The organism is Mycoplasma sp. 6934, from assembly GCF_055523595.1.
Genome location: NZ_JBVFVE010000001.1, coordinates 115343 through 173013, shown reverse-complemented (window position 1 = coordinate 173013; position 57671 = coordinate 115343). Strand labels below are relative to the sequence as shown.

The window sequence follows — 57671 nt, the reverse complement described above, 5'->3', positions numbered from 1 at the left end:
GTTCTTTTTTCTATTAAAATTTATTCTTTGGTAAATAAATATGTCCATTGATGCTTGTGACATCGGAAACTGAAATAAATGCATCTTCATCAATTTTTCGAACATCTTTAATAATTCGATCTACTTGTCTAAATAATGTAATTGTAGTAATAACATTAAATCGATCTTTAGAATATCCTCCGTTGGCATGAAACTCAGTAATACCTGTAACTATTTTTCTTTCGTGTGTTAGTAGTTCTGAAATTTCATCAGCTTTATTGAGTGAAAACACTTCAACACGTACTAGTTTAAACTTAGGATATAATTTATTTAGTGCCATTATATAAACAACGTTAGTTAAAACAGTAGCTAAAAAGTTTGGCGATAAATATAATTCAAAACTTCAAGCTTTTTTGGTAATTTGCAATAATTCTGTATTATCAGAATTAGCAGATGTTATATTCTTGCCAGCTTCTTGAAGTAATAATGACCCAGGTAACCAAGAACCAACTAAGACACCAATTAAAACAATAATAATGTTCATATAACCTGAAATTGTTCCGAATGATTTTTGTTTAGCATTAGCATATCATTCACCTATTACACCAGTTACACCAGCTGTTCCACCAATAATTTGTATAATTGCAAAAATTCAAGCTAGTAAATAACCGTAAATAACTGCATAAGCAAAGAGTGCTATGATATTTCCTCCATCACTTCATAAAAGAGGTATAATAGAACTTAACTTTTGTTTAAATTCTGGTAATACTTCTTTAACTTTTGGATTTGAAAATTCCCCGATAATATATACTCCATTTGCTCCAGGAATCAACCCAATTGAAAAAGATACAATTGACGAAACAACTAAAAATAATACTGTTAAATTACTAAATAATTTTCCAATTTTTTTATACCCAAAAATAAAAATGGGAATACTTAAAATTATATAAGCAATTCAGAAAATAAATTGTTCTATTAAATTACGAACAGTTTCTGTTACTTGACCTTCTTTAAATAAAACAACCACAAGCCTTGCTAGTGCTTGTCCAAATGCTGCAAGACCAAAATTATAAATTCCAACATTCTTTACAAAGAAAACACTAATTACACCAAAAAAAATTGCAGTTATAATAGTTATCAAAACTATTTTCCATGTTGGCATATAAGAATATAGTTTTGATAATTTTAAACCAAAGTTAGACATTTTGGTTCTCTTATAAACTGTATTCTTTTTAAAAATTTTGTCAACTCCTTCACCAATTATTGCTTTTTCAATTTCAATTGACTTAGCACTTTTAAAAGAATGACGCTTGTTTGCATTTTCATTATTATCTAATGAATTATGTTCTTCATTTTTTATATCCATGTTCCTCCTTTGCAGAAAAAAAGAAGATACACAAGATAACTACGAGTTATTTTATGTACTAATATAATTTTATAATATTTTTAGAAAATTGGTTCAAAAAAGTTAAAAAAAGTATTTTGTTTTTTTATTTTATGTTATAATATTAGAGCAATTAAAGAAGTTAATTGCCCAGGTGGCGGAATGGTAGACGCAAGGGACTTAAAATCCCTCGGTCGCAAGACCGTGCTGGTTCAAGTCCAGTCCTGGGCACCAAATGATGTGCGTCCTTAGCTCAGCAGGTAGAGCAAATGGCTTTTAACCATTGGGTCAGAGGTTCGAATCCTCTAGGACGTACCATTTCAGAAATGACCTATAACACCTATTAAGGTGTTATTTTTTGTATTATTAATTCTTTATTATAAAATCTTGAAAAAGATAGTCTTAAGACTATCTTTTTTTTGTTTGTTTTTTGGAAAAGTCACATTCAAGACATTAACAAAATAATTGCGATTTAATTTTAACATAAATTTTACATAAAAAATGTATGCGAAAACAGAAAACACGACAGTGTTTTCTCGTCGGTTTTGCTTACTTTTGCCAAAAGTAAGGCCCCTTTGATTGCAATCAAAGGCGGGGGATTAAAAAAAATTTTTAGGTTATCTTATATTGCCGTACAACTTGTCGGTAGTTATTTATTTTTTCCATCATATAATCAATTTCTTGCTGAGAGTATTTATCTAAGCTTTTTCCTTTGGGAATGTAATACCTAATTAAGCGGTGCATATTTTCTATTGAACCTTTTTGTCATGAACTATATGGTTGGCATTTAAATAATCTTTCAGTTGGAATGACATGGTGCAATAAGACATTTTCACTAACATTATCAACTGTTAAAGTTTTAATATCTAAGCTATGTTTCTTGATTAGTTTGATATAGACAGGGAAGAAATATTCGGACAAAATCCGAATATTTTTAATATAAAGAAAAAGAGGTAGTTATGAGACATTTAAAGACTAAAGAATGAGTTAAAATTTTTGACTTATACGATAAATACTTGAACCTGGTAATAACCAAAGCAGAATTTGAAAATTTCTGTTTTGACATCAGAAAAGCATACTGAAATAAAGAATCAATGAAAAATATGTTAAAGAAAAGAAAACTGTATAATTTAAATATGAACATAGAATCACAAAGCGGTAAATCACCCAAGAAAGATAAAGGTGTTGGGAGAAAGAAAAAGAAAGTTCTCGATTATACATGAATTAATACTCTTAAAGATGATGAAAAAGATGCAGTTATAAAATACTACTATCGAATTTTTAATGAAAATAATATTGATGCAGATATTAAAAATATTAAAGAAATTGAAAATCTTTCATCAAAATACAAGGCAAAAATTTTTTTAATAGCAAGATCCACATATTATGAGAAATTGAAAGATAACAACAAAGCTAAAGAGATAAATGTCAAACACAAAGAAATAATTTTTAAAAGTTTTGTCGAAAATAAAGAAAGGTATGGACGAAGGAGGCTTGCTAAATATATTTTCCAAGAATATAATATTCAAATAAATCCTAGAACCCTTGGGAATTATATGAAAAAACTTAATTTAAAAACATTTGTTAGACAAAAACGTAAAAACAAAGAATCTAAAAATACTTGTGTTAAAGTGCCTGATTTAGTAAAACGAGATTATAATTCAATCAACAATAATATATATGCAACAGACGTGACCTACATACCAGCACCAAAAGACATTGAGCAAAATCATATTTATTTATCCGCAATTATCGACCATAAAACTAAGTTTGTGACCTATGAATTATCACTTAGAAATGATACCGAACTAATTTTGAATAATATCAGTAATACAAAATTCAAAAAAAATTTTATTTTACATTCTGACCATGGATCTGCTTATTCGTCGGTTGAATATACTAAAAAAATAGAATTGCTAAAAGGTAAAATATCAATGTCAAGAATTGGCAATAGTCTAGACAACCGTGAAATTGAATATTTCTTTTCAATTCTTAAAAGCGAGATTTTTCCAAATTTTGATCAAACCTGTAAAAGGCTTACTTTTATTGAATTATCACAAAAAATCAAAGAATTTATAAACTGATATAATTATAAAAGAATAAGATAAAAAAAACCTTCCCAAAGCATTCCGTTTGGCTTAGCCAAATGGTATGGTTGGGGAAGGTAAAACCGTCCGAAAAAAATTTCCCAGTTTAATAAGAGTTTGTTTTATAGCTTTGGAGTTATGTTTTGATAGCATAGCATAAGACATTCTGGTTTGCCGTTCAATTATGGTTACAATACAATATGTATCATTGATTTTGCCAATAACAGTGTCTAATTCAAAATGACCATGTTCTAAGCGATCATTAATATAATCTGGACGTTTTGAAATTTCTGTTGCATATTTTAATGTTTTAGGTTTGGTTTTCTTTTGCTTCCGTATTCCATATTTTCCTTCTGATTTTCTAACAATGTGGTCAAATTCAAGGAAATAAGGGTATTTTTTAATTATTTTATAAATTGTACTAGGTGAGGGAGCAAATTCATCAGGTGATATTTTTTTAAAAGAATTGACAAGGTAGGTAACTGATTTCTTAACTTCTTTTTGCTGCAAATTTTTTTTATTTCTATTTTTATTGTATGTATTAAGTTCACTATACCAATACTTTCTGTAGGCCTTTCATTTCTCTTTAATTGCATCACTTACAAAAAAGAGTCGCAAAAATGAATAGCCTAATAAATGTTGTATAGTTTGGTAAAATTAAGGGTTTTAACACGCATTACTCTTTTTAAGCACTTAGGACAAACATAGCGATTGTGTTTATCTAAACTCAATAGTCTGTGATTTGTAATAATTTCAATTTTACTTTTTATACTTCGAACGTCTCTATCAAAAATCTTTCCTACTTCTTGGATTGATAAGCCTTCAGAAAGTTCTTGTAAAATATTATAAAGTTGTTCTAGATCGATTTGATCTGATCGTAATTTTCGTTGTGTCCCAAGAGCTCCTTGCATTTTCAAGATAGTGTTGTAATTCTCTTCAATTTTAAAATGTTGATATTTATTTTCTTTTCGATATTTGTCAAAAACACAAATATATTTTTCTAAATTTTTCATATAATTTTAAAGTCTCCTTTCATTTTTTTAAAATTTATTAATACAACTATTTTATTACAAGGCAGACAAAAACAATGTCACATGCAAAAAACTTGCATGTGACATTTCTAATTAATAAGTTTTATTTATTTCATTATCCTTGGCTTCTGCTTCTTATTAATATAAAGAAAGTGAAATTTCTTCTCCAGTTAGTTGTAATAAAATCTCAACAATAATATTAATTTACTAAAATTAATAAAAAAATATTCAAGGCAGTGCCTTGAATATGAAGATCAATAAAATTATTATTAAAGGTTAGATTAATTAAACAAGTTCGATAATTGCCATACGTGTGCTATCACCTTGACGACGAGGTAATCTGATAATTCTGGTGTATCCACCATTTCTATCTTTGTATTTTGGTGCAATAGTGTCAAATAAATATTTTAAAAGTTCTTTTTCTTCACCTTTGGTATTTACAGTAAGCTTACGTAAGTATCCAGCAACCATACGACGGTTTGCTAATGTAGGGTTTTTTGCTTTTTGAATCATTTTTTCTGCATGTCTTCTTACTTCTTTAGCTCTTGTTAAAGTAGTAATAATTGTTCCGTTTGCATAAAGTTCACTAACAAGTGAACGCATTACACCAGTTCTTCATTTTGTATCACGTGAATAGATTTGTGTAGGATTTGCCATATTATTCTTCTTCCTCTCCTTGTGCTAATTCATAACCATGTTCTCTAAGTTTTTCTACTATTTCGTCAATTGATTTACGACCTAAATTCTTAGTGCCTTCAAGTTGTTCAATAGTTAACAAAGCAACTTGACTGATTTTTCTTTTACCAATTTTCTTAAGGGCATTCAGCGAACGAACTGATAAACCTAATTGTGTAATATCTAAATCATCACTAACTGGTTGTGCTTCTTCTTTAACTGCTTCATCAAAAAGCTTAATTTCTTGCATATTTTCAACATCACCAATAACTTGGAACATTCCAATTAAGATTTTTGAACCTTGAGCAATCACTTCTTTAGCATTAATAGTTCCATCTGTAATGACTGAGAATTGTAATTCTTCTTCAATTTTTGGCGAAGAAGAGTTTAGCTCTCTAGTAGAATATCATGCTTTTAAAACTGGTGAAAAGTCTGAATCAACTGCGATAAATTCTGCTTGATTTCGAACACTAATATCAGATAAAGTTGCTAATTTATCTTTAACATCTGCATCAAGAATATAGTTTTTGTTTTCAGAAAATGACATAAAGCCACGACCAACTCTTAAATACATTTCAATATTTAAAACAGCTTCTTTGCTTGTTTCAGCAACAAAAACACTTTCATCAACAACTCTAATTCCCGGATGGTTAATTTCAATTGATTGTGCAGTTAATTTACCTGGTTCTAAAGAACGTAAACTAACTTTTATAATTTCATCATCAGAAACATATTCAGGGTCATAAGTAAAACGTACCTTACGCAGGTTCATAATGATTGATGGAACATCTTGAATAACACCATCAATAGTGCTAAATTCATGTTGAACTCCAGCAATCCGAACACAGAAAGGTGCCAAGTTAGTAATATTTGATAAAATTACTCTACGCAGAGCAACACCTAAAGTATTACCAAATCCTCTTTCTAACCCTGATAAAGTAAATGTTACTTCGTTTCTATTTGATTCTTTATATTCAAATTTTTCTTTGTATGATAAAGGTTGAAATTTCTTCATATTTGATTCCTTAAATGGTTATTAATTATTTTCGAGCACGTTCACGTTTTAAGATACGTTTTGGTGGTCTTGTACCGTTATGCGGAATTGGTGTAACATCTTTAATTTCAGTAATTGTAATCCCTGATACTTCGATTTGTTTTCTAGCAGCATCTTTACCTGCTCCTAGTCCTTTTAACTCAACTTTAACTGATTTCATACCGTGTTCTTTAGCAGCTTCAGCTGCTGCTGCTGCTGCTAAGCCAGCTGCATAAGGGGTTTTCTTTTTAGTTCCTTTGTAACCAATAGCTCCAGATGAACTCCAAGCAATAACATTACCTTTTTCATCTGCAAATGTAACAATAGTATTTTGGTTTGATGAGTGGATGTGTGCCACACCATTAACTATATTTTTTTTCTTAGTTTTACGAGCCATTATTATTTACCTTTCTTTCCTGCAACAGTTTTTCTAGGACCTTTACGTGTACGAGCGTTCTTTTGGGTTGATTGTCCACGTACTGGTAACCCTTTACGGTGTCTAATTCCACGGTAACACTTAATTTCCATTAAACGTTTAATATTTAAAGTTGTTTCTCTACGTAAATCACCTTCGGTTAAGTAAGCTTTTGCTTCTTCACGAATTCTTGATAATTCTTCTTCAGTTAAATCATGAACTCTTGAATTTTCATTAATGTTTGCTTTTTTGCAAATTTCTTGCGCTAATGATTTCCCAATACCATAAATGTATGTTAAAGAAATAACAATGCGTTTATTATTCGGAATTTCGACGTTTAAAATTCTAGCCATAATATACTCCCTTCTTAACCTTGTCTTTGTTTGTGTTTAGGTTGCACACAAATTACCCGGTTTACACCTTTTCTTTTGATCATTTTACAGTCTTTGCACATTCTTTTTACACTTGCTCTAACTTTCATTTATACTCCTTAATTTATTTGTGTCGGTAGACAATTCTGCCCTGAGTTAAATCATATGGGCTTAATTCTACATCCACAGTATCACCAGGTAAAATTCTTATATGATGTACCCTCATTTTACCTGAAATATGAGCTTTAATAATTGCTCCATTATCTTCAAGCTCAACAGTATATAAATCTGTTGTGTGAGCCTCTTTAACAGTAGCTTTAAATTTTATTGCATCTTTTGCCAAATTAAATTCCTTTCGTAAGAACAATTCCTTTGCCGTCTTTAATTAAAACTGTATGTTCATAGTGGGCTGTATTTTTGCCATCTATGCTAACTACAGTTCACCCATCTGAAAGAATCTTAATTCCTTTACTTTGGGTTATCATTGGTTCAATACAAATTACCATGCCATCTTTAAGTAATGGACCAGTGTTTTTTTTACCATCATTAGGTACATACGGATCTTCATGTAATTCTAAACCAATACCATGGCCTGAAAATTCTTCTGGTGTATATAAATTGTTCTTTTTAATATATTGACCGATAGCTGCTGAAATATCACCAACCCTAGCTCCTTTTTTAATGGCTTTTAAGCCAGCTTCAAAAGCACCTTTGGCTACTTCAATTAGTTTTAAATCAGTTTCTGTTACATTACCAACTGGTTTAGTAAATGCACTATCGCTATTATAACCTTCTCATAGACAACCTAGGTCAACACTAACTAAGTCTCCATCCTTAACTTTATAATTTGATGGGATTCCATGGATCAATTCATGATTAACAGATATACAAGCTGTTGCAGGAAAGCCATATAAACCTAAAAAAGCTGGTTTAGCTCCCCTTTTAATAATTTCTTTAAAAGCTAATTGATCAATGTCTTTTAAAGAAACCCCTGGTCTTATAAAGTCTCAAATAATTTGTTTAACTTCTGCCAAGATTTGACAACTTTTAGTAATTTTTCTAATTTGCTGTTCGTTTTTAATTGTTATTGCCATTATAGCCCTCCAAAAAGTAGAATATGAAAAAAGATACTTAACTAAAAGTATCTTTATTTTACCACATTATTAAATTAATTCTAATACTTTTTGAGAAACTTCATCCGGGCTTAAAGTAGCTGAAATATTGATGAAATGACCTTGATTTTGATAAAAATCTAATAAAGGTTTTGTTTGCTCTTCGTAGATCTTTAAACGATTATTAATTTTATCTGGTTTGTCATCTTCACGAATAATTAATTCTTGATTATCTAGATCACAAAGTCCACTAACTTTAGGTGGTTTAAAACTTATATGGTAACTTGTCCCACATTTTTTACACAACCTGCGACCACTTAAACGCTCGATAATGACTTCATTTGGAACATCTAATTTAATAATTTTAAAGGAAAAATCTTGTTGTTGATTTAGAAATTCAGCTTGTTCTTTCGTGCGAGGATACCCATCTAAAATAAAGTATTTACCTTCTGCTTTAAATTTATTAATAGCATTTAAAACAATGTTATTAGTGACTGAATCTGGGACATAACCACCAGAATTAACATAATATTCAACTTGTTTGCCAAGTTCCGTTTGATTCTTTATTTCATTACGAAAAATATTTCCAGTTGATAAATGTACTAAATTTGTTTGATTTGCAAGAATTGAGGCCACTGTTCCTTTTCCTGCACCTGGAGCCCCCATAAAAATTAAATTTGTTTTTACCATAAAAGTCCTTCATTTTTATTAATGTTATTTTCATCATCATTAGCTAATTCTAAGTTTTTATATGTTTGGTGTTTAGCTAACGAAAGTTTATTTGATTTATTACGTGCTTTTAATTGACCAACTGTTTCCAATGCTGTTGAAACTAAAATCATTAGACTAGTACCACCAAAGGCAATACTTTGTGGTAAAATTCCGGTCATTGTTTGCACAAATTGCATACTTGCTAAAATTACTAAGTAAAATGATGAAAAAACACTTAATCTAAAGACAACTGCAATTAAATAATCTTGTGTATCTTCTCCGGGTCTAAGGCCTGGGATATAAGTAGAATTCTTAGTAAAGTCTTCAGCTACTTTATCTACTTTTGATTGTTGAATTCCCATAATTAATGAGAAGAAAAATACGATTCCAACTAAAAGTCCAAAACCTACTGGTGAAGTGAATTGCATGTTAAGGTCAATTCATTGCTTTGCTGCATTAGTTTGCGGCAAGATGTTTGCAATCATTGATGGAAATGATAAAACCATCATTGCAAAAATAATAGGCATAATTCCACCTGGATTTAGCTTAATTGGTAATTTACCAATTTCTTTTTTATTTTTAGATCTTCCAGCCCCCACTTGTTGAATTGGAATATGTCTTTCTGCTACATACACAATAGCAATAATTAAAAGAACAACTAAATATGTAAAAACATATGAAATAAAACTTAAGATATCTCCAACAATATTTTGACTTTTTAAATCACCAATATAATAGACAAAAGCAGATTGGAATTGGAATGGTAATCTTGCAGCGATTCCTGTAAAAATTATTAAAGAAGTTCCGTTACCAATTCCTTTATTTGTGATTTGCTCGCTAATAAAAAGAGCAAATAATGAAGCGGCAGTTAAGATCATTGGCACTAAGAAATAAACAATAGTAGTTTCAGAAAAAATATCTGTTCCAGTAATTTGGATAAAACTTGAGCGTAAATTTCCTGATGATAATGATCTTGTTAAAAATACAGCTTGTGGATACGCTATCACAAGAGTGATAAAACGTGTCATAATGTTGATCTTACGTCTACCTTGTGGTCCTGATTGACTCATTTTATGAATTGGTGGTACAAGTTTTGATTGTAAAACCATCATAATTAAGGACGCATTAATAAAGGGACTAATGCCTAGGGCGAACATTGAAAATTGGCGCAGCCCTCCTCCGCCAATTAAATTTAAAGTATTTAAAAACGAATTATCATTGATTTGGTTAATATTTGAAAGTTTGATAAATGGTGCGGTAATTGTCGTACCAGTTATAAAAATTATTAATAAGAAAAATGTGAAAATCCCTTTTTTTCAAAGTTCTTTACGTGATCAAAAATCTTTCCATTTATTATTAAATTTATAAAATAACTTTGATAAAGTGAGTGTTAAATTTTGCAATTTTACTCCTAACTATTTAAATATATCTCTATTATATTAAAAAAATGATATTTTCGAAATATTAAAATAACAAAATAAAAGCGACTGAATTACAAATATTTAAGTCTATATATGAATCTTACCTAAATAGAGCATATTTAACTAAAATATGGTATAAATTATTTATAGAATAATTTATATTTATTATTAGTAAACTCAATTAATTGGTAGTTTATAGCATATATTATAATTTTGTAGTAATAATAATATTAATGTAATTAATAAAAATTTTAAACTTTAATATTACTCTTTCATTATTTATAAATAAATAGTAAATGCATTTATTGGTTATATTATATATATTAGAAATTGGCATACATCGAAATAAAAACTTAAGTTAAAGTAAGATCATTAATACTATAAAAAATAATTAAATAAATATGAAAACATTCGGCCTTCCATTGCCGAACATTGATTACTGTTTATATTATTATTCTTTTTTATACGATTTCTGGAATTCATTATTATAATAACTTTTAAGGATATTAACTTCTTCTTGCAATTTGTCTAAGTCTGTACTTCCAAAAGTAAAATCAGGAGTCATACTAAGAGTAAATTTTTCTCTTTTTGGTAATGTAAAAACTTTTCATAACTGTTCTGTAAATACTCTTTCATCAACAGTTAAAGTTAAATGGTTATTAATGATTTTTAATTCAACAGTATTATCTGATACAAAAGGTATGATAATTTCAGAAAACGTTCCACTTATGCCTGCAGTTAATATATAAATATCATTATTTTCAAGTTGCTGATAAACATTCGCATAATTTAAAAAAGCTTTTTCAAATGCAGATATTACTTGCGCAGACGTCGGTTTATAGTCTTCCAAAGTATGTAAATCTTGATATCTTTTTATTATTAAATTCTCAAATTCTTCTTTTGTAGATATTTTTACAAGTTTTAAACCATATTTATTATAAACTGGTTTTGTTATATGATCAAAGAATTTATACGTATACAAATAACCATTTTTTTCTTCAATTTTTGTTTGATTTTCAGGGGTTGTAGAAACTTTTAAATATCCTTCTTTTGATATTTTATCAAATTGACTAGAAAATTTTCAATAAATTTTAATACCTTCATCCAATAAATTCCCAAACTTTTTTAGGATATTATCAGGATCTTCTGTTTTAGAGCAAGCAATTGTTGCAAAAGGTAATGCAAAGGCAGGCACACCTATTAATAATTTTTTAATTATTTTCATTTCTTACCACATGGGTTACTGCGACTAAGTCATCAACAGAATTAGTATATTCTGATGATGAGTATTTTTTTTATTACATATCTATACAGACCACCTTTTATTGCTTTGTGTTCGATTAACTCATCATTAGATGCAACAGTAGACACCCTTTTTATTTCAACCCATTTACCATTTGACTCTTTGTACTCAAGGAATAAATCATAATCAGTAAACCATCTATGACCTTGGTACTTAATGGTTTCATTAAATTTTGGCCAAAATTCTTTGTCATGAATTTTATTTCAAAATTTTCTTATTTCTTCTTCCTCGCTATTTGATGAGCCAGGTAAATTGCTATGCCCAGTTCACCAATTATAATTTGTTTGATAACTTTCTCAGCTAGGAATATTTTTTAGTACACCAGCATTAAAAGTTCATGAACTTGATACTTTTATTGTTTGGTTTATATTCAAAAAGATCTCATTGCTTGTAAAAACTGTTCCAGTTTCTTTAGTTGGCTTAATGCTAATTGTTCTATAGTTTCTAGCTGCCTCATGCATTTTTATACCATCTGGTGTTCCTGCCCCGTATTTTTGTTCATATCCACTAGATTTATATTGTAATTCAGATAACTGGGGGGTAACAGCAGATGCAGATAAAATTGCTTTTATAATGGGTACTCTTAATTCTGTTTTGTTAATTTCAGGATACTTTTTTAAGAAATTAGACACTAGGCCAGCTACGAGTGGCGTTGAGAAACTTGTGCCATTAATAATTTCATGGCTATCTTTAACTCCTTTTTGGTAAAAAATATTATTATAAAATCCTGGTGCTACTACAAGTGGTTTTGCTAGGTTTTCATATTGAGTATTTAACTTATAGTTTGAACTATTAACAACTTTATTAGTTTTTAAATTATATTCGCTTGCATTTTTATCTAAGGAACCAACTATAATAGAATTAAAAGATAGTTTACTTTTTGTAATTTGATGGTCAGTTTTATTTCCATCGTTTCCTGCTGAAATAAAATTAATAACACCGTATTTTCTTGAAATATAGTCTAAATAATATGCCTTATCTTCATAAAGTTTATAGTAATTTGCCTTATCACCATCGTAACTTGGTCCATAGCTATGATTAATAATTCTTACACCATCATCAATTATCATTTTTTCAATTGCTTCTTGCCAGTCTTTATGCTTTAAGAATTTTGATAAATAAACAGAAGATGATCTATCAACACCAAATTGACTACCTGCTATCATTGAAACCATAATTCCATGTTCATCAATTGGGGAATTGGGTTCTAAAACAAGATCTTGGTTAATTTTAATTCCACCTTTAAAAAATTCTTTGTATTTATCATCAAATTTTTCGTTTCCAACTTCTAAAACCCCTATTTTTCCAACTCTTTTATCTAAAAGACCAACATCGGCTTTTATTATGCCCACGTTTTTTTCGACAGATTGTTTAAAATTATTTAGGTTTTTATTTGGCGCAATATTTAAATGAGAATATGCTCTACGGTAATAATCAAATCCAGGATCGTTACCTCAAACTCCTTGGTTAATATCTTCATTTTTATATATGATTATTTTATAAATTTCACGTCAGTTCTTAATATGATTTACAAATAATTCCCTATCAGATTCAGATTTAAAGTAGAATAGTACAATTGGCATTATTCTGCTACTAGTGGATTCTGAAAATACTAAGTTACTATTTGTAACCTTATTAATAAAATCATTGTTAAATTTTCGAATAAAATCCTCATTATCAGTTTCAAAACCTGGATTTAACAATAATTTAAGTTCAAAGTCATTATTAACTGATTTGTTAATTAACTCTCCGTTTGGTGATCATTCCTTAATAATTAATTGATCCCTAATTTCAAATTTGGTATTATTTAAGTTATTATATCAATAACTATTAATTGTATTTTGATTTGTTACTTTAGTATTTGGAATTAAAGCTACACATGTAATTGCTACTGACCCTAGAATCATTAGTAACATTTTTTTAACTTTTGATAACATTTAGTTATCCCCCCTTTATGTATTTTATAAGTTCTAATTTGTGCAGCTTGTTTTCTTATAAAAGTGCCACATATTAATTATAATAAATATTTAGAAAGATAAAATCGTAAAAAGATATATATATATATATATATATTGTCCAATGACAACTATTTAGGTCCATATATAAATCCCTTGGAAAGTGAACTAATTTAATTAAATATGGTATAAATTATTTATGATATTTAAACATAACATAGATAAGTACAAAAACTTAACAAACTACGAACTAAAAAAACAGCAATCTCTCATATTAATTGCTGCAAATATTGAAAAATCTTTATCTCAACTTAGTTTAATTACAAAGCTCAGTGTATCAACTGTAAAAAGATATAAAAAAATAATAAAAAGTAATCAAGAAATTAACATCAGTCATAAAAATAAAAATCAACAAAGAAGTTGTAAAGTTACCGATTCAGAAATTGAATTAGTGTTTAAAGATTATTTAAAAACATGTGAAATTATTTTAAATAGTGTTCTAACAAATAACCAACTTTCGTTTAAAAGTTATTATTATTCAGAATATGGTTCTTTTATAAGGCAAAAAATTTCTTACAAAACTTTGGTAAGAAGATTCAACCAATTAGGATTATTTAATATACATACAAACAAAAGAGGAAGAAAAATAGCAAAATTATCAAAGAAGAAAACTTCACAAGAGACAACATTGCTATTAAAAAAATATTATAAACAAATTAAACAAAATGAAAAACAAAGACAAGTTTTGGGTCTAAAGAAAAATTTAGAATTTGGTGAAATTGTTGAAATCGATGCTCAGCTTGAACCATATTTAAAAAATAATAAACCATTCTATCTTTATCATGCAATTGATGTTGCCACTGGAACATTATTAGCAGCATGATTTGAAGAACAAGAAACAACATTAGGATATCAAAGACTGTTAGAAATAGTATTTAAGAAATATGGATTTCCAAAGAAAATTTATACTGATAAAAGAAGAACTTTTTGGGGAAATGAAAACACACAAACAATTTTTGAAAAAGATTTAAATAAAAAAGGAATAGAAGTACTCAGTTCATCAAATCCCAAACATAAACCTCACGTTGAGAGATCTTTTAGAACATCATTAGATCAATACCCATTATTAATTCATGAAAACGGATATAAAGATATTAATGATTTAAAGCAAAATAACGAAGTATTTCAAAATTATTACAACTCGAGGAATAAAAAAATAATTTCTAATAGACAGGGAAGAAATATTCGGACAAAATCCGAATATTTTTAATATAAAGAAAAAGAGGTAGTTATGAGACATTTAAAGACTAAAGAATGAATTAAAATTTTTGACTTATACGATAAATACTTGAACCTGGGAATAACCAAAGCAGAATTTGAAAATTTCTGTTTTGACATCAGAAAAGCATACTGAAACAAAGAATCAATGAAAAATATGTTAAAGAAAAGAAAACTGTATAATTTAAATATGAACATAGAATCACAAAGCGGTAAATCACCCAAGAAAGATAAAGGTGTTGGGAGAAAGAAAAAGAAAGTTCTCGATTATACATGAATTAATACTCTTAAAGATGATGAAAAAGATGCAGTTATAAAATACTACTATCGAATTTTTAATGAAAATAATATTGATGCAGATATTAAAAATATTAAAGAAATTGAAAATCTTTCATCAAAATACAAGGCAAAAATTTTTTTAATAGCAAGATCCACATATTATGAGAAATTGAAAGATAACAACAAAGCTAAAGAGATAAATGTCAAACACAAAGAAATAATTTTTAAAAGTTTTGTCGAAAATAAAGAAAGGTATGGACGAAGGAGGCTTGCTAAATATATTTTCCAAGAATATAATATTCAAATAAATCCTAGAACCCTTGGGAATTATATGAAAAAACTTAATTTAAAAACATTTGTTAGACAAAAACGTAAAAACAAAGAATCTAAAAATACTTGTGTTAAAGTGCCTGATTTAGTAAAACGAGATTATAATTCAATCAACAATAATATATATGCAACAGACGTGACCTACATACCAGCACCAAAAGACATTGAGCAAAATCATATTTATTTATCCGCAATTATCGACCATAAAACTAAGTTTGTGACCTATGAATTATCACTTAGAAATGATACCGAACTAATTTTGAATAATATCAGTAATACAAAATTCAAAAAAAATTTTATTTTACATTCTGACCACGGATCTGCTTATTCTTCGCTTGAATATACTAAAAAAATAAAATCACTAAAAGGTAAAATATCAATGTCAAGAATTGGTAATAGTCTTGACAATCGTGAAATTGAGTATTTCTTTTCAATTCTTAAAAGTGAAATTTTCCCAAATTTTGATCAAACCTGTAAAAGACTTACTTTTATTGAATTATCACAAAAAATCAAAGAATTTATAAGCTGATATAATTATAAAAGAATAAGATAAAAAAACCTTCCCAAAGCATTCCGTTTGGCTTAGCCAAATGGTATGGTTGGGGAAGGTAAAACCGTCCGAAAAAAATTTCCCAGTTTACTTTGACCCCCATCTGTTTTTGATTCTGAAAAGTAGGGTTCACTTGTTGTATTAGAACAAGATACTGCAGATAGCGTAGCCAAAGCCAGTGCAGGAACACTGAACAAGTAAAATAATCTTTTAAGTTTAGTTTTTATTTGCATAAATATCCTTTTTATTATATTTAAAATAATTTAAGAAGTTAAATTCTCAAGACAATTTTAACATAAATATTCTATATTCATTAAATTAATATAAATGAAAAAACAAATTTCTTGCAGTTTCAAATTTACAAAAAAGAAAATACTAAATCTCTAAATGATAGTATCATTACTATTAACTAAATTTTTTGTCATGATGTTCTTCACTTAATACCTCTTTTAATGTATTTATCAAGATATTTTTTCATTTAATATTTTTTCAGCTGGTTATAATCTGGAATTAATCATTAATTGGTTATTTATAAATTTTGATAATTCTAAGTCTATCTTTTAATTTAAATTTTATTAAAATAAAATAGTGTTAAAAATTACAAAAAAGATAAATTTTATAAAGTTGTTAGAGTACTTCCACTTAAAAAAGCAATTGCTCCAACAATAAAAATAACTGCGAGAAAAATATGGGCATTATATTTGGCTCTTTGCCAGGCAGGTAAATATAAGCGGGCATTTTCGTAAGTTACATTTTTACGGCTAGGATTATTTAACTTATATTCATGTAATTGTTTTTCTTTATACTCTTTTATCTTGCGACGGGTATAATTATGCATTGCAAGGCAAATAATTGCAAAAATAATAAATGAAATGGCTAGTAAAATTGCAACTGTTGAATCAATTTTTAAACTACGTTCGCCACTATAAAAAGGATTAGGGTTACTTGATCTAGTAGCTTGTTGAAAATATGTCATAATATTAATATTATAACATAAATGAAAAACATACCAATATGGTATGTTTTTATATATTTAGGTAGTATTTAAATTTTATAGTACTTTTCCAACTAAGGTAGCTTGTTCAACTGAAGATCCAGTGTTTTCTAAAACAACTGTAGTTTTTGAACTTTCAGAAAGCGCAACAACAATAACATCAGTTTTAGCAATACCATTAGCTTTTAAAACATCTAAATCAACAGTAGAAATTTTATCACCTTTTGATACAACTTGGTCTACCTCAACATATGATGTAAATCCAAGTCCGTCCAGTTTAACAGTATCAACACCAATATGAATTAGTAATGATAATGCTCCACATGTTGACACGATGCCAAAGGCATGTTTAGTTGGGTAGGCTACAGTAATTTTACCATCAATTGGTGCATAAACATCAACTTTACCTGTTTCGCCAACTTGGATAGCAAATCCATCTCCTAGTAGTTTGTCAGAGAATACTCCGTCTTGAACTGCACTAATATCAACTAATTTACCTTTTGAAGGACTATATAATTTTATTTCATTACATCGATCTTCAGTTTTTTCTTCAACAACTGGTGCTGGAGATTGAGATCTAAGTAGTGAAATTTGTGATTTAATTTTTGCGTTTAATTGTTCAGCAACTGGACCCATAATTGCTTGTACGTGGTTTGCACCTTCGACTTTAATAGCAACTGCTCCAGCAGCTTTTAGTTTTTCTTCTGATACTTTAGATAAATCTTTAATATCATATCTTAATCTTGAAGCACAGTTGTTAAATGCAACAATATTATCTACTCCACCATAACCTTCAACAATAGCAGCAACTTGTGGATCTACTGTTGTCTTATCTTCAACTTTTTCCACAGTTTTACCATCTTTTTTGTTTAGGTAGTCTTTTTTAGTAAATAATCTTACTGTTTTTCCACGACCTGGTGTTTCAAGGTTTTGTCATTTGATAATAAATAAGAATCCAAAGAAGTAAATTGGTACATAAGCAATACCAACAAGAAGTGGTCATCAGAAGTTTGTTCCTTTTTGAACTGGAACAATTCCATATAATAACATATCTAATGCTCCACCACTAAATGCCATTGGAATATGCACACCAAGTAAGTTAGCTAATCAAAATGAAATAGCCATCATAACAGCGTGGAATCCTCAGAATAATAATGGTGATAAGAATAAGAATGTGAATTCAATTGGTTCTGTAACACCTGTTACAAATGAAGTAAGTGCAGCAGGGAACACAGTACCAATTGCTACTTTACGGTTTTCTTTTGGAGCGGCTCACACCATAGCAGCTGCAGCAGCTGGTAGTCCAAACATCATTCCTGAGAATTTACCATCGGCAAATCTACCAATTTTCATTCCATTATTTTGTAAGAATGTAAACAATGGAATTGCAAACTTTTTACCATCAGCGGTATAGTCAATAAAGTTTCCGTATTTAAGAAGTTTTAAGGCAGCTGTTGAGTCACCTTGGAATGCTGCTTTATCTAAGTTATAATCCTTTAAAATAGCAGCTGTATTTTCACCAGCAACAACTACAGTTCCAGCAGCTTTAAGACCAGATTCAATAGTTGCACCAGCATCTCCCCCAACTGATGTATATCATAATGGAGAGTAGAATACATGGTGTAATCCAAATGGAATTAATGATCTTTCGATGTACCCAAAAATTAGGGAATCAAATCCATATGGAGTTCTGCCTAATGCGGCACCTAATTTGTTAAGAATAATACCCACTCATGGTCAGAAAATTAAGAATACAATTGCAAGTAAAGCCATTGCAGGAATAGTTACTAATGCAACAAATCTCTTTCCTCCAAAGAATGAAATAATTTGAGGTAATTGAATTGTGTGGAATTTATTGTATAAATATTGTACAATCATTCCAACTGCAATACCACCAAAAACAGAGGTTTGCAGTGAGGTAAATCCTAATGTTTTACCTACGATTTTAACAAGTTCACTTTTACTACGCCCAGCTCCCTCAAACAAGATAACAACTTGAGGTTGTTTGTCTGGAGTCTGAGATTCAGTAATAAATACTTGTTGAACAGCAACGAATATTAAGTAACCAATAATCGTTGCAAAAACCGCAACACCGGCTTCATCAGTAAAGGCTATAACAAAAGCAATAGCAAATAAAACTGGTAATGCAGCAAACACTGGGTCACCTAAAGTTTGGATAAATTCACCAAATTTCTTAGCACCTTCTGCTGTACTGTTACTTGCGATAGCAGCACCAACACCAAGGAACAATCCAGCAATTGACATAACTGAAATAGGTAACATAAATGCACCAGAAATTTTAGATAAAATTTGGCGTAAATTACCTTTTTTAGAATTATCACTAGCTTTAGCTGACTTTGATTTAAAAAGTCCTGTGATTGACATTTCTTTTTCCTTTCGTAATTAAAATTCGATATTTGAAATTGTGTAAATATATAAGCATACTCAGATATATATATATATATATATTTACCTTAAAATTATACCACACCCTAGTTTAAAAACATTAAAGCAAAAAATAAATTATTTTTGGATATATAAAAAGTTGGCATTTCCTATTGCCAACTTTAAATTTATATTACTAAAACAAATTAAGTTTTTCTTGAACTAAATCAATTACACTCTTAATTGTAGTTAAAGATAATAATTCTAGATCGCTAATTGAAATATTAAATTCTTCTTCTGCTTCAATAATAACTTCTGCTAAATCTAGAGAATCTATTTTTAAATCTTTAATAAAATCATGTTCACTAACTTTCTTTTTAGTCAAAGATTCAAATTTTGCAATAATTTTGTCTCTTGTATTCATATGCTAATTATACTCTAAAACGGGATTTCATAACTTTTTGCTTCAACTAAGGTTTGTCCATCCATTAATTTAAAATAAAGTGTTATAGTTTTTTTACTTTGGTTAATTGTATAGTCAAACAAAATTTCACCTTTGAAAGAGTCAACACGATATAAAATATGTCTAAATAATCTTGAAGCAAATGCTTGATCTAAAATTACATTTCCGCTTTGGTCATATTTTTTCGTATACTCAATTTCTTTTTGTAAAATTTGCGGAAAAATTGACCGCCTTGCTTTTGGTGGATTAATAGGATCATTACCAGGTTCTTTTTCTTCTAAACGCGGCTCTTTTGGTGTTTCATCATTAGATTTCCTTTGAGTAGTAATAATAACATAACCTAAAGATCCCACCAAGATGGCTCCTGATACAAATAATAAAATCTTAGCTTTTGAGCCTAGTTTACTCATTGCGGCGTTTCCTAATTTGATAATCTTCAATAGTTCATTCAGTCGATCGATTAAAATGCATACTATTAATTTCTTCTAAAGTTATTTTATATGAGTATTCTCTTTCAAGTACCCGTTCAGATTCCACAATTTCTAAATATCGGCTTTTATCTGGCTTAGGTTGATCTTCAGGATTTTTTTCACCATTATTGTAGACACTAACTAAATCATTAAATAAATGAAAACTAAGTACATATTCATATCTAGGTGTAACTTTTTCAGGTATTTCTAAAACCTTTTTAGCATTTATGCTTGATGAACTTTTCACAATTGTTCCATTAATATAATCAGGAGCAAGATAATCATCAATATGAAATGTAACGGTTCAAACCGAATCATCATCAACTTGCGCTTTTGTTGAAATAGCAATATTTGGATCTTTTTCAATTACGTTAGGCATTCTAAAATAAGGATTTTCAACCAACAGTTGAATATCATCACTTTTCGGAAATAATTCCTTAATTTCTTTACGCAAAGGATCAGAATAATATACCATCGATCCAATTTGAGTAATCTTAGTATTTTTTACAATATCATTTCAAAGAAAAATAATATGGAAATATTTACGTTGAATAGTTAATTTACCATTGTTTAAAAAATAAACATAGGCAAAAGGTTTTTTGATCTTTTGAGTTTTATTACTAGTTAATACTCTTTTATCACTATTTTTGTTCACTTTATCATAAAGAATGATATATTGTCCAACTTCTTTAAGTTCATCATTCAAAAAAGCAATTTCAAGATTTTTTAAGTTTTCTGCCTCTTTAGTGAATTCTTTTACAGTATTGTTAAAGTCAATTAATGCCTTTTTGTTTGTAACAAAACGACCAACTTCTTTAGAGTTGATACGAAGTGTGTAGCCTTTAATTAATTTATTAGTATCTAAATTCTTAGGTTCAAAAAAGACGTGTGGCGCCTTTAATCCAGGACTATAAGAAACTTCAAGTTCAAAGTTTACTTCTCACTCGTGCTTGTTTTTAACATCACGATCATTCCAAAAGATAGTTGAAGTAAAATTATCACCTAAAACAAAATTCTCATCTGAGCTACTTGAATTCTCTCGTTGCTCATAACTGTAGTTATAGTAATACAAGATAATAACTCGCAAATTCTAAAACTGCAGTTTTTTTCTTTTTATAAAAGGTGGTTTTTGAGAAATGTTTTAAATATCATTCGGTCATATCTTTGGTTTCGTTGTTTAAATAACAATTTTTTAATAATCAAGCTGATTCAGCACTCATATAAGATAGTATTAATTGAATAAAATCTTCCTTATTCTTTAATTTTTCCTCCAAATAACCTAAACCTTCTTCGATATTTTTATCATTTGGGAAAAATCTTAATTCGAGTTTTGTTCTGATAAGTTGTTTCTTGATTAAATCTTTGTATTCTAAGTATGTTGCGAATAATTCTCTAAGTAATTTACACATTTGTGCGTAAAAATCCTTGTCTTCCATTTCTTTCATCATAAGTTTTTTTGCATCTAAAATATTCTTGTCGAGCATTGTTTACCTCTTTACATTTTTCTATTAATATTTTAAATAAATCTTGCCAAAAAAACTGAAAAAGGAAAAATGGCCAGTTTTTCCCGGGGAATTTTTAAAAATTAGTATGATTTAGCAAAAACAACGTATCTACGTGTTGCATTGTCGCACTCAGGATTAATACAATTTTTGAGACTTTTCTTCTCCATAACTTGTTTTTTTAACAAAATACAACGAGCACTAGCTCCAGTTTCTTCTTTAATCAGTTCTTCAACTGTATCAGAACAACAAAATGGTGCAACTACAAAGTTTTGAGCAGCAATTTCTTTTTTGAAGTCTTCATAATTATCAACATGTTTGGTTTTATCCTCCAAACGTTTTTTAGCTTCAAGATATAAATTTTCTTGAATCTCTTCTAATAAAACACCAACACGCTTCTTAACATCTGCAAGGTCAACTAATTCTTTTTGTAAAGTATCTCTTCTGATTAATTGCACTTTATTTTGTTCAAGGTCCCTTGGACCAATTTCAACACGTAATGGGACACCTTGAATTTCACTATTAGATGCTTTAAAGCCTGGATTTTTATTTGAAGAATCTAAGTTAACTCTATACAATCTTCCTAAATCTATACTTAATTTCTTTGCAACTTCAGATACTTTTGGATCTTTAGCCGCAAATAATTCTAAAACATCTACTTGCACAGGAGCAACCCGTGGTGGAATAATAATTCCGCGATTATCGCCATGAGTCATAATCAATGCACCAATTAAACGAGTAGTCATTCCTCACGAAGTTTGATAAACAAAGTTTTCTTGGTTTTCTTTATTTTTAAAACTAATTTTATAAGCTTTTGCAAAATTTTGAGCTAAATAATGGCTAGTTCCAGATTGCAATGCCTTCCCATCTTTCATCATTGCTTCAATGGTATAAGTACTTAAAGCACCAGCAAACTTCTCTTTATGAGTTTTTTTACCTAAAATAGTTGGAATTGCTAAATATTTTTTTAAGAATTTAGCATATAACTTAATCATTTCACGAACTAAAATTCTAGCTTCCATTGCGTCTGAATGACAAGAATGTCCTTCTTGTCATAAGAATTCACGTGAACGCAAAAATGGGTTGGTGGTTTTTTCTCACCGCACAACGTTTGCCCATTGGTTATATACCAATGGCAAATCATTATACGATTTAATTGAGTTTTTAAATAAATCGGTAAATAATACTTCTGAAGTCGGCCTGATAAATAATTTTTCACTAAGTTCTTTTTCGCCAACATGTGTAACTGTTGCTAACTCAGGATTAAAACCAGCAATATGTTCTTTTTCTAAATTGAACAAACTTTCAGGTATTAAAAGCGGTAAATATACGTTTTGAATTCCTTTCTTTTTAAATAATTTATTTAAGTTTTCTTGAATTAATTCTCAAATCCCATATGAATTAGGTTTGAAAATTAATGAACCCTTGGTTGGACCATAAGCAATTAAATTACCATTTTTGACAACATCTGTGTATCATCTGGCAAAATCTTGTTCCATTGGGGTTATCTTCTCAAGTTCTTTTTGGCTTTTCATATACTTTAATTATAATATAATTATAAAAAAATATAAAAAAACACCGCTTTTTAAGCGATGATATGGCTGCCCCAGTTAGATTCGAACTAACGCATGTCGGAACCAAAACCCGATGCCTTACCGCTTGGCTATGGGGCAATAATGGTGGGGGGAGAGGGATTCGAACCCCCGAATCCTAAGAAAGTGGGTTACAGCCACCCGCATTTGGCCGCTTTGCTATCCCCCCAGATTTGCTTATTAATTATACACACTTTTTAAAAAAAACAAATTTATTTTTTATTTTTTATTTTTAAGGTATAATATTTTAGACAACAAATAGGAGTATAGTTCAACGGTAGAACAACGGGCTTCAACCCCGTGTGTTGTGGGTTCGAATCCTGCTACTCCTGCCAATAATAACCCTTTTAATAAATGATATTGTCCTTCATTTATTAAAAGGGTTTTATTAATCTTTAATATATAATATTCAATTATGAATAAAAAGTATAAATTTGGTTTTATTGGAACAGGCGCCTATGGCTCAGCAATTGCAAATGTTTTAGTGAGCAATCGCATACCTGTCTTAATGTATGGTATTGATAATAATGAAATTAATGATATTAATCGAGGATTAAATGCGAAATATTTTAAAGATCAAACTTTTAAATATCCTGAGTTAATTAGAGCAACTGATTCATTAGAAGAATTGATTGATGATTGTGATTCATTAGTTTTAGCAGTTCCTTCGTTTGCGATTGCAAACGTGCTAGAACAATTGCAAAATTTGAGACCAAAACAAAAGTTTAATTTAATTAATTTAGCTAAGGGATTTGAAAAAACTACAAAAATGTTTTTTTCAAGTTTTATCCAGGAAAAAATGAAGGATAATTTAGCTAATTTTGCAACAATTCTAGGACCTTCATTTGCTCCTGAGTTATTTAGTGGCTCAAACACAATTGTAAATGTAATTAGTCCTAGCCCTGCTTATGCTAAATATTTAAGCGAACAGTTTAATAATAAATATTTTAAATTAGTAGTTTTTGAAGATCATTTTGCTGCCGAATTATTTGCTTCTTTAAAGAATGTTTTAGCGATAGGTTGCGGAATTTTGCATGCCTTAAATGACTCACATAATACACATGCTGCTTTTTTAACTAGCGGATTAATGGAAATGCTCGAGATTTATAAAATAATTGCTAGGCAAAAGAAATATAAAGCAATCTTAAATTATTCAACCATAGGCGATACAATCCTTACATGCTTCTCCCAAAAAAGCCGTAATTTCTCTTACGGAAAAGCCATTGCGGAGCATGGGTTATTAGAAGCTAATAAATCATTTAAAGGAACTATTGAGGGTAAGGAAGCAACCATTGTTTTAGTTGAAATAATAGGCGCTTATAAATTAGATACTGTAGTCTTTAAATTAATTATTGGAATTTTATCTGGTAAATTAAATCCGAAAAATATTAATAAGTTTATTAATTAATATTAATAATAGTGTAAAATATAAAAATATACTTATAATATTATAGATTTTAAACAATAAGGAGAAATGGAGAAACAATGTTTAAACATAAATTTAATGGAGAAAAAAACGAAGTTTTAGTAACCTTAAATTGAGACCGTAAAGATTTTGATTTAAAATTACAAAAATCTCTAGATATTGCTGTAAAAACAATCAAAGTTCCAGGTTATAGACCAGGGAAAGCACCAAAGGAAAAATTATTACAAAGAGTTGATATGCTTGCAGTGCAAGATCAAATTATTAGAGAATATGTTAATTCAAAGTGAACAGATTTAACTAAGTACTTAAGTGATAAAAAATTACAAGTTCTTAAATATATTTTAGGATTAAGTATTGGTAAAGAATCAAACGAAAAGGAATTGCATCTTGAAGTGCATTTACCAGTGATTCCATCATTTGATGATGTTAACTTTGCGAAAGTTGCTGCAAAACTAGAATTACCTAAAGTAACAAAAGAAATGGTTAAAGATGATATTGCACATTTTACCAGCCATTTAACATCAAAAACTGAAGTTACAGATAAAAATGCTAAAACACAATTAAGAGATACTGTTGATTTAGATTTTAAAGGATTTATTGATGATGTAGCCTTTGAAGGTGGTGAAGCAACTCACTATGAATTAGAATTAGGTTCAAATTCATTTATTAAAGGTTTTGAAGAACAATTATTAAATAAAAAAGCAGGTTATGAGGGTGAAGTAAATGTCCAATTCCCTAAAACTTATTTTGTTAAAGAATATGCTGGAAAAGATGCTGTATTTAAAGTTAAAATTCACAAAATCCTAAGACAAAGTACTTTAGGTCTTGATGATAGTATTTTTGAAAAACTTGGTAATAAAAATGTTAAAAACTTAAAAGACTTTCAAAAACTTACTGAACTCAAATTAAACCTTGAAGGTTTATCTGAAAACTTAACTAAATATGTTGAAGAATTAGCTTTTGAAGCTTATAAACAATCTAAAATAAAACTAAACAAAATCTTTTATGAACAAGAAATCAATAAACTTAAAAATGAGTTTAATAAAAATCTTGAACAATTTGGAATTAAAAAACGTGAATATATTTCATTGCTAAAAACTTCTGAAAAAGCTATTGATGATGAAATTAATGCAACAGCTGAAAAAACTACAGCCATAAATTACTTAAGATCAAAAATGCTTACTGACTTCACTTTAGACTCACAATCAGCAAAAGAAAAATACAAAGACAAAATTGCATTTTATGCAAGTGAACAAGAAGCACAAAACATCTCTGAATTTTTAGTTCATAATATTGAATTATTCAAACATATTGGTAAAGAAAAAGAAGCAAAAGATGTTGAAGAATTTATAGCTAAAAAAATTGCTAAATAAAAATTAAAAAGCTTAATAATTAGTATTAAGCTTTTTTTATTAAAAAACTAGCTTTACAGCTAGAAAATTATAGGATTTATATTTTTAATATGAAAAAATTTATATCAAAAAAATATTTTTTGGTGCACTATACAGGGCTTGAACCTGCGACCTTTTGATTACGAGTCAAATGCTCTACCAACTGAGCTAATAGTGCATAAATAAACCTTTTAAATGGTTTTTTTAATTTTGGTCATATAATATGATATGGTACATCATACAGGGCTTGAACCTGCGACCCGCTGGTTAAGAGCCAGCTGCTCTGCCAACTGAGCTAATGATGCTTTTTAATTATAGCAGATTTTAATCTTAAACCAAATTATTTATAAATACTTATAATTGCTTGTCCAATGACAACTATTTAGACCCATATATAAATCCCATGGAAAATGAACTAATTTAATTAAAATATGGTATAAATTATTTATGAGAATCAAACATAACATAGATAAGTACAAAAACTTAACAAACTACGAACTAAAAAAACAGCAATCTCTCATATTAATTGCTGCTAATATTGAAAAATCTTTATCTCAACTTAGTTTAATTACAAACCTTAGTGTATCAACTGTAAAAAGATATAAAAAAATAATAAAAAGTAATCAAGAAATTAACATCAGTCATAAAAATAAAAATCAACAAAGAAGTTGCAAAGTTACCGATTCAGAAATTGAATTAGTGTTTAAAGATTATTTAAAAACATGTGAAATTATTTTAAATAGCGTTCTAACAAATAACCAACTTTCGTTTAAAAGTTATTATTATTCAGAATATGGTTCTTTTATAAGGCAAAAAATTTCTTACAAAACTTTGGTAAGAAGATTCAACCAATTAGGATTATTTAATATACATACAACCAAAAGAGGAAGAAAAATAGCAAAATTATCAAAGAAGAAAACTTCACAAGAGACAACATTGCTATTAAAAAAATATTATAAACAAATTAAACAAAATGAAAAACAAAGACAAATTTTGGGTCTAAAGAAAAATTTAGAATTTGGTGAAATTGTTGAAATCGATGCTCAGCTTGAACCATATTTAAAAAATAATAAACCATTCTATCTTTATCATGCAATTGATGTTGCTACTGGAACATTATTAGCAGCATGATTTGAAGAACAAGAAACAACATTAGGATATCAAAGACTGTTAGAAATAGTATTTAAGAAATATGGATTTCCAAAGAAAATTTATACTGATAAAAGAAGAACTTTTTGGGGAAACGAAAACGCACAAACAATTTTTGAAAAAGATTTAAATAAAAAAGGAATAGAAGTACTCAGTTCATCTAATCCCAAACATAAACCTCACGTTGAGAGATCTTTTAGAACATCATTAGATCAATACCCATTATTAATTCATGAAAACGGATATAAAGATATTAATGATTTAAAACAAAATAACGAAGTATTTCAAAATTATTACAACACAAGGAATAAAAAAATAATTTCTAAACATAATGTCTTTCAAAAAGAAGGAAAGAAAAACGGCAATTGAGCCGTTGATTTAGAGATTAATAGAAAAGTTTTAAATGGTGTTGTTAGATACCAAGGTAAAAACCTTGCAGCTTTCGATATGCATGACAAAAGGATTATATTTCCTTATAATTCTGATGTTGTGTTAGTACATTCTTCTGATGATAATTTGTATTTTAAATATAATGGAAAAAAATACTTTGCCAAAGAACCTACTGGAAAATATCTAAGCTTTACAGAAATGTGAGCTCTTGAAAAAGGTTTAGATTATTCTATACCTGCCGTTGGAAAACTAGCATTTATCCACAAGAAAACAAACTCATTTTTTAAAACTCTTGAATTATATATCTCAAAGTTTAATAGTGTCTCTGTGAATGCACAAGGAAATAACCTTGAAGCCAATAAGATTATGGCTGAGTATTTAGAGATACTTAGAGCATTACACAGAAGCATCAATGATGAAATAAAAATTGATGCATATTAATTTTAATATTTTTTATTAAAAAAGAAAATAATAAAAATAGAAAACACGGGACGTGTTTTCTGGGAGTTTTGCTTACTTTTTCAAAAGTAAGGCCCCCTTGATTGCAATCAAGGGAGGGGGGGTTAAAAATCTTTTTGCTTCATTTTAAAATTTTGTAGTTAATGTAATGATATACATAATTATGTCTTAATTTTTTAGACAGTAAAAACATCAAAAAATATATAAATTTTCCAATTTAGTTGCCAAAGAAGAAAAAAATTTTTTGGTTTGTTTTTTCATTATCTTTTTTTTGCAACAAAAGCATCATAATATAAATCAAAAAATAAAAAAAGATTAACCCCAACAGTCTGGGCAGAAAATTAAAAATGTAGTTCAAAAAAGTAGTTATTCTACAATCTTAAACCAAATTATTTATAAATACTTATAATTGCTTGTTTGGGATCAACAATTGCTCCTGCCATGAAATCCTCATATTCAACTTGAGTTGCATTACTTTCAGGTAATACTAAAACAATTGCATCTGTGTTAATGCCTTTATCTCTCAATTTATTTAAATCAATTTTAACTAATGCATCACCTTCGCGCACTTCTTTACCTTCTTCAACTAAGGCTTCAAAAGCTTCCGGCAGGCTTAAAGATTCAACCCCTAAACTAATAAGTACCTTAACACCTTCCTTAGTTTTTAAAACATAGGAATTTAATGATGGAAAAATTAAATCCAAAACTCCTGATATAGGTGCTTTAATAATTATATATTGCAATGAATTGCTAAATTCAATTGCAAAACCTTCACCAAGACTATGATAATCATAGTTGTAATGCGATACATCTGCAAGAGATTTAATTTTACCTTCAAAAATAGGGAATACTTTTGTGATGGTTATTGCTTTCTTTTTTTTCTTAATTAAGTTGCTAAAAATACCCATAAAACCCCCAAATATTCTTATATTTTATTATTTTACACATTTATTTATTTTATAGAAGCAAAAAATATAAAAACAAACCGCTATTGCGGTTTGAAAAGATGGTCACACATGAAATGGAGCGGGTGAAGGGAATCGAACCCTCATAGTCAGCTTGGAAGGCTGAAGTTCTGCCATTAAACTACACCCGCATTATTAATTCATTAATATTATAGCAGAAAAATATTTAAATACTAATGAAAATTTTGATTTTTTTGGTGGCCCCGGCAGGAATCGAACCAGCGACACACAGAGCTTCAATCTGTTGCTCTACCAACTGAGCTACAGGGCCAAAAATGGCGGTCCAGACGGGGATCGAACCCGCGTTCTCCTCCGTGACAGGGAGGCGTATTAACCACTTTACCACTGGACCTTATGGTTGCGGAGACAGGACTCGAACCTATGACCTCCGGGTTATGAGCCCGGCGAGCTACCAAACTGCTCCACTCCGCGATATATAAATAAAATAATGGTGGCGGGTGATGAGGGATTTGAACCCCCGCGGGCCGTGAAGCCCCTGCTAGTTTTCAAGACTAGTCCCTTCAGCCAGACTTGGGTAATCACCCATTATTTTTGGTGGACCTAACAGGATTCGAACCTGTAACCGACCGGTTATGAGCCGGTTGCTCTAACCGTTGAGCTATAGGTCCAAAATTTAATTAATATTTATGGTAGCACCGAAGAGAGTTGAACTCTTGACCTTCCGGGTATGAACCGGATGCTCTAACCAACTGAGCTACAGTGCCATATATGGTGGAGAGTATGGGATTCGAACCCACCACCTCCTGCGTGCAAGGCAGGCGCTCTAGCCAAATGAGCTAACCCCCCATAAATGGTGAAGAAGACAGGATTTGAACCTGCGGCCACTACAGCCCAAATGTAGTGCTCTACCAAGCTGAGCTACTTCTCCGTTATTTTTAGGCTTTATAATTATACAATAGTTCTTAAAAAACGTAAATATTTTTTTATATTTTTTAATTATGTTTTTTGGAAAAGTCACATTCAAGATATTAACAAAATAATTGTCTTTTAATTTTAACATAAATTTTACATAAAAAAATGTATGCTAAAACAGAAAACACGGTAGTGCTTTCTCGTTGGTTTTGCTTACTTTTGCCAAAAGTAAGGCCCCTTTGATTGCAATCAAAGGCGGGGGATTAAAAAAATTTTTAGGTTATCTTGTATTGCCGTACAACTTGTCGGTAGTTATTTATTTTTTCCATCATATAATCAATTTCTTGCTGAGAGTATTTATCTAAGCTTTTTCCTTTGGGAATGTAATACCTAATTAAGCGGTGCATATTTTCTATTGAACCTTTTTGTCATGAACTATATGGTTGGCATTTAAATAATCTTTCAGTTGGAATGACCTGGTGCAATAAGACATTTTCACTACCATTATCAACTGTTAAAGTTTTAATCTCTAAGCTATGTTTCTTGATTAGTTTGACAAGAGTTTGTTTGATAGCTTTGGAGTTACGTTTTGAAAGCATAGCATAAGACATTCTGGTTTGCCGTTCAATTATGGTTACAATACAATATGTATCATTGATTTTGCCAATAACAGTGTCTAATTCAAAATGGCCATGTTCAGAGCGATCATTAATATAAGCTGGACGTTTTGAAATTTCTGTTGCATATTTTAATGTTTTAGATTTGGTTTGCTTTTGCTTCCGTGCACCATATTTTCCTTAAGATTTTCTAACAATATGGTCAAATTCAAGGAAATAAGGGTATTTTTTAATTATTTTATAAATTGTACTAGGTGAAGGAGCAAATTCATCAGGTGATATTTTTTTAAAAGAATTGACAAGGTAGGTAACTGATTTCTTAACTTCTTTTTGCTGTAAATTTTTTTTATTTCTATTTTTATTGTATGTATTAAGTTCACTATACCAATACTTTCTGTAGGCCTTTCATTTCTCTTTAATTGCATCACTTACAAAAAAGAGTCGCAAAAATGAATAGCCTAATAAATGTTCGTATAGTTTGGTAAAATTAAGGGTTTTAACACGCATTACTCTTTTTAAGCACTTAGGACAAACATAGCGATTGTGTTTATCTAAACTCAATAGTCTGTGATTTGTAATAATTTCAATTTTACTTTTTATACTTCGAACGTCTCTATCAAAAATCTTGGCTACTTCTTGGATTGAGAAGCCTTCAGAAAGTTCTTGTAAAATATTATAAAGTTGTTCTAGATCGATTTGATCTGATCGTAATTTTCGTTGTGCCCCAAGAGCTCCTTGCATTTTCAAGATAGTGTTGTAATTCTCTTCAATTTTAAAATGTTGATATTTATTTTCTTTTCGATATTTGTCAAAAACACAAATATATTTTTCTAAATTTTTCATATAATTTTAAGGTCTCCTTTAATTTTTGAAAATTTATTAATACCATTATTTTATTACAAGGCAGACAAAAACAATGTCACATGCAAAAAACTTGCATGTGACATTTCTAATTAATATCTTTTTTTGTTATCTAGTTTTGTCAAATTTGTAATTGCTAATTTGAGCATACACCATATCGTCTTTGCGATATTCAGAATATTTTAAGTCACTTTTTATAGTTCAAAGTAATAATGGTAAGCCAATTTCTTTGTAACGTGCTTTGTCTTTATCGTATAAAACTGTTCATGGGTGAAGAAATTGGCACACTTCCTTGATTTCTTTTAACTCAATCTTTTTAAATTGTGATTCAGTTCAGAATAAAAATCCTAGTAAAAATCTCTCATTTAATAGTCTCATGTTACGTAAGGTTTGGAAATTAAATGATGAGAAGATAATTTTTTCAAAGAATTTATCACCATATTTTTCAGCTAATTTATTAATCTTAGACTCAATTCCATAATATGGTTTTTGGTCAGTTTTAATCTCAATATTGATTAATTTATATAGATCTAAATATTTATCTAAAAATTCTTCTAAAGTTAGGATAGTTTGTTTTCTAGTTTTTACTTTAAAGAATTCACTATGGTCATCTTTTCTAAGTTCATATAATGTGCTATGTTCAATTTCTCTATCAACTAAAGCGGTGCGTTTAGTATTTTCATCATGAATAATAACTAATTCTTTGTCTTTAGTTAAATGAACATCAATTTCTACTCCATCAAAGTCATATTGATAAGCCATTTCAAAAGCTAAATCAGTATTTTCAGGTGCGATTGCTGAATATCCACGGTGTGCTAAAAGTAATTGTTTTTTAGGCATTTTCAAGAGTTCTCCATCTGTGATTTGTTTTACCTAGTTTTTTAAGTTCTTTAACATTTGATATGTATACAGCTAAACCAGCTAATACCCCTAGTAATGCAATAGATAAACAAATCACTAAAATAATTTGATAACCAACAACTGATGTGTTAGTTGAACCTGCTGGTGTATAGGCTTTCCCTACAGCACCAGTTATTTCATATAATCATGCATCAATTGAGAAACCAATAAATGATAATACACCTACACTTGAAGCATATGAATTTTTTTCAATTTCAATTTCACCAATTTGAGCATATCTTAAAGTTACCATTGCTCATGATAAAACACCAGCAATGATAAATAATGCAGATGTTAAAACGATAATAAATATATCAGTTGATGTCTTTGTATATGTAGCCGCAGTTAAACCTTTAAGATCTGGGGCTCCATATCCTGTAAGAATAATTGCACCAACAACTATAATTCCAATTCCTGTTGCAATTAATAAGAATAAGATGTATGATCTAAATTTATCAGCTCAACGACCAATAAAGGTTGATACAATACTTCTAAGTCCGTATGTTCTAATTCCTCCTAGCACTGCTGCTAAAATAGCTGGTGCTAAGAATGCGTTGTTTAAAAGTTGTACTAAGTAGTATGCAAAGACACTTTGGAATGTATACATTCCCATTAAGAATACAGATAAAGCTCAAAGTTTTCAGTTTTTCATTGCTTTGAAAACTTGAATAATGCTTTTCTTTACTCTTGCTCATGACATTTTTTCAGTGTTTTTTTCCATTGGTAATTCAGGTACCATGAATAACACTAAAAATGAGGTAAGGATTAAAAATCCTGCGATACAGAATGCATAAACTGCGAAAGGAAGCTGTGCATTATCTGTGTCAACAACTTTAGGTGATCAAACATTGGTAATTAATAGTCCTAGTAAGAATACTAAAAATAATCCGATTACACCATTTGCTGTACCTTGAATCCCATAAGCTAAACCTTGGTTTTCTTTAGTTGTTTGTTGTGAAACAAGTTTTCAAAGTGGTGTCCAGAAAACTAAAGTAGATGAAACCCCTCATAGCCCTCAAATAGTTGCATATTGTCCAAATAATGAATCTGGAGATTGTGATTTAGCATTTAAAATGGTAATTCCAAATCAAACTGTGATTGCCCCAGTTGAAAAAACAGCGGATCAAAGTAATCATCTGGAACTAAATTTATTAGCTAAAAATCCTCCTGGTAGTTGTGTTGCTAACGTAACTCAACCAATAATAGCAGTTAGTCTCGCTACCTGATCTTCCCTTATATTTAAATAAGTATGTAAGTTAGGAATAATATTTTTAATATAGTAAGGGGCTGCAATAACAAATACATCAGCAGCCGCCAAAATAATTAAAGCTATAATTTGTTTGTACGTTAATCCTTGCAGTGATTTTTTAAATTTCTCTAAATAACCCTTCATATTTATACCTTTCTATTTAAATATTTATTTAATTTAAAGTTTATGTGTGAACAAATTGCTATTTTATAAATTTTTAGTATTATACTTGGTCTAATAGTATTTTAATTAATATGGGAATATTTTGAATTAGTGATATCACCATTGCATATTGTATAAACTTCTATAAAGGTTGCAAAAATGAAAATACTAAATTAATTTTAAGGTCTTGACTTTAATAATTAGCTTTGTTCAAGACATCTTTATATTATTTGTATTTTCATTATAATAAACTTTAAATTTAGAGTTATGAATCTTTTTAAAAGCAATAATATTTTAACTTATATTACGAAAATAAATAAAATAAGCACATAAATAATAGTTAAAGCATAATTCTATTGTTAGATTCATAACTATCTTTTTTGTAAATTTTTTAAAACTTACATATAAATTATATTAAAAAAAAAAAAAAAACTTATATCTTTGTTTGATATGTCAAGCTCTGAAAGCATATAAATACAGTATTTAAAGTGGTTTTATTCCTCTAACTTTTAAACCTCATAAGTAATAAAAAGTATACATTTAATCCTAAAACTTTATAAATTTCTTGTTTTTTATTTTGTATAAAAATATAATCCACAAATATTTTCTTAAAAAAATAAAAAATAAAATAAATGAAAAAAAACAAGTTTTTGCAAACTCGTTTTGGGTCAAATTATGAAATGGTGCGAACGAATGGACTTGAACCATCGACCTCACGATTATCAGTCGTGTGCTCTAACCAGCTGAGCTACGCTCGCATTAGTAAGACTATTATACCATATTTTTGAATAATAGTCAAATATTTATTATTAAAATTAACGTTTTGAAAATTGTCTTGCACGACGGGCTGCTCGTAAACCAGGTTTTTTACGTTCTTTAGCACGAGCGTCTCTAGTAAGCATACCAGCAGCTTTTAAAACTGGGCGGTAATCAGCACTAGCTTCTAACAAAGCACGAGCAATACCTAATCTAATAGCACCAGCTTGCCCGCTTAAACCACCACCTTTTACTTTAACTGAAACATCGAATTGACCTGTTGTTTCTGTTAATACAAATGGTTGATTAGCATCTTTTAAGTAAATATCTGAAGTTAAGTATTCACGAGCATCTCTAGAGTTAACAATGAATTTTCCTGCACCCTTTGTTAACTTAACACGGGCTACTGAAGATTTTCTTCTACCTAAAGCTTTAAATTCTAAATTTGCTGACATAATTATTTAACCTCTAATCTTTCTGGTTGTTGTGCTTCATGCTTGTGATCTGGTCCTGGATAAATAAATAAATTACGACGCTGTTTGTTCCCAAGTTTAGTGTGTGGTATCATACCATGCACAGCTTTTTCAATTAAAGCAGCAGGTCTTTTTACTCTTAATTTTGCAGCCACAATGCTTTTAAGTCCACCAGGATAGCCTGAGTGTGAGTAGTAAACTTTATTTTCTTCTTTTTTACCAGTTAAAACTACTTTTGCGGCATTTATTATGATAACATTATCACCCATATCTGCATTTGGAGTAAAAGTTGGTTTGTGTTTTCCTCTAAGTACTGAAGCAACAAAAGCTGATAGACGTCCTACAACTTGTCCTTCTGCATCAATTACGTACCATTTTTTATCTGCTTTTTGTGAATTAACTATCGTTGTTTGTCTCATTCTTCCTCCACGTTAATTTGTAAACTTATAATATTATAGTTGTATGATTTTTTTAAATTTGCCTAGTTATTATATCATAAACATTAAAATATTAAAATTTTTATTTTGTTAAATTATTTACATTAAGTTTATGTATAAAAATCAAATCAAATATTTAAGTATTATAATATATAAATACAAAAATTAAAAAAATATTTGCATTTTAATTTTATTTGTTATAATTAATTCATATGCCGTCATAGCTCAGCAGGTAGAGCACATCCATGGTAAGGATGGGGTCGCTGGTTCAAGTCCAGTTGTCGGCACCACTATTTTTTTAAAAAATACAAAAACCAAGTTTTTAGTCTTGGTTTTTGTATTTTTTAAGATTAAGATTTTAAAAAATTGTCTAATTCAGTACTTAGTTGTGCAACATTACGGTATCCTAAAAGGCTACCTACTTTGGTTCCATTTGAATACAATTCTGTATATGGAATTGATGCAACATTGTGAGCTATTGCCATTTCTTTGTTTTCTTCAATATTAACTCTAACAACATCAATGTTGAATTTTTTTGAAAATTCTTCTAGGGTGTTTTTGAACATTTTGCAAGGACCGCATCATAAAGCGTGGAAAACAAGTATTTTTTTTCCGTCTTTAATTAATTCTTGGGCTTGTTGACTATTTACTTCGTGTAACATTTTTCTCCTTTGTGATATTTTTATGTAAATTTAATACTATTAATTATATAATAAAAATAAAAAAGGAGCAATTAATTATTAAAAATAAATATAAAAAACTTTTTTATAGCAAAGAAGTTTAATCTTAGTGAATTTTTAAACAAAATATTATAAATTAATATGAAAATATTCAGAGCAATATGATGTTCTGAATATTTTAAATACAAAATTATTTTTTGTTTAATGCAAGTTGGGTTAATGTTTTAACCATAACACCAGTAGGGCGTCCGCCTTGTTCAGCAGTACCAGCAACATCTAAGTGAATATATTCAACACCTTCTGTAAATTCTTTTAAGAACATAGCTGCTGAAGAGCTTCCACCACCTGCTCCACTTAAATCAGTATTTTTAAGGTCTGCAACTGGGGTATTTTTAATTTCCTTAGCAAAGGCTTCATCAAGAGGCATTCTTCAAACTAGTTCTTTTTGTGTATCGGCCGCTTCTTTTAGTTCATTTCATGCTTTATCACTAGTCGCTCAAACTCCCGTATATGTGCTTCCAAGCGCGACTAGAATAGCACCAGTTAAAGTAGCCACATCCACAATTTGAGTAGCTTTTAAATTTCTAACAGCATAAGTAATACCATCAGCCATTACTAAACGACCTTCAGCGTCAGTATTATTAATCTCAACTGTTTTACCATTCATACTTTTTCAAACTGTATCTGGCAATGATGCATCCCCGTTAACTCTGTTGTCTGTAATACACATAACTGCTGCAACATTTGTTTTTGGTTTTAGTTGAGCAATTGCCTTCATTGCACTAGCAACAAATACTGAACCTGACATATCAAATTTCATACCAATCATTGAGCGACCAGGTTTTAATGAATACCCACCAGAGTCAAATGTAATACCCTTCCCTACATAAACTGTTTTGTCATTTGAATCAGGATTCCCATTATACTCAATAACTACAACACGTGGTTCATACATACTTCCTTTGTTAACTGAAAGCAATAACCCCATTTTTAAATCTTCAATTTCTTGTTTATTTAAAACTCTAATGCTTAAATTATCATATTGTTTAAGATCTTCATAAACAACTTCTGCTAATTTTTCAGAATTTAAAATATTTGGTGGTGTGATTTGTAAATTACGTGCAAAATTTACAGATTCAGATAAAATAACTGCTTTATTTAATGCGTCTTTATATAAAGATTCATCTTCTTTTGAATAAAAACTCATTTGGAATACTTCTGGTTTTTTTCCTGTTTTAGCATTATAAATATCAGCATGCACATAGTTATATGCTTGAACAAATGCTGAAACTACTTCTGGTAAGGTAACATTTCCTTTAACAAATGAATCTAGGCAAATTTGGTAGGCTCTTGCTTGGGCTGTAAAAAATCCTTTTGCAAAGCTTTGAATTGAATTATAGGTGTAATCTTTTAATTCTCCTAAATATGCAAAAGATTCATTATTTGAAAAATAGTCAGTAACTGCATTTGCTTTTTTAATTAAATTGTCAGGTAATTCATTATCTTTAAAAATAGCTTTTAATAATAAATCACCATTTTTTGTATTATCAATTTTCTTAATAAACATAATTCCTTTCTAACATAATATATTTTACATTAATCCTAATCTGTTAAAATATAAATATGAAAAAAAATAAGTTTATTATATTACCAATTTTATTAAGTTCAATTGTATCAGGTAGTTTAGGTTTTATTGCTTGTACTCAAACACCAAACCCCCAACCTGAACCTACTCCAAAACCTGACTATCAATTAACCTCATTTAACAATACGAATAAAACTCAGACATCTTTAGAATTTTCAATTCAAATCTCTAATCTAAGCCAAAATGATCAACTAAAAATTACACTTAATAATAATGACTATGATTTTTTAGTTTCCAATTTAACTAAATTATCAAGGGAAAACCAATTCCAAATCACAATTAATAATTTAAGCACTGATACAGAATATAATGTTAAAGAAATAAAAGTTAATAACAATAAAGTTTTGGTTATAAACCAAAACTTTAGAACACTTAAAGCAGAAAACAGCAATATTATAAAAGCCCCAGAAAATCCAATTCCTCCAATAATTACAGATCCTAATAAAGATAATTCAAAACCACAAGATCCAAGTGATTCAGATAAGAAGAATGATGATAAAGTAAATCCACCACAAGATCCTAAAGATACTGATGGTAATACAAAATCAAATGATCCAAAAGAATCTTCATTACTATCAACAATAATTGATAGAATAACTAAAACATCTGCATCTGTAATAGTTACTTTTGATCAAGTTCAACCAACTAGTATATATAAATTAGTAGTTACCGATTCAAGCGATCAAGAAAAACAATATTCATCTTTAAGTATTGATGGTAACTTAATTACTTTTAAACTTGATAATTTAACACCAGGTTTAAATTATCAAGTTAAAAAAATGACAGTAAATTTACCAACAGCTTCTGAATATAATATTAACCAAAGTTTTAAAACAAAAAATGAAGAATCATTTGAAGTTAAAAATATTGAACTAAAAGAAGTATTAGATTCAGAGGCGAAAATACGGGTTAATTTTACAACGAGTATTTTAGAAGATGAAAATAATCAAAACTATGATTTGACATATATTAATTTATATGGTGATATTGAAAAAACAAATCTATCTTCTTCAAATAAACTACTTACAGATGAATCAGGAAATTACATTGAATTTTTATTATCTAATTTACAATTTAGTTCATTTTATCAACTAAAAAACTTATATATTAATAATAAAACTTATGAATTAAATAATGCACAAAAAGCAGGAGATAAATGAAAAAATGAAAGTGTTTTAACCTTTGAAACATCACCATATAGCAAACCAATTACTTATGAATCAATTGGTCTAACCTTTAAGAGTGAACAAACAACAGACGGAACTTCTGATAAGGCATATCTTTCTTTAGAAGGCCTTAATAATCAATTTGAAATAAATGAAGAATATGTTGTGCAATTTTCATTTAAAGATAAAGAATCTCAAAAAGAATTTAGTGCTAATTTAAATATTAGTAAACAAAAATATCATGATTTTAAAAATTTTGAATTTACATTATTTGAAGTTTCCGATTGGGATGATTTAAAAGGCTTTACCTTCTTGCCCAAAAATAAAAATGTTGAACTTATTGGTATTGGAATAGACACAAAAAAATATTATGAAGAAAATACAGATGATACTAACTCAAAACTTAGAATTCAAATTAAACCCGCAAATGGTAAGACCTATGAATTTAGTACTAATTCAAGTTATGATAATTACGATCAAAGCGAACTTACATATGATAAAAATACAAAATTATTAAAAGTAACCTCAAATATTGCAATGGTTCAAAGTAGCGCCCAACCTACTAATGTCCAATTTGTTTTATCATCTAATTACGGTGCATCGTGAACCTTACCAGCAACTAAAGAAAATGATAAATGAAGTGCTAAAATAGATAATTTAGATTTTAACGGTAAAATTTTCTTATCAAAAGTTAAAGCCGATAATAAAGACATTAGACCAAAAAGTTCAAATGATGCTAACAAAGAAGTTACTAATAATCAAGATATAACTCAACAAAACCTTGCTATTTCTTCAATTTCGACAACAAATAATAATAAATCAACAGTTACAATTAACTTCTCACAAAATTTACCAAAACATTATCTAAGTAATGTTAAACCAATCTTTGTGTATTATGAAGAAGGCAATGAAAATAATGTATTTGAAACACATATACAAAATGCTTCAAATAACCAAAATTCGTTGAGCTTTGAAACTTATTTAAAACCAAACGTTAATTACAAAGTTAAATATTTATTTTATAATAATCAATATTTAAAAACTGAAACAACATTTAAACGTGAAAAATATACTTCAACAAGTCAGTTAGATATTCAAAATCAATGAACTAATATAAAAACAACCCTTGAATTAAATCAAAAATGATGAGCATCAGCAGCTAAGAGAAAAATTGTTGATAAAGCTACATTATTGTCATTAGTGAAAGATATTAATATTAATTATGATGATGAAGTTAATTTCATCATTGACAATAGCTATAATTCATATGATGATGCTAAAGGAAACTTACAACTTAAAATTAAGATAAATTATAAAGATTATCAAAGTGATTTTAAAACATTTACAGTACTCAACTTATTTACAAAAAACGATTTTAACCCTAATAATTCTACAATTGATTTAAATAACTTAATCTGAATTTCTGAACAAGGTTTATCAAAATCAACTGGTGATTTTGATAAAACATTTGGTGCCGGATACGATGATAAAAACGATTTATCATATTCATTTGGTAATAAAACTAAGTGAATTGACCTGCAAGATCCTAAATTAAATGAATTTGTTGTAATAAGTGAAAGATTTAAAAACTATGATGATAGTAAATTCATGCTTTACTTTACAAAATTTACAGATGTTAAAGATGTTTATCAACCTCACAAAACTTCGCCTTATGCAATGTATGGAATGTTAAACTATCGTATTAATGCTTGATTTGATAGTTATAATAAGAATAATAAAAATGCAAAGCCAGAAATTAAATATGCATTATTTACAGAGCCAGCATTAATTACCGGATATAATAACTATAGTCAAAAAGAAGTTAGTGATTATCTTACATATCTTGAAGCCCATTTAATTAAATACTCAAAAACCCATTGAGATGAATTTAATAAAACATATGGCTTTAATGATTCTTCTAAAGGCTTATCACCAGAGGCTTTAAAAGAGAAAATTACATCAGGCGGATGAAACGAACTTTTAAAATATACAAACCTAGAAAGATTGCTAACAAGATTGACATATTTTGTTAAAAATTCATATAATCCAGTTATTACCAATGAATTACATGCATTTAATATTATTAATGTTGAAACTGTTAAACTAGGTAATAACAATTATTTAAGAATTAACTTCAATATTAAGGCAATCTTATCAAATAATAAAAACTTTGAAAATGTTTTAAATGCTAGAGCATTAACACTTGATTTTTTAATTAAAAATTAGACTAAACCTTGCTTATCTAGCAAGGTTTTTCTTTATTTATTGTAAAATAATTACAATAAATAAATGTGAGGTTTTATGCATAAAAAGAAACAGTTAGTTTTAATAGGATCTTTTATAACATTGCTACCAGTTATAGTAATGAGTTGTAATAGTACTCAAAGGCTTGAAAGTGAAGATAAAATTAAGGATCGTAATTATCAAAAGATAATTAGTTTTTTCAATAATCAAAATAGAAAACAGTTAAATATATTACAAAATAATATTACACAAACAAAAGAACCTATTTCAGACAATAAAGCTCATATTCTAATAAATTTTGCATCGCAATATCTCAATATCTTAGATACTAAGCTTGAAAGTCTTTATTCAGATATTGATCTTAACCACAAAAACTTTAATTCAATTAAAACAAAACTCCAAAAATATGACAAGATTATTAATACAACCTCATTAAACTTAAATAATTTAACTCATGAATTACTAGAAGAAATTAAACAAACTCATTCTGATATTCAAGCATACAATGAATTAGTGATTGAGAAAAACAAAGAATTAGATAACTTTGTAAACGAAGCGAAGAAGCTTAATCTTAGTAATAAAGTTGTTAAAAACTTTTTAAATTCTGCAATTTATAAATTATTTAATTTAAATAAAGAAATTAAGAATCCTTTGGAGTTGATTAAAGAAATTGATAATAATATTACAAAACTAAATAGTTTGTTTAATTTTGTATTTAGTTTAAATAACGAACCTTTAATTGTGCAATTAAATAAAGTTAAAATATTTCTTGAGGAAAACTTGTCAATAAATAACATATCTTCCTATAATAATGAATTAAAAAATAACTTTATTTCCTTAACTAATTACATTATTGAAAATAATCTAATAGCACATGATGTAAAGAAGGCTAAGGATGAGTTATTTAAAACTGTTGAATCTTCAAATATTTCATCCGTGGTTAAACAATCCTTAATATCTAAGATTCAAAACATTTATAACTTAGAGGGTATTTATCAATTAAAAGCAAAACTAAATCACCTTGAAACAAGCCAAGTTGTTGAACTAAGAAATTCTTTAATTCAAACAATAGAAGAAGCACAGTTAACACAAAACAATAAAGATGATTTGAAAGATTTACTTAATACTTATAGTTTTAAATCATTAAATACATTTAATGAAGAATTTACTAAATTTCTCCAAATATTTGCACAAGTTAATAATAAACTAACGAGCATTGAAACATATATTAAAAATGAATACCAAGGTTCACAAAAACTAGTTTTAGATTATTACAAAGAAAAAGCAAAATATAATAAATTATTTACAGGTGGCTTATTAGATAAAATCTCGCTAGTTTCAATGCAATCAAATATCGAATCTTTTGAAACTTTATTACAAACTTATCAAACTCTTGATACTAATCTAAAACAAAACAAGGAGCAAGATTCCAAACCACTACTAGATTACTTCAAAGATGATGCAGGTGAGAGACTAAAATTTGAATATGATGAATTAGGTAAAAAATATGACCTCGAAAAATATTCATATTCAGCATCATATACTTTTGAAAATACAAAGTTATTCTTTGATGTGCATGATAATGAATATATTAATTATCAAATTACAAACCTAGAATTAGACCCAAGCAATTGAAATACTTTAAATGTAGAAGTTAAAGTAATATTAAAACCTAATCCAGACATAAACTACACTTATAATTTCTCAAAAACATTCACTAGAGATGTTACTCAATACATTGACAAAATTAACCTTTGACACATTGATGAGAATTTTAATGTAAATTATGATAATTTAAAAAAATTAAAAGAAAGTGATTTTCTAAACTTAAGTTTTGAAGATAAACTTTCTTACTTTAAACCTAAATCAAGAAAAATTTCAAAATTCTTTACGTATCAATTTCTTGATGATTTCGAAAATAGAAATGGACAATTATATGTAACATTAAGAGTTTTATTTAATAACCAAATAATACGAGAAATAAAACGGCCAACACTGCATAAAGTGGAATTTTGAAATAATCAAGGATCATACCAAAATTATCTTGATGAAATACATAAAGCAAAGATCTTGAAAATCCTTGAAGGAACTTCATCTACATTTTTCAATTCTTTAAAATTTAAACCAAATACAAAAACCACTCATGAAATCTATCTTGCTTCTGATGCAATCAAAGCATTCAATGATTCATATATTTTGCCTAAATTTGGTAAATATGAATTATTTATTAAAGATGTTATTAATATTGATGATTGAAATGGAACAGCACAATTAATTCTCTGATACAAAAAAGATGGAGTTGAAGTGCCAATTGATGATAATCAAGATATTTATAAAAACCCTATTAAAATTAACAATTTCAAATTACTTAACTTCTTTGACTTAAAGCCTAAAGGCGAAATCTTTACTGCAGAAGACTTTAAAGATGCAACAGCCCCAGATCAAAATATTATTAATTTAATTAACTCAGTTAATGAATCAAACTTTACTCCAAGGCTTACTTCATCAACTAAAGTAGAACCTGATTTTAGACTTATCAATGTTCAAGATTTAATTGACCAAAAAGCATTTGTACACATGGAATATTTAATGTTGATTAATAATACAGGTACAGATAATAAAGGCGTAAATCACGATGATAAAGCATATGTTCCATTAGATAACAAATATTATGATAAAGATATAGAGGTTAATGTAACAAATATAAGCACATTACGAGGAGATTATTTCCTAGTTTGATATGATGTAAAACGTGTTGGTAAGCGTGGTATGTCATTTAAACTTGGATGAATTATGAAAACTGATCAATCAATTAGATATACTAATGGGAAAGAATATACCTTAATTAATTTAGTTAACGATTACCAACAACACCACTACCCAGAAATCATGGTTAATAATATAAAACTAAGCGATTTAGATATTAATTATGAAGTCTTAAAAACTAAAACAGCCGATCAATGATCAGATGATTTAGCAGGACTAGAAAAAATAATTAAATTAAAAACTAATGCACAAGGTGAAATTGAATATAAAAATTATTCATTGCCAGTAAAAATCTTCAAAATAAATGGTATTAAACGTATTACCTTTGATGAAGCATACGTTAGTTTTAAAGTTCAAGATAAAAACAATAATTGAATTAATGGTAATACATGGTACAAAATAAAAGGATTTGCTTTAAGTCAAACGAATAATTTATACGAAAGTTTTACATGAAGAAATTCAAATTTAAGAACAATTCAAGATTCGCTAAATTCAATTACCCGCAAGCGTGTAATTGAACCAATCTGAGATGATTTATTATGAGATATTAATACTCGTACTAATATTGCATCATGAACCTTTAAACGCAAGTATCTTGAACAAACCTTACTTAAACCTAATGCTAGAAATAGAAATATTAAATTTAATATACACGCTAATTCATTAATCAATGATAACCAAAAAACTCAACGCATTAGAAATAACGATAGTACTATAGCTTTAAATGTAGATTTAGATAATTTAATTGCTTCTAAGACACTTAAATATATTAGAGAAGCTAAAACCAATACAGACAAAACTTTTAAATATATAGTAAGTCTCACCTGAAATGAAACAACTGGTATTGAGTTTAAAATATATATGGAAGATAACTCATATAAAATCATCGTTGATGAACCAGAAACTCAAATTGGTTTTCAGGACAATTTTGAGAAACAACGGGCATTTTTAATATTACCTGCTGCCGTAAGTGCAAGCATTCAATATACAAATGATGAAGAATTAGAAGATTTTGGAATATATCAAAACCGCTTTGATTATAGTCATATGGAATATAATCAATTCAACCAACCTATTACAATTTTCTCAGATTGAGAATATTTAGCTAACCGTGATGTCTATCAACCAAACCAAAATGTATCCTTCAAATTACATGAAGGATACAAAATGGATGCTGAATACATGCGCCTGGAAGAATGGCGTAATTGAGATGTTGTGGAAAATGCTTATTTAAGAACAATAGTAGATACAGGGGGGGGTAATTTAGGTACTGGCGGATTTTTATCCAAAACAAATAATGATCCAAATAATGCTACATTTTACTATTTGACAAACATGCATATTGCAAAACAAGAAGCAAGTAATTGAAATGATGTTATTGATGACTCATTCCTGCATAAACATGCAGGAAACACATATTACCTTCCTTTTCAATTAATTGGAAGTGACTTAGAAAGACAAAAACATTATTCTATAACTCACAAATATCCAAATGTTAATGTTAAACCTTTATGACTTTCTATGAATCAAGTATCTAAAGATGGTAGTAAAGAAGGAAATAATGATATGCTTATCTCAGTAATGGATTTAAATGAAAAAATGAGTGAAGCACTAAGTAATGGGCATATGGACCTAGTTTTAAGAACAAATAAACTTATGAGTCAATCTAATATTGGTCTAGATGTTCCTTCTAAATTTAGAATTCCTTCAGTTCCAATGATTTGGGAAGCTACAACACTAGGTTTTCCTACTAAGAAAACTGCTGGATCTATTATTCGAAGACCATTATGAATTGATGATAACCGCTATGCTACAGGATGACGTAACTACTATTCACATATCTTTACAGGTGGAGGTGCATCAGGAAGTCCTGTATGAATTATAAATAATGGAAAACTTAACTATTTTGGTATTCATACAGCTGGTACTGGCGGATATATGGGAGACGGTCAATTTGCAGTATTTTATAGTTATGACACTCGTGATTATAATCTTTTTGGTGTTAATTATGAAAATAAGAATCCTCTTTCTTTGCAAAACTATAGATCTTTATCATCCCAAATTCTTAAAGCTCATTTATTTGATCCTGCAAATTATGATCTACCTTGATTTTTAAAACAAGTAAGCGAAGATTAAGATTCCAAAAACAATAATCAGAAACAAATTTTTCAAATATGATATAATTATTATGTGCAAAATTAACAAACCATAGTTCTTTGAAAATATATATTCAAAACTTTCAAATATTATGGTGGTTATTTTTGCACTTTTTATATAGTTATGCAAAAGAAAAAGGAATTTATATATGAGCAAGAAAAAATTTAAAAATATTATATTTACATTAGGATGGGTCACTACAGGTCTTGTAACCTGAGTTTCTTTAAGCAATTTTGGTTTTATCCAAAAAGTTAATGCATGGTATGATAAATTTTCAGGAAAAAAATTCGAAATTAGGGAGCAAAAAGCCTTTCTTATCCAAAGCGACAATGCAGAAAATGAGGAAGTATTTCTTAACAATGATTTTGAACTTAAATTATTGTTAAACCCAGGAAATGGTGTTACGGACGAAAAAGAAATTAAAGTATATAATAATAATTTTGTAAAAAAAGTTGAAAGCAATCAATTAAAATATAAATCATTTGTAATAAGTGAAATGATACCTATTGTATGATTTTATTTTGATAATGAAAATGATAGAGAAAAATTTGTTGGTTTTATTAAGAATTGGCAAGAAATTCATAAATTTATTCTTTTTAAAAATGATAATATTTCAGATCTTGAATCAACAAATGGTAAAAATCCTTATTCAAATTCGTATGGAATATCTGATTATGTTCGAGGACTTGATGAATTTAGAAAAACCTTGGATAATAACCGACAGATCGTTAACATGCCTTTATTTAATTTTGAATACTATAACCACCCAGTAATAAATATCAATATTGGTGTTATAGAATCATGAGAAAATCCAATTGATAAAAGGTATCTTGAATATTTCAATAACAATATAAGAGTTAATGATTTTAGCTCAAAACCAAAAGACGAAAAGGAAAATAGTTCACATTCAACATTAGTTTCTATGGTAATAGGTGGAATGTACGGTGTCGACAAACATTCTAAAATATTTCTGGAAACATTTGAAAGCTATGATAGTTATTGGACTAAAACTATCGAAAAATTAGCAATATGAGGTGTTAAAATTATAAACCATAGTTATGGTCCTTGGCTAAAAAAAATAGACAAAAAAACAAAAAAAGAATACATAAATCCTCATTATTTTTACAGTTATAATGAAGACTCTTACTTCCTTGATTATATATCACGAAGATATGGCATAATTAATGTTATTTCAGCTGGAAATGATGGGGAAGACGATAGACATTTAATTTCAAACGAAAAACTATCATTTAACTCAGTAGTTGTGGGAGAACTAAATACATGATCATCTAAATACAACATACCAAGTAATACTATTAGAGCTACATCTAATTATAAATTAAGAGAAGAATACAAAAATTTAGCTAAACCTTTAGTTGTTGCACCAGGGTTATTATATGATCCAGTATATAATATAAATAAATATACAGCAGGTACAAGTTTTGCCGCACCACTGATAACTGGACTTATATCTAATTTATTAAAATATAAAGAAAATATAAGGTATAGCGATGTAATTGTACCTATTGTTAAATCCGTTTTATCAGCTTCTGCAGTAACTCCAAAGGTCAAGGATTTAGAATATAAAAAAAGTGGTTATGCTGTCAAATATGGTGCTGGTACAGCAGACTTCCAAAAAATGTTAGAAGCTGCAAACAACCATAGAATTGTAAGAATTAAACCAACACAAGATACTGGTTATGTATTTTCAAGTAAAGAAATAAACTTAGAAAAAAATCAAATAATAAAAGTATCTAGTTCGTGAACTTTTAATGCTGGTGTTTTAGATTCAAATGAAAAAAGACCAGCATACACACCCGATACAAGTTGATGAAATTCAATAGCAAATTTCTTCTCTCCAGCTAGAAGACAAGCACAAGAAGAAGAAAAGAAAAACATATTAGCCCAGGCAGCACTTTGAGATTTAACTCATAGGAATGAAAGACATATAACTAAAACTGAGATGTTAAGGATTCAAGACAACAGTTGATTTACAGATTATGATTTATATCTTGAAAGGAAGGATGAAAATGGTAAGTGAGTGCAAGTCCAACAAGTGACCTCTTCATTCAGCAATGATGAATTGTTAGAATATATAGCTCCTGAGTCCGGAACATTTAGATATAGAATTTATAAATATACTAAAAATTCATTCTCTAATTCAGTTCATGATTTAATTGCTGTTACGCACGTTGTGAGAGATAATGAAAATTAAAAGATTTTTAACTTTGGTTGCGTGTTCTTTAATTCCGCTAGCACTATATTCATGTTCTGAAAATACAAAACCACAAGAGCCAGAAAGACCATTAACACCACAGGAAAAAAGGGAAGCCTTGGATGATAAAATTAGAGAAATAGGTTTTCATCTTAAAAGAGTTACAACGGAGCACATAACATTTAAGTCCTTTATTCCGGAAAAATGAGATACTAAAACATTTAAAGAAGTAAGGGAAACGACCCAAGTCCAAAAAGTTTTTAATGAAAGTTTTTTCAAAGATTATAAAAATAAAAAAGGTTTAGATCTTATAGAAATTTCTACAAGACAAGATTTTGAAAATCTTATAATCAAAAGATTTAAGGAAATACATAATTATCCTGGAATCAACATAACAGATGAAGATATAAAAGAATCCTTTGAAAGTTTTTATTTAAAAAATCAAGATGTATACAAAGTTTTAGATACAAAAAATATTTATATTGATACTTCGCTTGATGGTTGGTGGGAAGTGGGAATAATATTTTTTATTGATGATAATACCATTACAATTAATTATGTAATGGACCCACACGGTCCACCTGCAAAGCCCGGGGTTTCTGATACATCTGTGAAGTGGGCCGTGTTTAGCCTTCCCAAAAATAAAGAAATAATAGAAAAGACCTTTTATCCAACAATAGAAAAATCCTTTGAACAAAATGCACAAGAGTATATCGATTGATACAATAATAAATTCAAAAAGTATTACAACTAATTTTTATATAATATTTTAAGGAGAATGACCAACATGAAAAGTAAATTTAAAAAGGTATTTTATACTTTATCTTGTCCTATAATAACCATTTTACCCTTAATAACAACTTCATGCATCAGTGACAACAATGATCCATATTATAATAAACCCAAAGAGCCTGATGACAATGCTACATATGAATCATATTATTCTGAAACTTTACTTGGTGATGGTTCAACTAAAGTTATTAGAAAACATCAACCCCATACATTCCTAGGCTTTGAAGAGAGACTTTGAGATAAAAAATCTATTGAATATTTTGACCTAATACAATACAACCTAATGGATGACACATTTAAAGAAAAAAATAAAGAACTCCTTGCACGTATAGAAGTCTTGCAATCCCCTAATCATGAAAAAATATCTGAGCTGGAAGCTCTTTTATGATCAACGGAAAGACGTTGATCATTAGATAAAATAGTTGAAAATTGGAGAGAATATAATATAGTTAAAAACAGAGATAAAATCTTCCAATTAATAAATAATATCCATGAATTTCCTCAAGAACATAACGAAGTAAAAGATAAATTCAAAGACGTTGATTTCAATCAAAAATCTATTTTAATTATTAATGGTCTAGATCATACTACCACTGATACCTTTAGAGTAGCAAAAGAATCTGGCATGTGGCTTGAAGCTATTAAAGGCAATGATAAGAAGTTAAGTTTTCATTTTAAATATAAATATGAATCACTCGACAAAACAGTTGCACCTGCTTTTGACCACCATGCAACTACTCATATTGTAGTGATTGATAAAATAACCTCATGAGATGGATACGAAATTGAAGTTTTTACACCAGGCATTAATGATTATAGATAATTAAACCACCTAGGGATATTTTTCCCTAGGTGGTTCTTTGTAATCATTATATACACAAAAATGTAAATAGTTTTTATAATGATTAGTTTTAAACATTGTACAGAATAAAAAATATTTGGATTTCCAAATATTTTAGTTTTAGCTAAATAAATTCTATATTTTCTAATAAGTTATTGAAAATCTCAAAAAATCTCTTTTAGTAGTCTAAATTTATGGGAATTTGCTTTTGCCACATTGGCATTTATATCTCGAATAAAATTAAATAATGTTTTTTCTTCTACTTTGTCACTATTATTAATTGGGGGAGTAAAAACATATGATTCTAATTCACCTTTTTCATTTACTCATAGAGCTGAGTGAATATTGCTAGGTTTGTAACCTTCCGATCAATGTTTTTTTATATTAGCGCCAATTCTTATCATTCTATTAACATCTATATGCATTAAAAGAAGCATTTTACCAAAAGGAATGTTAAATTCTGCAGTAGATCTTACATATTGCAATGCAATTGTCCTTGGATCATTCCATAATGCATCTCAATTATTATAAGCTGTTAAATCAACATATTTTTTTAATAATTCTGGTTTATCCAGCAATTTAGAGTATTTAACATAAGTATCTCTTAGTAGTTCTTGTCCACCACTATCGAACTTAATATAAGTATTTAAGGCATCTATATTCTTGTGCTCGCCTTTTTTATATTCAGTATCTTGATTTGAATTATTTCCATCTTTTATTCTTCAAAGCTTAATTCATAAATTATCTAAATGGTTAAACTCAGTTTCTAATTTCAATTGTATTTCTTCACGCAATTTATAATATGCATTAATTGTATTGACAAGATCAGATTCATCATCAATGGTGATGTTATTTACATTTTTAGCTAAGATAGCTCTATAATCATTTTTATATCTAGTTGATGCAGTTTCAACAAACTCATCTAATAAAATGTTCATTTTCCTTTTTAAGTCTTGCAAATGATTATTTTCAGTTTCTAGTAGAGCTTTTACTCTGTCATTTAAACGATCATAATCATCATAAGCTTCTTTTAATTTTGTTTCTTCATCTAAAGTAATATTATTTACATCTTTGGATAAAATAACTTCGTGTTGTTCTTTGTAGTATTCTTTAGTTTCTAAATTTCATATTTCTTCTTGTAATTTCTCTAAATGTGAAAATTCTGTTTGCAATTTCTCTTTTACTTCACTATAAAGCCCTCTATGTTTACTTATTGCTTCATCTACTTTATATGAATCATTTAAGGTAATATTTTCTATGGTTTTGTTTAAAAGATAAGAATATGTATTTTTATATTTGTTTGTTTCCTCTTGTATTAAGTTTTCTATTTTTAATAGAAGTTGATTAAGCAGGATTTTTTCTTGAGTTAATTTGGTTTTTGCATTAATGCTCAAATTATTATATGCATTTAGAGCATATTTTACAGCAGTTAGGTTCCATATATTAATAAAATCTTTATTCCACCCATTATTAATTAAACCCGCGAAAATATGCTGATTATCATTTTTGTATTTAGTAACTTCTTTTTCAATTGCATCTCCTGCTAATTTATATATTTGTTTTTGTAATTCATCCAACAAAGTTTTTACCTGCGCTAACTGAGTTTGGGCTTCAATGCTTAGCATATAATACTGGTTGATAGCTATTTTTACTTTAATTTCATCAAGTGATGAAATATTTTGAAACTGTGTGCTTAAAACCTCACGATTATTATGTTTATAAATATTTATTTCTTTTTCTAACTCATTAGAATTTGCAGATTTTTGAGGTTGTATTTGCTGGGTTTTAGTATCTTGGAGTGAAATTTCCTCATCATGCCCAACTTCTGTTAATTTATCAGGATGAGTTACTACACCCTCCCTAGGATTTGGACTAATAATTGGCAACGGTTTACTTGGTTTAACTGGTTCGTCAGTTTTTCCACAACTTACTAATGAAATTGGTAATGTAATGGACACACCAGTAAGCATTAAATATCATTTTTTCTTCATAATTCAAATTATATATATATATATATATATATGAAGCAAAAACTAGAAAATCTTGTAGTTTCAAATATAATAACTTTTTATGAATAATGTTATTATTGCTAATATGAATTAAATTTACTTCATCAATGCGCATCATTTAAATATACTATACTACCTATACTACATGAGTAAATACTTATATATAAAAATTACAATGAACTTTCTTATAATTTGTTATAATAAATACATCAAATAAATCAAAGCTATTTTAATTAAGGAAATCCATATGAAAAATAAACCCAAAACACTCTTTTTAACTTTATTGAGTACCGGTACTCTAGCAACATATTTTGCTGTACCATCTCACTTTAAACATGCAAAACAAAATTTAATATGATATGAAAATATAAATAATAATAAATTTGAAATTAGAAATCAATTTACGACAACTGTACTAAACAATAGTGGTCAATTTAAAAACATTCCAATTAATAATAATTTTGAACTTAAATTATTATTAAACCCAGGTTTGGAAACTGAAAATGAAGAATTTTTAAACAACTTTAATAACGATTTTATAAAAAAAGTTAATGCAAAGGATTTAAAATATCAATCTTTTGAAAAACTTACAACAATGCCTATTGTATGGTTTTATTTTAAAAATGAAAATGATAGAGAAAATTTTGTTAATAACATAAAAGACTGAACTGAAATTTATAAATTAATTGTTTTTGAAAATAAAGATCTAAATAGCGAAGCGCGTGTCATGCAAGATTTTGAGAAAATGGGCTATAGCTACAATCTCTCTAGTTCACAGTATGATTATAATTTTGAAAAATATAAACAAAGTGTTAACAAAAACACAAATATTGTTAATGCTACTAATCATTTAAATAATTCCAATATTAATAAAATAGGTATAGTGGAATCTTGAGCCTATCCTTTCCATACTAAATATCAACAATATTTTAAAGGCGGAATTGAAATAAATGAATTAGATAGAGAGAACCAAGGCCTAGGTGGAAAACTCATTCAACCATGGTATCTATGATTGCAGGCGGACAATACGGAATTGACAGGTCTTCTAAAGTATATTTATATTCAGTCACTGGCAATGATAGTCATTGAATGTCTACTATAGAAAAAATGGTCAAAGAAGATGGAATTAGACTAATAAATCATAGTTATGGACTTGCAATGTTCTACGAAGACGAAAAAGGCAAGCAAGTGAAAGTCAAAGATTACTTTAATGGATATAATGAAAATACATATTTCTTAGACTATATATCTAGAAAATATGGAGTAATAAATGTAATTGCAGCTGGGAATGATGGGATTCATGATTACCACTTAATTAGTGAGAATAAATTATCATTTAATTCAGTTGTTGTAGGGGCACTGGGCGATTCTGCTTCTGAAAGAGACCTAAGAAAAAATATAGTTGCTGATTACTCTAATTATAGATTATTGCCTGAATTTAAAAATATTTCAAAGCCTTTAGTTGTAGCACCTGCTTATTTTTATGATCCAGTTTATAACAATAATAATTATTCACATGGAACTAGTTATGCTGCACCAGTTGTAACTGGTTTAATTTCAAATTTATTCAAATATAAATCAGATATTAAAAACAGTGAATTCAGGATTCCAGTTGTTAAGTCTATTCTATCAGCTTCTGCAGTTAGTCCAAAGCACGATAATTTAACCTACAAGTCAAGTGGTTATGAACAAAAATTTGGCGCCGGAACAGTGGATTTTAAAGCAATGTTAGAAGCAGCTAACAATTATTCCACACTAAAAATTCATCCAACTAATGATAGTGGTTTTGTATTTTCAAGTAAAGAAATAAATTTACAAAGCAATCAAACGATAAAAATATCTAGTTCTTGAACGTTTAATGCTGGTCTTTTAAAGCAATCTGAAGTTAGGCAAGAGTATAAAGAAAATACAAGTTGGTGAAATTCATTTTTAAATTTCTTTTCTCCATCACGTAAAAGAAGCCAAGAACTAGAAAAACAAAAAACTATTGCCGAGGGTAAAATGTGAGACTTAACTCATAAATCTGAAATTCGTTTGACTCAATCTGAGGCAATAAAACGCCAAAACAATAATTGATTTTCTGATTATGACTTATATTTAGAAAAAAAGGAATCAAGTGGAAAATGAGTTGTTGTAAAGATTATTCAGTCTGCAGTAAGCAATGATGAGTTATTAGAATATAAAGCAACTTCTTCAGGGACATATAGATATCGCATTAAAAAGTATGAGAAATATGACTTTAGTAATTCTGTATATGATTTAATAGCAATTACTCACGTGATTAAAAATGATTAAAACAATTAGAAAATTGCTAATTAGTCTCGTGACTTTAGCAACCCCTATAACTATAACATCATGCAATGATAGCCAACCTGTTGGAAACAAACCTATTCCGCCACAAATTGTTCTAGATAAGCCAGACGAATATTACGAAAATCAAGTTAAAGAAATGTACGAAGTTATTTATCAAATATATGAACCATTTACAAAATCAGGAGTTTTTGCTCCTAAAGAATGATTAGAAGAAGATCAAAAAACAATTAAAGAGCAATATAGACAAAAAGGTATTGATACATTTAATATAACTTTTTTTAGTATTTACCCACCTTATTTAGATGATATTAAGGGAGAAAAATGACATGCTGCAGATTTTATTCGAATAACTACTAAAGATGATTTTGATACTTATATTATAGAAAGGTTTAAAGAACTTAATAAATCTGAAGAATATAGTGATAGTAATAAGATAAAAAAACTATTTGAAGAATTATATTTAAATAACCAAGATGCATATAAAGTTTTGAAAACTAATGACATTTTTATAAAAAAGCAATCAGATAATGTTAAGACTCCCGACGGTGGATTTATAATTCCAATTTATGAAAATGGTCAAGTAACAATTAATACAATATATTCATATAAAAAACCTGAACCAGTGTGATTTGTGCCCTTAACTTATGATCCCGAGCCATCTCATATTTGAGAAGTATTCTTAATTAAGAAGAACCATGCAGCAGAATATAATGTCATCGAAAGACGTATTGAAGAGTCTGCTGCTAACTTTAAGGATAAAGTATCACAGTGGTATAAGACAAAATTTGCAAAAAATTATTTATAATTTTAAATAAGATTAAGTATCGAATCTGAAAATAAAGTCAAAAGAAAAGTTAACATTTTCATGTTAACTTTTTCTTAAGTGCAGAACTAAATTATTAAATATTTATTAACTCTTTAAAATTAATATTTTTGAAATTGACTTTTATAAAATCATAAGGCAAGAGCATCATAAAATATATAAATTCTTCTTTAGTTGAAAAAAAATCTTGACCTATATTTGAATAATTAAAATTAACTTTAAAAAAGTATCAAGGTTTTTTTATTTCATTTAATATTTAAACTGTGGTAAAGTTGTTGAGTTTGGTTGATAGTAATTAAATACTGGTTATCAAGTTTGCTATTTGATTCTCTTCGTTGATTAATTTTATCAATGTTTAAATCAGCAATAGTATCATATTTACTCTTTTGTATAATAGTTTTAAGAACATAAAAAAATTTAACAAATACTACTGCTGAAATGCATAATATAAGAAAAATAGTTTTTTGTGGTCTTTGATCTAAAACTGACGCTTTAATAAAGGTTCTAGCTATAATTAAGAGAATAGCACCTAAAATAAGACAACATATTTTTAAATATAATGTTGATCTTATAATTTTCTTATATTCAAAATTATAAGATTTGCAAATTCTTTCCAAGGAATCAAAGTATCAATCGTGAACTTTTAGTGAGTGCCATTCTAAAAAGAAATTAATTTTAGATTTTTGAACATAGTATAAATATGCACTAAAAATAAAGTTTTTAGTTTTTATTTTTTCATAAAGATAAGTAAATACCATTAGTATAATTCAAATACTAAATAATAATCCAGATGTAATATAAATTAAATTAAAAATCATTATTTAAAGCCGGACAGAAAAGTTAACATGTAAATGTTAGCTTTTCTGTTACCATTCGTTGGTACCAACGAAAAAATTTTTTGAAAGGAAAATTATGTCAAGACATTTAAAGAAAGAAGAATTTGCAAAAATATATGAAGAATATCAAAAGTCAGGTTTCCCAGGTGCTTTTCGGGCTATTTACCAAATATCACCAGAAACAAAAAACTTACAAAGAAATAGTGTAAAAGTTAGAATTAATAAAATAATTAAGTATTATAATTTAGGTATGGAAGACTTATTGCAGACAAAGAAAGGCGAAAATCGCAAAAAAGGAAGCGGCAAACCTAAGACGAAAAGAGAACCAAATTGAGATATTTTTGATCGTGATGATTTGTTACAAATAGCTAAAAGATATTATGAAATTACCAACGAATTACCAAAAAGTAAGAAAGTTATTGAATCTAAAAGTTTTAGTATAAGTTATGTTAAGCTTGCAGAAGTTTTTGGCATTTCTAGACAAACAATTTCTAAAACTCATAAGATTAAAATTTCACAAAAAATCCCTAAATATAGCGATGTAATTGAAAAATCGTTCATAGAAACAAAGTCAAGATATGGAAGGCTAAAGTTAAGTGTTTACATATCTCAAAAATACAAAATAGATATAAACGAACGTTCTTTAGGGAGATATATGAACCTTTTAGGCCTAAAATGTAAGCTTAGACAAAAATCAAAACGAAAAGAAATTAAAAATGTATCTTCACAAATTGATAACTTCGTAAATCGTGATTATAACGATCAAAACAATCGAAATATTTATGCAACTGATGTTTCATATATAAAAGCACCAAAAGACGTGTTAGAATCACACGTTTATTTGTCTGCAATTTTGTCTCATAAAACTAAACAAATTGTTGGCTTTAAATTATCAAGAAGTAATAACCTAGAACTCGTTTTAGACAATTTAAATTCATTAAAACAATACAACCCCAAAAATTTTATCATTCACTCAGATCATGGCTTTCAATATACACATCATCAATATATTAAAAAAGTTCAAAATATGGGTGGAATTATTTCCTTATCAAGAGTGGGTAATTCGCTTGATAATAGAGAAATTGAATATTGGTTTGGAATCATCAAAACTGAATTATTAAATGATTTAGATTATTCAAAAATAACATTCAATGAACTCAATGATATGATACAAGAATATGTAGTTTGGTATAATAACGATCGAATTCAATCAAACTTAAACTGAAAAACGCCAAAGCAATTTGCAATGGCATTATAAGTTACTAAAATGTTAAATTTTGCTGTCCATGTTTAATTTTACCCTAAATTATCTTCGAGTGTTTTATTACTATTTTTAGATCTAAGATATTCGTATGTATATGTTTTATTATTTTTTGTTACTGTTCTTTTAACTTTAATGAGATTATAACTAGCAAGTTCAAACTTGCTCATTTCTAACATTTCTTTCCTGCTAAAGATTTTACCATCAATTAAACGTTTAAAGAATATGTTGGTGCCACCAGTACCACCATTACTATATGAACCAGTCTGCCTAGTTTCAGAAATAACAACTATCTTATTTAGTTTTTGAAACTCAGTTCATCTGTTTTTGTTTTGTTCATAAATGTTTTTAAGATTTGTAACTAATTCCCTAGTTCGTTCTAAGGATTTTAGTTCTTTATCTAATTGAACCCCTGATTCAATTAGACTATGTAAATCATAGAAAAAACCAAATATACTTCATTTTTTGCTTACAGAGGCAAGTGCTTTATTTCAA

At 28.3% G+C, this 57671-nt stretch carries 49 protein-coding genes, 18 tRNA genes and 1 pseudogene (1 of these 68 cut by a window edge); 19 read left to right on the top strand and 49 right to left on the bottom strand.

Going from position 1 to position 57671, the window contains the following annotated elements:
• Positions 1–13: 13 nt before the first annotated feature.
• Positions 14–1345, bottom strand: a complete 1332-nt coding sequence (locus AC0B4S_RS00780) for a DUF2179 domain-containing protein (RefSeq protein WP_465101221.1) — start codon at positions 1343–1345, stop codon at positions 14–16.
• Positions 1346–1511: 166 nt separating this feature from the next.
• On the opposite strand from AC0B4S_RS00780, the gene AC0B4S_RS00775 reads away from it, so the two are divergent.
• Positions 1512–1597, top strand: a tRNA-Leu gene (locus AC0B4S_RS00775).
• A gap of 8 nt (positions 1598–1605) precedes the next feature.
• Positions 1606–1681 (top strand) — tRNA-Lys (locus AC0B4S_RS00770).
• A gap of 294 nt (positions 1682–1975) precedes the next feature.
• Here AC0B4S_RS00770 and AC0B4S_RS00765 read toward each other — a convergent pair.
• Positions 1976–2284, bottom strand: coding sequence for a hypothetical protein (locus tag AC0B4S_RS00765; RefSeq protein WP_465101220.1), 309 nt, complete (start codon positions 2282–2284; stop codon positions 1976–1978).
• Positions 2285–2322: 38 nt separating this feature from the next.
• Here AC0B4S_RS00765 and AC0B4S_RS00760 point away from each other — a divergent pair, with 38 nt between their 5' ends.
• A complete protein-coding gene (locus AC0B4S_RS00760) occupies positions 2323–3471 on the top strand; it encodes an IS3 family transposase (RefSeq protein ID WP_465101219.1) in 1149 nt (382 codons plus the stop codon).
• A gap of 30 nt (positions 3472–3501) precedes the next feature.
• Here the strand turns inward: AC0B4S_RS00760 and AC0B4S_RS00755 are convergent, their stop codons facing one another.
• The 13 genes from AC0B4S_RS00755 to AC0B4S_RS00695 all read right to left on the bottom strand — a co-directional run bounded on the left by AC0B4S_RS00755 (position 3502) and on the right by AC0B4S_RS00695 (position 13459).
• The gene (locus AC0B4S_RS00755; protein WP_465101218.1) at positions 3502–4068 is read right to left on the bottom strand and encodes a transposase; all 567 of its coding nucleotides are present in this window, start codon (positions 4066–4068) and stop codon (positions 3502–3504) included.
• Between the two features lie 11 nt (positions 4069–4079).
• Positions 4080–4463: a hypothetical protein gene (locus tag AC0B4S_RS00750; RefSeq protein WP_465101217.1), complete on the bottom strand. Its 384-nt coding sequence runs from the start codon at positions 4461–4463 to the stop codon at positions 4080–4082.
• A gap of 303 nt (positions 4464–4766) precedes the next feature.
• Entirely contained in the window at positions 4767–5138 is a 372-nt protein-coding gene (rplQ, locus tag AC0B4S_RS00745; protein ID WP_465101216.1) for a 50S ribosomal protein L17, read from the bottom strand.
• Between the two features lies 1 nt (position 5139).
• Positions 5140–6171 carry a DNA-directed RNA polymerase subunit alpha gene (locus AC0B4S_RS00740; RefSeq protein ID WP_465101215.1) on the bottom strand — a complete coding sequence of 344 codons (1032 nt, stop codon included), beginning with the start codon at positions 6169–6171 and terminating at the stop codon, positions 5140–5142.
• Positions 6172–6196: 25 nt separating this feature from the next.
• The gene (gene rpsK, locus AC0B4S_RS00735) at positions 6197–6586 is read right to left on the bottom strand and encodes a 30S ribosomal protein S11 (protein ID WP_465101214.1); all 390 of its coding nucleotides are present in this window, start codon (positions 6584–6586) and stop codon (positions 6197–6199) included.
• Positions 6587–6588: 2 nt separating this feature from the next.
• Entirely contained in the window at positions 6589–6957 is a 369-nt protein-coding gene (rpsM, locus tag AC0B4S_RS00730) for a 30S ribosomal protein S13 (RefSeq protein WP_465101213.1), read from the bottom strand.
• Between the two features lie 14 nt (positions 6958–6971).
• Positions 6972–7085, bottom strand: coding sequence for a 50S ribosomal protein L36 (gene rpmJ / locus AC0B4S_RS00725; RefSeq protein ID WP_004794374.1), 114 nt, complete (start codon positions 7083–7085; stop codon positions 6972–6974).
• Between the two features lie 14 nt (positions 7086–7099).
• The gene (infA, locus tag AC0B4S_RS00720; protein WP_465101212.1) at positions 7100–7318 is read right to left on the bottom strand and encodes a translation initiation factor IF-1; all 219 of its coding nucleotides are present in this window, start codon (positions 7316–7318) and stop codon (positions 7100–7102) included.
• A gap of 1 nt (position 7319) precedes the next feature.
• Positions 7320–8069, bottom strand: coding sequence for a type I methionyl aminopeptidase (gene map / locus AC0B4S_RS00715; protein ID WP_465101211.1), 750 nt, complete (start codon positions 8067–8069; stop codon positions 7320–7322).
• 69 nt (positions 8070–8138) lie between these two features.
• Positions 8139–8777 (bottom strand): adenylate kinase family protein, encoded by a 639-nt coding sequence (locus AC0B4S_RS00710; RefSeq protein WP_465101210.1) that lies wholly within the window; start codon positions 8775–8777, stop codon positions 8139–8141.
• Complete coding sequence (gene secY, locus AC0B4S_RS00705) at positions 8771–10201, bottom strand: preprotein translocase subunit SecY (RefSeq protein ID WP_465101209.1); 1431 nt, start codon at positions 10199–10201, stop codon at positions 8771–8773. Before secY ends, AC0B4S_RS00710 begins: the two co-directional genes overlap by 7 nt.
• Before the next feature lie 469 nt (positions 10202–10670).
• On the bottom strand, positions 10671–11444 hold the full coding sequence (locus AC0B4S_RS00700; protein WP_465101208.1) for a hypothetical protein: 774 nt from the start codon (positions 11442–11444) through the stop codon (positions 10671–10673).
• 41 nt (positions 11445–11485) lie between these two features.
• The gene (locus tag AC0B4S_RS00695; protein WP_465101207.1) at positions 11486–13459 is read right to left on the bottom strand and encodes a S8 family serine peptidase; all 1974 of its coding nucleotides are present in this window, start codon (positions 13457–13459) and stop codon (positions 11486–11488) included.
• A gap of 217 nt (positions 13460–13676) precedes the next feature.
• On the opposite strand from AC0B4S_RS00695, the gene AC0B4S_RS00690 reads away from it, so the two are divergent.
• The gene (locus tag AC0B4S_RS00690) at positions 13677–14747 is read left to right on the top strand and encodes a transposase family protein (protein WP_465101206.1); all 1071 of its coding nucleotides are present in this window, start codon (positions 13677–13679) and stop codon (positions 14745–14747) included.
• A gap of 21 nt (positions 14748–14768) precedes the next feature.
• Positions 14769–15917, top strand: a complete 1149-nt coding sequence (locus tag AC0B4S_RS00685; RefSeq protein ID WP_465101205.1) for an IS3 family transposase — start codon at positions 14769–14771, stop codon at positions 15915–15917.
• Between the two features lie 29 nt (positions 15918–15946).
• On the opposite strand, the gene AC0B4S_RS00680 is transcribed toward AC0B4S_RS00685, so the two are convergent.
• The 10 genes from AC0B4S_RS00680 to AC0B4S_RS00635 all read right to left on the bottom strand — a co-directional run bounded on the left by AC0B4S_RS00680 (position 15947) and on the right by AC0B4S_RS00635 (position 23489).
• Positions 15947–16147 carry a hypothetical protein gene (locus AC0B4S_RS00680; protein ID WP_465101204.1) on the bottom strand — a complete coding sequence of 67 codons (201 nt, stop codon included), beginning with the start codon at positions 16145–16147 and terminating at the stop codon, positions 15947–15949.
• A 383-nt stretch (positions 16148–16530) separates the two neighbouring features.
• Positions 16531–16890 (bottom strand): hypothetical protein, encoded by a 360-nt coding sequence (locus AC0B4S_RS00675; RefSeq protein ID WP_465101203.1) that lies wholly within the window; start codon positions 16888–16890, stop codon positions 16531–16533.
• Positions 16891–16965: 75 nt separating this feature from the next.
• Positions 16966–19293, bottom strand: a complete 2328-nt coding sequence (locus tag AC0B4S_RS00670; RefSeq protein ID WP_465101202.1) for a PTS sugar transporter subunit IIABC — start codon at positions 19291–19293, stop codon at positions 16966–16968.
• 196 nt (positions 19294–19489) lie between these two features.
• Positions 19490–19717, bottom strand: coding sequence for a phosphopantetheine-binding protein (locus tag AC0B4S_RS00665; protein ID WP_465101201.1), 228 nt, complete (start codon positions 19715–19717; stop codon positions 19490–19492).
• Between the two features lie 14 nt (positions 19718–19731).
• On the bottom strand, positions 19732–20166 hold the full coding sequence (locus AC0B4S_RS00660; RefSeq protein ID WP_465101200.1) for an MHO_1590 family protein: 435 nt from the start codon (positions 20164–20166) through the stop codon (positions 19732–19734).
• Positions 20159–21313 (bottom strand): hypothetical protein, encoded by a 1155-nt coding sequence (locus tag AC0B4S_RS00655; protein WP_465101199.1) that lies wholly within the window; start codon positions 21311–21313, stop codon positions 20159–20161. The genes AC0B4S_RS00660 and AC0B4S_RS00655 overlap by 8 nt, the downstream gene beginning before the upstream one ends.
• The gene (locus AC0B4S_RS00650) at positions 21285–21710 is read right to left on the bottom strand and encodes an MG284/MPN403 family protein (protein WP_465101198.1); all 426 of its coding nucleotides are present in this window, start codon (positions 21708–21710) and stop codon (positions 21285–21287) included. Before AC0B4S_RS00650 ends, AC0B4S_RS00655 begins: the two co-directional genes overlap by 29 nt.
• Positions 21711–21811: 101 nt before the next feature.
• Complete coding sequence (gene proS / locus AC0B4S_RS00645; RefSeq protein WP_465101197.1) at positions 21812–23263, bottom strand: proline--tRNA ligase; 1452 nt, start codon at positions 23261–23263, stop codon at positions 21812–21814.
• Between the two features lie 63 nt (positions 23264–23326).
• Positions 23327–23401: transfer RNA gene (locus AC0B4S_RS00640), tRNA-Gln, on the bottom strand.
• Between the two features lie 4 nt (positions 23402–23405).
• Positions 23406–23489, bottom strand: a tRNA-Tyr gene (locus tag AC0B4S_RS00635).
• Between the two features lie 91 nt (positions 23490–23580).
• On the opposite strand from AC0B4S_RS00635, the gene AC0B4S_RS00630 reads away from it, so the two are divergent.
• The 3 genes from AC0B4S_RS00630 to tig all read left to right on the top strand — a co-directional run bounded on the left by AC0B4S_RS00630 (position 23581) and on the right by tig (position 26119).
• A tRNA-Trp gene (locus tag AC0B4S_RS00630) sits at positions 23581–23655 on the top strand.
• Between the two features lie 80 nt (positions 23656–23735).
• Positions 23736–24728: an NAD(P)H-dependent glycerol-3-phosphate dehydrogenase gene (locus tag AC0B4S_RS00625; protein ID WP_465101196.1), complete on the top strand. Its 993-nt coding sequence runs from the start codon at positions 23736–23738 to the stop codon at positions 24726–24728.
• 77 nt (positions 24729–24805) lie between these two features.
• Positions 24806–26119, top strand: a complete 1314-nt coding sequence (tig, locus tag AC0B4S_RS00620; protein WP_465101195.1) for a trigger factor — start codon at positions 24806–24808, stop codon at positions 26117–26119.
• 120 nt (positions 26120–26239) lie between these two features.
• On the opposite strand, the gene AC0B4S_RS00615 is transcribed toward tig, so the two are convergent.
• Positions 26240–26315, bottom strand: a tRNA-Thr gene (locus AC0B4S_RS00615).
• Between the two features lie 51 nt (positions 26316–26366).
• Positions 26367–26442: transfer RNA gene (locus tag AC0B4S_RS00610), tRNA-Lys, on the bottom strand.
• Between the two features lie 142 nt (positions 26443–26584).
• On the opposite strand from AC0B4S_RS00610, the gene AC0B4S_RS00605 reads away from it, so the two are divergent.
• Complete coding sequence (locus AC0B4S_RS00605; protein WP_465101194.1) at positions 26585–28117, top strand: transposase family protein; 1533 nt, start codon at positions 26585–26587, stop codon at positions 28115–28117.
• 407 nt (positions 28118–28524) lie between these two features.
• Here the strand turns inward: AC0B4S_RS00605 and AC0B4S_RS00600 are convergent, their stop codons facing one another.
• The 17 genes and pseudogenes from AC0B4S_RS00600 to rplM form a co-directional block, all read right to left on the bottom strand.
• Positions 28525–29043, bottom strand: a complete 519-nt coding sequence (locus tag AC0B4S_RS00600) for a PTS sugar transporter subunit IIA (RefSeq protein WP_465101193.1) — start codon at positions 29041–29043, stop codon at positions 28525–28527.
• A 114-nt stretch (positions 29044–29157) separates the two neighbouring features.
• A tRNA-Gly gene (locus AC0B4S_RS00595) sits at positions 29158–29231 on the bottom strand.
• A 64-nt stretch (positions 29232–29295) separates the two neighbouring features.
• Positions 29296–29371 (bottom strand) — tRNA-Phe (locus tag AC0B4S_RS00590).
• A gap of 5 nt (positions 29372–29376) precedes the next feature.
• Positions 29377–29452, bottom strand: a tRNA-Asp gene (locus tag AC0B4S_RS00585).
• 3 nt (positions 29453–29455) lie between these two features.
• A tRNA-Met gene (locus AC0B4S_RS00580) sits at positions 29456–29532 on the bottom strand.
• Between the two features lie 20 nt (positions 29533–29552).
• Positions 29553–29645, bottom strand: a tRNA-Ser gene (locus AC0B4S_RS00575).
• 8 nt (positions 29646–29653) lie between these two features.
• Positions 29654–29729, bottom strand: a tRNA-Ile gene (locus AC0B4S_RS00570).
• A gap of 19 nt (positions 29730–29748) precedes the next feature.
• A tRNA-Met gene (locus tag AC0B4S_RS00565) sits at positions 29749–29825 on the bottom strand.
• Positions 29826–29830: 5 nt separating this feature from the next.
• Positions 29831–29907: transfer RNA gene (locus AC0B4S_RS00560), tRNA-Ala, on the bottom strand.
• Positions 29908–29912: 5 nt separating this feature from the next.
• Positions 29913–29989 (bottom strand) — tRNA-Pro (locus tag AC0B4S_RS00555).
• Positions 29990–30248: 259 nt separating this feature from the next.
• Positions 30249–30743: pseudogene (locus tag AC0B4S_RS00550) on the bottom strand (IS30 family transposase); the annotation flags it as partial.
• 27 nt (positions 30744–30770) lie between these two features.
• Entirely contained in the window at positions 30771–31433 is a 663-nt protein-coding gene (locus AC0B4S_RS00545) for a hypothetical protein (protein ID WP_465101192.1), read from the bottom strand.
• A gap of 126 nt (positions 31434–31559) precedes the next feature.
• Positions 31560–32291, bottom strand: a complete 732-nt coding sequence (locus AC0B4S_RS00540) for a glycerophosphodiester phosphodiesterase family protein (protein ID WP_465101191.1) — start codon at positions 32289–32291, stop codon at positions 31560–31562.
• The gene (locus AC0B4S_RS00535; RefSeq protein WP_465101190.1) at positions 32284–33744 is read right to left on the bottom strand and encodes an MFS transporter; all 1461 of its coding nucleotides are present in this window, start codon (positions 33742–33744) and stop codon (positions 32284–32286) included. The genes AC0B4S_RS00540 and AC0B4S_RS00535 overlap by 8 nt, the downstream gene beginning before the upstream one ends.
• 699 nt (positions 33745–34443) lie before the next feature.
• Positions 34444–34520 (bottom strand) — tRNA-Ile (locus AC0B4S_RS00530).
• A 57-nt stretch (positions 34521–34577) separates the two neighbouring features.
• Positions 34578–34973, bottom strand: coding sequence for a 30S ribosomal protein S9 (gene rpsI / locus AC0B4S_RS00525; RefSeq protein ID WP_465101189.1), 396 nt, complete (start codon positions 34971–34973; stop codon positions 34578–34580).
• A 2-nt stretch (positions 34974–34975) separates the two neighbouring features.
• On the bottom strand, positions 34976–35410 hold the full coding sequence (gene rplM / locus AC0B4S_RS00520; RefSeq protein ID WP_465101188.1) for a 50S ribosomal protein L13: 435 nt from the start codon (positions 35408–35410) through the stop codon (positions 34976–34978).
• A 232-nt stretch (positions 35411–35642) separates the two neighbouring features.
• Between rplM and AC0B4S_RS00515 the strand changes: the two genes are divergently transcribed.
• Positions 35643–35718, top strand: a tRNA-Thr gene (locus AC0B4S_RS00515).
• Positions 35719–35778: 60 nt separating this feature from the next.
• On the opposite strand, the gene AC0B4S_RS00510 is transcribed toward AC0B4S_RS00515, so the two are convergent.
• Together AC0B4S_RS00510 and AC0B4S_RS00505 are read right to left on the bottom strand one after the other, a co-directional pair.
• Positions 35779–36090 carry a thioredoxin family protein gene (locus AC0B4S_RS00510; RefSeq protein WP_465101187.1) on the bottom strand — a complete coding sequence of 104 codons (312 nt, stop codon included), beginning with the start codon at positions 36088–36090 and terminating at the stop codon, positions 35779–35781.
• 208 nt (positions 36091–36298) lie between these two features.
• Positions 36299–37675, bottom strand: coding sequence for a M17 family metallopeptidase (locus AC0B4S_RS00505; RefSeq protein ID WP_465101186.1), 1377 nt, complete (start codon positions 37673–37675; stop codon positions 36299–36301).
• 56 nt (positions 37676–37731) lie between these two features.
• On the opposite strand from AC0B4S_RS00505, the gene AC0B4S_RS00500 reads away from it, so the two are divergent.
• From AC0B4S_RS00500 to AC0B4S_RS00480, 5 genes are all read left to right on the top strand, one after another.
• Entirely contained in the window at positions 37732–41145 is a 3414-nt protein-coding gene (locus tag AC0B4S_RS00500) for a hypothetical protein (protein ID WP_465101185.1), read from the top strand.
• Between the two features lie 75 nt (positions 41146–41220).
• The gene (locus tag AC0B4S_RS00495) at positions 41221–46065 is read left to right on the top strand and encodes an MGA_1079 family surface serine endopeptidase (protein ID WP_465101184.1); all 4845 of its coding nucleotides are present in this window, start codon (positions 41221–41223) and stop codon (positions 46063–46065) included.
• A 169-nt stretch (positions 46066–46234) separates the two neighbouring features.
• On the top strand, positions 46235–48301 hold the full coding sequence (locus AC0B4S_RS00490) for a S8 family serine peptidase (protein ID WP_465101183.1): 2067 nt from the start codon (positions 46235–46237) through the stop codon (positions 48299–48301).
• Positions 48291–49055 carry a hypothetical protein gene (locus tag AC0B4S_RS00485; protein ID WP_465101182.1) on the top strand — a complete coding sequence of 255 codons (765 nt, stop codon included), beginning with the start codon at positions 48291–48293 and terminating at the stop codon, positions 49053–49055. Before AC0B4S_RS00490 ends, AC0B4S_RS00485 begins: the two co-directional genes overlap by 11 nt.
• Positions 49056–49088: 33 nt before the next feature.
• Positions 49089–49916, top strand: coding sequence for a hypothetical protein (locus AC0B4S_RS00480; protein ID WP_465101181.1), 828 nt, complete (start codon positions 49089–49091; stop codon positions 49914–49916).
• 170 nt (positions 49917–50086) lie between these two features.
• Here AC0B4S_RS00480 and AC0B4S_RS00475 read toward each other — a convergent pair whose 3' ends face one another.
• Positions 50087–51925, bottom strand: a complete 1839-nt coding sequence (locus AC0B4S_RS00475) for a hypothetical protein (protein WP_465101180.1) — start codon at positions 51923–51925, stop codon at positions 50087–50089.
• A 265-nt stretch (positions 51926–52190) separates the two neighbouring features.
• Here AC0B4S_RS00475 and AC0B4S_RS00470 point away from each other — a divergent pair, with 265 nt between their 5' ends.
• From AC0B4S_RS00470 to AC0B4S_RS00460, 3 genes are read left to right on the top strand one after another with little or no spacing between them, the layout of a single operon-like run.
• Positions 52191–53045, top strand: a complete 855-nt coding sequence (locus AC0B4S_RS00470) for a hypothetical protein (protein WP_465101179.1) — start codon at positions 52191–52193, stop codon at positions 53043–53045.
• Positions 52943–54238: a S8 family serine peptidase gene (locus tag AC0B4S_RS00465; protein ID WP_465101178.1), complete on the top strand. Its 1296-nt coding sequence runs from the start codon at positions 52943–52945 to the stop codon at positions 54236–54238. The genes AC0B4S_RS00470 and AC0B4S_RS00465 overlap by 103 nt, the downstream gene beginning before the upstream one ends.
• A complete protein-coding gene (locus AC0B4S_RS00460; protein ID WP_465101177.1) occupies positions 54231–55061 on the top strand; it encodes a hypothetical protein in 831 nt (276 codons plus the stop codon). Before AC0B4S_RS00465 ends, AC0B4S_RS00460 begins: the two co-directional genes overlap by 8 nt.
• A 236-nt stretch (positions 55062–55297) precedes the next feature.
• Here the strand turns inward: AC0B4S_RS00460 and AC0B4S_RS00455 are convergent, their stop codons facing one another.
• Positions 55298–55897: a hypothetical protein gene (locus AC0B4S_RS00455; RefSeq protein WP_465101176.1), complete on the bottom strand. Its 600-nt coding sequence runs from the start codon at positions 55895–55897 to the stop codon at positions 55298–55300.
• Between the two features lie 94 nt (positions 55898–55991).
• On the opposite strand from AC0B4S_RS00455, the gene AC0B4S_RS00450 reads away from it, so the two are divergent.
• Positions 55992–57173 (top strand): IS3 family transposase, encoded by a 1182-nt coding sequence (locus tag AC0B4S_RS00450; RefSeq protein ID WP_465101175.1) that lies wholly within the window; start codon positions 55992–55994, stop codon positions 57171–57173.
• A 38-nt stretch (positions 57174–57211) separates the two neighbouring features.
• On the opposite strand, the gene AC0B4S_RS00445 is transcribed toward AC0B4S_RS00450, so the two are convergent.
• Positions 57212–57671, bottom strand: the final stretch of a protein-coding gene (locus AC0B4S_RS00445) for a hypothetical protein (protein WP_465101174.1). 863 nt of this gene lie beyond the right edge of the window; only the last 460 of its 1323 coding nucleotides appear in the window; the start codon falls outside the window, past its right edge; its stop codon occupies positions 57212–57214.